The sequence below is a fragment of the Pseudomonas sp. HK3 genome, assembly GCF_052920985.1.
The window spans coordinates 1,448,430-1,506,100 of record NZ_JBREXD010000001.1; the positions used below are offsets into that span (position 1 = coordinate 1,448,430).

Here is a 57,671-nt window from a genome sequence, read left to right on the forward strand (position 1 = left end):
CTTAAAAAAATGATTAGGCATGTGTGAAAATGGTTCTTGATTACTAGGAGCAACACACAATATCTTTTCATTACTATGTTGTTTTACCTAGTAAAAAGTATTAGTTAATTTAAGTAAAAATTTGATTCGCTATGGCTTAGATAAAAAATGGATTTGCATCATATCCCTGATTAAAATCGATGGTAACTTCACCGAGTTTGACGAACGTCAATTGCAAGATAATGCATTGAAAAACATTGAACAAAGATGTGTTAAAAAGTAGTTAATGATACTTATTTTTTTTGTTCATCGGTGGCGCATCAAGTGCATACCGCTAAACGATTGCATCGGAATAATAAAACAGTCTGCGCTGACTATTTTAAATAATATGCTTAAGCAATATGTAATTTGCCAGCATTAATAACGTTAGTGTATTGGAACTGTGAATACTCAGTCGTAACTTGTTGCGCTTTCCTCAAATAATTAAGTTACTTATTTTTTATATTGCTTAGATATCCCGAGTAAAAACATAGGGCATTGTATTCGAACGGTATCTGTTAAGTGAGTCTGAAGATAAATGAAAAGACTAGATTGTTTTTTAATCGATGTTGTTAACATTTTATAAGAAAAGTGCGTTTAAAACCGGATTTTGGCGCACTTTGTCTTGGTAAGTGCAAAACGATAGGCCGGTGGATTAGTATCATCGTTCCTCTATAAATGCTTGTTATTTGGCTTAATTTAACGTGATTGGTCAAGTAGTCGTGCCAGCTTGGTAAAAAATCGACATCTTTTTGCACCGATTATTGAACTAATTTCTACTTCATGTATGTTTGCATGGAGTTTTCATGAAAGTCCCAAGCTTCTGCAAGACATTGCAGGCTTTTAAACTTTAATAATAAGGAAAAAATATGTTTAAAAAAACATCGTTGGCTTTAGCCGTAGCAGGTCTTGCTTTTGCAGGCAATTCAATGGCAGCCCCAAGTGTCAATATCTCTGGCTTTGTTGATTTAGGTTTAGAGTATTTCTCTGGTGATAATACTGGTCTTATTGCTCAAGGCTTTAACTCGCCTCAAGGGAATAATGATGAGCGTAACTTAGCTATGAATAACCCTGTAGTATCACGTTTTATTGTTTCAGGTACTGAAGAACATGCTAATGGTTGGACAACTGGTTACCGCATTGAGCAAGAAGTAAATGCATTAAACGACGGTGCGGGATCTTTCAATACTCGTCAAGGTTATATCTCTTTATCTAAAGATAAGCACAACATCACCATCGGTAGCCAGTGGTCGCCGTTGTTTGAGTACAGTGCTTGGAACGCTATGAAAACTGAGGGTCACGGTTACGGTGCTTATTATTACACTGCTTGTGAACTACCAGGTTCACTAAGCTGCGGCTTCAGAAACGATAGCACCATCAACTATACCTATGGTGGCGGTGGTTATAGTACTGACCCATTTACGTTTACTGTTGCGGCTCATATTGGTGAAGACGATCGTGTGAACAATGAATCAGGCATTACTGGTGTGACTGTTGGTGGCGCTGCGTCGTTTGGTCAAGTAACTGTTAATGCTGCATATGTTAAATCTATTGTAAGCGAAGCAACTGGAACCACTGTAGCAGCTCCTTCGTTGGCAAGCGTTGGCGCAAAATACCGTGCTAATGATCAACTTGAATTAGGTTTTAATTACCAGACTGTTGATAAAGATGATGCGGCTGGTGATAAGCGTAACTCCATGTCAGTAGGTGGTATGTACAATGTATCGCCTGACTTGAGTATTCATGCTGGTTTTGGTGCCGGTGATGATGACAATGATTCTGAACTAGAAAGCAATGTTTATGCTCAGGTCATCCAGTCTTTTTCAGACACTTTCCACATTCGTTTAGAGCTTGAGCAAGTGAGCGCTAAAACGTATAAAGACGTTAACAATGATGGGACTAAAACCCTAGAATCTGGTGATGACACTGTAGCTGTTGTTTACCTACGCCAAGCATTCTAATAAATCTTTATTAGATAGCGAATAAAAAAACCGCACTCGTTTAGAGTGCGGTTTTTTTGTGCCTGATGAAAATCAACGATGAACAATACTGACTTTTATTCTAGCGATATTATCGTCCACGCTCTAAAACATGACTTGTTTACAGAGTGGTTGTTTAAACGATGTTGATATGAGCGAAGATCAAAGATCAGCTGTCTTAGGGAATGATTTTTAGTCACAGGGGCTTTTCGAATCGAGCCTACCAAGCTCCTCGCTGTTTTGTTAGATGAGAAATGTGAATTCAGGAGGAATGTTAATATTAGCGAAGATTAAAATTTGGTCTGCGCTAACTGATTTGTGCGAGGATGTAAGCCATTCTGTGTAACCGCCAGTTTTAAATGTAATCTTTCAAACGGTCTTCGAACATGATCATAAATCGGTTCAAGGCCGTTTTCCAGTTTCTTATCGGCATAGTCCACTTTTCCGAAGCTTGTCGTACCGCAAGGTAAACCACTTTTTTAGCCGACTCTTCTGTTGGAAATACTTTTCGTTTTTTCGTCGCTTTTCGAATAACGCTGTTCAGAGATTCAATGGCATTGGTTGTGTAAATGGCTTTTCTGATATCAGCAGGATAGTTAAAAAGCGTATTTAAATTCTCCCAGTGATTACGCCAAGATCGGCTGATTTGTGGATATTGACCATCCCACTTCTCACTAAAATCAGACAGTGATTGCAAGGCACTTTCCTCAGTCGCGGCCTGGTAAATTTTCTTTAAATCAGCGGTGACGGCTTTGTAATCTTTCCAAGGAACGTACTTCACTGAGTTACGCACCATGTGCACGATGCACAGCTGAATTTGCGTTTCTGGATAGACGGCATTGATAGCATCTGGAAAGCCCTTCAGGCCATCCACGCAAGCAATGAGAATGTCTTTCACACCACGATTCTGCAGCTCAGTCAGAACATTTAGCCAGAACTTAGCCCCTTCGTTTTCAGATAGCCACATGCCCAATAACTCCTTGTGGCCTTCCATGTTGACGCCTAAGGCAAGGTAAACTGATTTATTGATCACCTGTTTGTCCTGACGAATTTTAAGCACGATGCAATCAAGATAAACAATGGGATACACCGCATCTAATTCACGAGATTGCCATTCAATCACTTCTTCAATGACCGCATCAGTGACTTTTGAAATTAGGCTTGGAGAGGCATCTGCGTTATACAGTTCTTTAAACGTTTTAACGATTTCTCGTGTGGTCATGCCTTGGGCGTATAAAAATAAAATTTTATCGTCCATCGAGGTAAACCGAGTCTGATTTTTCTTTACTAATTTAGGATTAAAAGAGCCTTCGCGATCCCTAGGGGTATCTAGTTGAAACTGGCCATCTTCGGTGCGTAAAGTTTTACTGGTGGTGCCATTGCGGCTATTGGAGTTAGAGGATTCTTCATTCCGTTCATAACCAAGGTGCTCATCAAGCTCAGTATTTAAAGCCCGCTCAACTGTCACTTTAGTGAGCATCTGACGAAATTCATTAAGGTCTTGTTCTGTTTTAATACCCTTTGCCGCTTCGCGGGCAAAGGCTTCTAGTGCTTCTTTGTTCATTGCTGCCTATCCTTAGCCATTTCTGGCTTTGATGATAAGCAGTTACACAGATTTATCTACAGCCTCATTTGTGCGCATAAAAAACGGGGCATTAACAAAGACATCATATTCGCTAGTATCCATTATGAATACGTCAGCACTCAGTAAGAGTTGCGATGGCTTCTAACTCCCCTTTTATCGTTTTAGCAGGTCATATCAATAGTATTTGTCACAATCATAAGGCGATGTGGACTGATATCGATTGCGCGGTTCGCTCACGTTACTGTAGCGGTTTCCTTGAGTATTTGGGCCATTATCAATCGATTGATTCGCCACAGCACACGCATCACCATGATCGCCATCTTCGCAGAAGTTTTCGTAATACAGGCCGGTCATTGCACCCACAATCACACCATTACCTTCTTGGCCACACTGCCATCCCGCACCGGCAAGATACTCCCATGAATTACGATGGCCAAATAACAAACGCACCATGTCGTCTTCGTACAGTGATTTCCAGTTAAATGTCCACATAAAGGTCGAGTTGATATTCGCCATGTGCTCAATATCACCACTGATGCTATTAAAGGCCTTCATGTCAGAAAATAGACCAAAGGTTCCGACCAGCGGGCCGCCCATAGACAAGCCACACTGAATGCCCCACGCTGCGCACTGCGCATTCGCCGCATCGGAATCGGAGTTGTTATCGATGTCGATAATGATCAAATTTTCATCATGACCGCCTAATTGCATTAGGTTCTGCTGAATCTCTGTCACGTAAGGTGTATTTAATTCCGTTGCTGGGTAAACACCCCAGAATTTACGCATTTTACCATCCCCTTCGCCAACGGTTGTTTTTACCGTTTGACGAATAGCGGCATAATCGGCTTCCGTTTTAGTGGTTGATTTAACATCAAACCACACAGCAGCAATTTGTGGATTTGCCTCAGCGGCGTTTAAAATAGTCGACAAATTAACCGCGACTTTGTCGCCGTCATGATACGCGCACCAAGTTTCAGCACAGGTTTTTTTAGCGGGCACATCGTCGCGATGGCTCACATCGATTTCAATGGCGTTAATACCCGCATCATTACTTGCCGCATTAACAGCGCCAAGGCTGTTTACGCGATGGGCAAAGACCCAGGCGGCCTCTGAAGAAAAAGCACTATGGCTTGCCAATAAGCTCATTAACAAGCTGCCACACAGCAGCAAGTTCGCTGATAATTGTTGATTCATTAATCACCTCAAAGAGAAAAACAATAAGAAATCGGGCGCGCAGCTTATTGATTTATAAGTGCTTTTTCAAGAGAACAATAAATCGGAATGAATACAAACCGAAAACGTATTAACTCGATGTCTCTTTAATCGTCATGTAATAACGGACTTGGCTTGCTATGTTGGTGAATAGCCGACTTAGAGGATTAAGTCGCAAAAGGTGCTCCTTGCTTTGCACTCGCTAAGGCTCGCTTCAAGTCGAACGGGAGGTTCTCACCCGCTAGGGCTGAGGGTATCATTAGATGAACGTTGTTGAATTTAGAAAGAATTTCGATACTAGCGAAGATATTAAATTGGCCCGCCCTAGAGGATTCGAACCTCCGGCCTGCGCCTCCGGAGGGCGCCGCTCTATCCAGCTGAGCTAAGGGCGGTTTGTGATGACTCTTCTCTAATATTTATGCAAAAATTGCATTTAAAGCTAGAGTTAGAGGGTAACAAGGGGCGCTATCATACGAATTCACATGATCTGAGTCTATGCAAGTCGTTGATTTTTTACAAAATCATGCACATTGGTTTTTTATCCAGCCTCATTTGTGAGTATAATCCAGCAAATTCTAATAATTGGCGCCCAGAGAGAGGATGACCGTGACTAAGTTAATGACTTCCATGATGGTTTTAGCATTGAGTGCAGTGGTTTCTGTAGCGAATGCAAAAGCGACAGATTCTATCGAACAGCGTATTGCGCCTGTGGGCGCGGTATGTGTTGAAGGCACCGAGTGTGCGGCGGCCGGTAAAGCGGTTGCAGCGGCTACTGGCCCTCGTTCTGGTGCTGACGTTTATAATACTTATTGTACTGCTTGCCATGGCTCTGGTGCCATGGGTGCACCAAAGACTGGCGATAAAAGTGTTTGGAAAGACCGCCTAGCAAAAGGCTTTAACAAAACACTGGCTAACGCGATCAACGGCTTAAACTTGATGCCACCTAAAGGCACCTGTAGCGACTGTTCTGATAAAGAGATCAGCAGCGCTATCAAGTATATGAGCAACTAATTCGTTTAGTTGTATAAAAAACCCGCTACGGCGGGTTTTTTTATGCCTGTTGTCTTAATTTCTCGCCTGTCTTGTCGATTGAGCCCTTGTCATATTGGTGCGGCTGTTTGTATGGTACGTGTTATATAAAACGAGGTTGTACATATGAAAATAATAACAAGGCTTTCCCTATTGGTCTTAACGGTGTCATCAGCCAACCTTTGGGCTTGGAGTAACCATACGTTGGTTAGCCATGAGCTCGCCCAGTCTATGCCGTCAAGTGGCATCTGCTGGGCCTGTTAAAGTGGAGACATTGGCGGAATTCTTGATGGCTAATGAAATAGCGGTGGCTGAATTACTTGCGGATGATGAAAAATGGATGGCACAAAATCTATGGCACTATAATCCGCGTCCTAAAGCGTTAAAATTTAATGCGACGGGTAACAAACAAGATGTGGTTGAGCGTTTTGTTAAAGCCATTCGTATCAACCCCAATGCCAAGTTTGCGTTGTACTTACAAGGTATGCCGGGTAGCGAATTAAGCGGTGCGGCGATGCCCCCTAGTGATATCAGCGTGTTCCAAGATTATGGTCATTTGAATCACTTACCATTGCAAGTGCTCACTTCGGGTGACTTAGTTGCTGCAGTGGATGTAATAGTAAGTGCTAACGATGAGCCTGATCATGGCCATGATATTGGATTATTCACAGACAGTGGCACAACACACGGTCAACTATATGGTTTTGGTAAACAGCCTTTTGGTAACCCTAATTTAGAGTACGGTTCACAAGCGCCGTTTCATATGGCCTTTTACCACGAGTCTCCGATACTCTATGCGCTTGGGGGCTTTTTAAAAGAAACTTATCCACAGATGCGAATTCATCAATATAAGCGCTTAGCCGAGCTGGCATTTGCGCAGGGGCACGATTATTGGGGTTATCGTTTTATGGGCTGGGGGCTGCATTATATTGGTGATTTTTCGAACCCTTATCACGTGACACCTGTACCGGGGAATAGCACCATCAGCACACTTTGGGTGGGTTTATTAAGTAAGCTGGGTTTTCCGGATGCGCAAAATGAAGCCATTCAGCTGGTCAGCAACCGACACACAGTGTTAGAAGATTTTCAAAGTGCCATTATGACCCGAGCATACGAAGATCATAACCAACAGCACCCTACGATTATGGCGTTGACTGTTCAGCAGCCAGTTACAGGTTATAAAGAGAGCGATGTGATCGAGGTGTTCGCGAAGGTTTCATTGGATAAAGCCGATGATGTGGGAGACATATTGATAGAGAGTTTCCCTTATGAATATGTTCAAGATAGTCAGGTTGAATATTCTGACTTAGGTGTCATTGATACATTAGAGCAAACCGTGCATCAACATGCAGGAGAGGATGGTTTTAATCAATTAGTGGCAACTATTAGCGGATTACTAGGCGATTTTTCGGTACATGGTTCTGCTTACATTGCCGAGATTTTAAAAGCAAAGCCTTAGTGTATGAATAATTAAAAAGAGTAAGTCTTACTTACTCTTTTTTTATACTCTTGGGGAAATAAATCGCTTTTTGGGCCGCGTATAATTTAGGGTCCGTGTTTCGTAATCCTTCTAGCTCAGCCATTCTTGTTTGTGTTAATGCTTTCTTTTTTAGTTTTGATTCTCGTATACGGTTTATTCGTTGCTCACGTTTTCTAATGGTGAGTTCAGCCTGATGTTCTAAGTTTTCTCTTACTTTTGTTTCTAAATGATCCATTCGTGTTAAATAAACAGATTTAGCGATTGAAGAGATTGTCTTATTTTGAAAATTAATGGCCTCTTCAATAGGATCAACGGCACTAATCATACGTGATGATGTAAATTTTCCTTTAGGCAAAATAGAAATGAGCGTTAATATTTCTTGGTTTTCTGTATTTTTTTTAAAGGTAAGCAAAGTAGAAAATTCTTTTTCTAAATAGCGAATAACGTGAGATTGCTGGCTGTTCTTAGTGTAATAATTGATAGGTACTGAGAGGTGTTGATCAAATCGAATTTCAATACCACTATGGGTACTAAGCTGTTTGAAAAAAGCAGCAGGGTGAATGTTTTCGGCATCAATAGAATAGGTTTGTGTTGTTTGGTTGTATTGAAACCAGTTGTTGTTTTCGGCTTGACATAAAAATGATAATTGAAAACACATCAGTAATAAAAAATAGCGCATTGTACTCCCTATATTAATTAACGTTGGTGATAAAAAGGGAAGGCGAACCTTCCCTTTTGAGCTTTAGCTAATCAAAAGATTAACGAGGACCCATATCCAGTTGACAGTTATTGCTTAAACAGTCTGCATCAACGTATATCACTTTTTCTTCGCCAGCTTTATCCCCAGAACCTGAATTTGCAGTGATCGTCGCATTGACTTGTGAATCCATGCTTTCAGCTACAGCATAAACATAGCCAGCGTCACCGCCTTCTGTTTCAAAGCCATCAGCATCATTTGCTACTGTATTGCCACCGTTAAGGCTAACAGAACCATTTAATGTCACAGCTGATTTAGATGTCATATTTAAGAAACCGCCGTTACCACCTACAAGTTCACCTGTGCCACCATTAGCGGTAACCGTTGTGTCAATCGATACGTTTTCATATTGGCTGAAAACAGATAGACTACCAGCGTTTGAACCTGCGTGATCATCACTTTCACCCGTTGTTGCAGTATGTAAATCACTGCCGCCATTTAATGCAAGTGGTTGTGACACTTGAACTTTATGAGCAGCAGAGATACGGATTTCACCGCCATTCGCATTTGATCTTGAGCTAGATTTGTATGAGTTGCCTCCGTTAACGGTGATGCTACCTTCATTGATAATATTGATCGCACCAGGTTGAAGGTATGCCGAGTAATTAGCGACATTTAAAACCACATTACCGCCGTCAGCACCGCTACCATAAATAGGGTCTAGTCCAGCGGCTTGTGCTACTGCGGTTGTATTACCACCATTGGCGATTAGATCAACATTGTTATAAATTGAGCCACTTACTGTTGGTACGTATCGAGCATCACTGCGTAATTTTTTACGGAAGTCATCGAAGTCAACTCTAATGCTGCCTGCGTCACCTGCATCCACACCATTACCACCACTAACATTGATTTCGTTGTAACCAATGATAAAGGTTTCAGCAGAAGAGGATGGGTTATCATAATTGGCAATAGAAATTTGACCACCCAAACCAGCGTTTGAATCTTCTTCAATAGTTGAGCCGCCGTTAGCGCTCAAGTTACCACTGATTTCGAAAACGACAGGAGCGTTTGATCGCTCATCAGGTGATTCGGTATAAATTGAAATATTGCCAGCGTTACCAGCGTTACCATCTGACTCACCAGTGATTGAGCCACCATCAACCGTTAAGCTGCCAGTATTGATGATACTTTGGTTGAATGCGACTTCGTCATTTTCACTTAAGTAAATTTCAATGCTACCACCTTTACCAGCATTACCAGAATCGCCAGCATCGGCACCTTTACTGCTGATGATACCTGTATTAACAATAGACTTTGCGGCATTTAATTGTATTTCAGAGCCATTAGAGTTATAGCTTTGGTTGTTACCACTGCCTGAGTTTGAATTGATCATACCGGTATTCACAATAGCGGCGGCATTTAAAGAAATGTCAGCGCCATTAGTACCGCTATCAGAATCAGAGTGGCCGCCATTGGCACGTAATTCACCCGTTGTTTCAATAAATATTGAAGCATTTAATTGAATGGTGCCCGCATTACCACCACCGTTACCGGTTGTATTATCGCTGCTTTTGTTTGCGCCAGAAGTATTGATTAAGCCAGAATTAATAATGGTATATGCACTAAGAGATAGATCACCACCGCTTTGACGATAGTAATTACTTGTATCGCCTTTTAGATTAATAGCACCTGCACCATAGTAGGCCGCAGCAGTTAGTCTTAAATCAATACGAGACTCGATGCTGTCATTGACGGTAGTGATAACACCATTATTTTGAATGTCATTGTTAAAGTAAAGTCTTGACGCAGTAGAGCTTGAATTAACAGGTAAAAAAAGTGTTGCGCCTGCATTAACGGTTAAACCTGTCACTTCATGGGTTTCATCGCCAACCAATTTTTCACCGCTTGATTTAAATAAACGAGATGTACCAGGAAGTATGTAAAGAGTACCGGCTTCAGGTAATACGCCATCTTCTACCAAAGTAATCGTTTGAGTTGCAGCAATAACAACAGGATTTACACCAAATTCAGGTGTTTGAGCAGGAACGATATAACTCGTATCAATATTGCCTTGCTTCACAATATTTAGTTTAGTGGCACTATTGGTTTTATAGATATCAATATCGCCACCATTACCACCGTCACCTAAAACGGATGCACCGCCTTTGGCAGACATAGTAAGCTCACTAAATGCTGTCCCTGCACGTCCTTCGCCAGGACCTTTGTCATCATCTGAATCCGATGATGAGCTGCCACAACCAGTTAATGCGATGGCGCTTGCTAGTAAACTTATTTGAAGAGAGTGTTTATTAAATAACACAAATACGTCCTTTTATTTTTTGAGTGGGAAATAAAATGCGCGCAAAGTGTAGGGGATATATAAATAGAAAGAAGGGCGTTAGCGTAAGAGATTGACGATAGACACTGTGGGAAAATAAGCATCTACAAATCTATCTAACAAATAAGTACTACTAAGTAATTGCTAAAATAATACTTAATGACTGGTTTTGGTTTAAAAATCCTCATGTAATGATTTTACTTGAGGATTTTTAATGACAAATTAATGAAGGAAAAGTTAAGTATTCATTAAGTTTTTAAGCCCTGCCAATGCCGATACGCCTCTCGCTTGTGTTTGTTCAGGGTTAGCTTCCCCGAAACCTTCACGTTGTATGTCATCTTTGGGTAGCTCTTCTAAAAAGCGACTGGGTGTTGGTTCAAAACTTTCACCATAGCTTTTGCGTTTGCCAGTTAAGGTCAGTGTTAAGTTTTTCTTGGCTCGTGTGATGCCTACATACATTAAGCGACGTTCTTCTTCTACCGTATCGGCTTCGATGCTGTTGCGGTGTGGCAGTATTTCTTCTTCTAAGCCCATTATCCAAACGTACGGAAACTCCAAGCCTTTGGATGCATGCAGTGTCATAAGTTGCACTTGGTCTAGCTCATCTTCTTGCTCTTGTTGTTCAAGCATGTCACGCAATATTAATTTAGAGACGGCATCTTCTATATCCATCTCATCGCCATTTTCTTCGGCCTTTGTAAGCATGCGCTCAATGTTATCAATTAAGAACCATACATTTTTCATGCGCGCTTCGGCCATGTTTGGCGTATTACTGGTTTGGTGTAACCAGGCTTCATAATCAAGGTCGTGGACCATTTCTTTGATGGATTGAACAGGGTCGTCTGTATAACAACGCTTGGTTGTATTTTGGATCCAATTACCAAAGCGCTGTAATTTATCTAATGCCAGTGGCGGTAATATTTGTTCAAGGCCTAGCTCGGTCGAGGCGCTCATTAAACTGAGTTGGCGTTTGCCGGCATACTCTGTGAGTTTTTCAAGCGTCGATGGGCCAATTTGGCGACGCGGGATATTAATTACGCGTAAAAAAGCGGCATCATCCGTTGGATTCACAATGAGTTTTAAATAACTCATGATGTCTTTTACTTCACTTTTAGCAAAGAACGATTGGCTACCACTTAACTTATACGGCACTTGGTATTGCTGGAGTTTCATTTCCATTAAGCGCGACTGATGGTTACCACGAAACAAAACCGCGTAATCACGGTACTTACTTTGATGACGTAAGCGATGTTCGATAATTTCAGTGGCGATGCGTTCGGCTTCGTTATCTTCGCTTTTGCATTTCACGATGCGAATAGGGTCGCCATAACCCTTGTCTGACCATAGTTTCTTAACAAACTCATGGGGGTTATTTTCAATTACTTGGTTGGCAGCGTTTAGAATTAAACCGGTTGAGCGATAATTTTGCTCAAGCATGACGATTTTTAAATTTGGGAAATCGGTTTTTAATAAACTGAGGTTTTCAGGTTTTGCACCACGCCAAGCGTAAATAGATTGATCATCATCCCCTACCACAGTGAATTTACCATGATGGCCCACCAGCATTTTAACCAATTCATATTGGCTAGTGTTGGTGTCTTGATATTCATCCACCAACAGGTAGCGTGTGTTTTTTTGCCACTTTTCACGAACCGCTTGGTTGTTCATTAATAATAAAGTGGGCACACGAATCAGGTCGTCAAAGTCCACCGCGTTGTAGGCTTTAAGGCTGCGGTCGTAACCTGCATAGGTTTGAGCCACCAACATTTCTTGCGGGGTTTGTGCCATTTGAATGGCTTGCTCTGGGGTGAGTAAGTCATTTTTGAGGGTACCGATGGCTTGTTTGATCATATCCACCATATCGCCATCGGCATCGTGTTCGCGGTGCATGATGTCTTTGAGCAATGATTTGGTGTCGCCGTCATCAAAAATCGAAAAGCCCGGGCGAATACCCAAATGCTTATGCTCTTTGCGGATGATATTCAGGCCTAGATTGTGGAATGTCGATACGGTTAAACCGCTGGCGGCTTTACCTTGGACCAGCTTAGCGACCCGCTCTTTCATCTCTTTTGCCGCTTTATTGGTAAAGGTGAGAGCCGTTATATTGCGCGCCGGTACACCACACTGTTCGATGAGGTAAGCAATTTTTGTGGTGATTACACTGGTTTTACCTGACCCCGCCCCTGCTAAAACCAATAGCGGGCCATCAATGTGTAAAACAGATTCTTTTTGACGGGGATTTAAATGATTCACAATAGATTAGTACTGATATAAAACGGTCGAGTAGGTTACCAAAAAATGGGGGAAATGATTAGCATTGACAAAGGGTTATTGTGTAATTGGTTAGAACTTTTGGTTTGCTATGGCTGGTGCGTTACAAGCAGCACCGGTTTTGGGCTTAGCCCGATTGAGCACGTCGCCGTTTCACTGGACACCGTCGTAAATGATACGACTATATTATGGGCTGTTATTTCCGCTAGATGCTGTGCACTAGCAAGACAGGCGACGGTGGTTATCAACTAAATAACCGTGCTCTGCGACGAAAGTCTGTTGCACTATGAGCTTATCGGTTTTTTAGTCTTAATATGAGTATTTCAGTACAGAATAATGCGTGTCGTTGTTGATGCGTGTTGTTCAATTAACCTGATTCTATAAACTTGATTTTGAGACTTTTAGGTTGTTTGCAATATCAATTTTAGGTGATATTGTTGCAGCCCATTATTTATCGTAATAACCCCTTTTATGACCATTCTTTGCTCTTGCACTGTGCGATTATACGCAATTTCTTTGTTAATTTTATGCTCTATTTTTTCTATCTCTGCTTATTGTGACGTGGGCGAAAATAGAAAACTTTATGCCGACATGAATATACGCTTGAGCTATATGAAAGCCGTGGCTTTACATAAATGGCACAACAAGCTCGCTATTGAAGATGTAAGTCGTGAGGCGGTAGTGATCAGTAAGAGTCTCGCTATGGCTAAAAAAGCAGGTCTTGTTTCACAGAATATAGAGCACTTTTTTCGCGTCCAAATTGAATTAGCTAAAAACATTCAGCGACAATATCATCAGCAATGGCGTGAGCACGGGTTGCCTCATGAATTACAAGCAGATCATAATACGGAGCCAAGCTTATCTGAGATTCGTCCTGAATTAATTCGATTAGGCCAAAAAATTATTCAAGGTGTGGCAAATTATAGTGGCGAGTACGATTTTTCATTATTTACTCAGGAGATTAATGTTGCTTTTGTTAGCCTTGAAGATAAAGCCGCCTTATTTCAAGCGCTCACCGCTATTAATCCTAAAGTTTACTCGTCAAAATTGGACCGAATTTTAGCTCAAAAAATTCTTTATGTTGGTACTACCGGTGATTATGAACCGTTTTCATATTTTGACGGATCTCTGCGTCGTGGGGTTGATATTGATTTAGCATCACTCTTAGCAGCATCGCTTGGAGTGAAAGCTGTCTTTATCCCTTCAACTTGGGCCAGTTTAAGCCAAGACCTACTTAGTCAGCGCTATGACATTATGATGAGCGGCATATCTAAAAAATTATTTCGACAGCAAATAGGACTAATGTCTAATGTATATCTTGAAGGGGGGAAAACACCAATAACACTTTGTGCTAATACAGAGCGCTTCAATTCGTTAGCTAAAATTGATACGCGTGATACACGTGTTATTGTAAACAAAGGCGGTACTAACCAGCGATTTGTTGATAATAATATCAAGCAAGCTAAGGTAACTGTCCATGATAGTAATGTAACAATATTTCAAGAACTCCTTGCGGGTCGCGCTGATGTAATGATAACGGACCGTATTGAGGTGCAGCTTCAATCTAAAAAACACCAAAAATTGTGCGCCTCAATGCCAGAATATAATTTAACTTACTCAGCCAAGGCTTTCTTCATGACTCGGGATCTTATTTGGAAAGAATATGTTGATGCATGGCTTGAAATCATGATTAAAGATGGCAGTCTAGCGAATACATTTGCTCGTTATCTTTAGCTATGACTAGAGCATCTTAAATAGCACAAGTAATGTTGTTCTTAGTGTGATTAAGCAAATCGTCATACCAAAGTCCACTGTCATAGATCATGGTAAGAATGTTATGGGGCGTGGTTCTCGCTAAATACTGCGCGGCTGCAAGGCAGGCAGCTGAGGTGTTGCCAACCAAGTATCCGTGCTCGACGGAAAACGCCTGCTGCGTTGCTAGCATGTCAGCTTGGTTTACTCGATATCGAGAGTCGACGATATTCCAATCTAAAAAGGGTGGTGTCACGCCGACATTCATACCTTCAAATCGATGTTCACTAAAAATGTTGTGTTCTGCATTATTATTTTCAGGTTCAACTAGGCATGTGTGGACATCAAACCCTTGATGAATCAATGCCTGCCTAATACCCATTAGACTGGCCCCTGTGCCTGCACAGCTAACAAATGTGATTTGCTTATTAGTTGTGAACTGTTTTAGCTGTTGTGCGATCTCTGGGCCGGTTGAATGAAGATGCCCGTAAAGGCTACCGCTATGATTAAATTGGTCGGTAAAGTAATAATGCTTGCCAAGCGCTTCGGCGTGATCAAGATGATATTGCACGACTTCTTTTGGGCTTTTCCCAGCTTGCAGTTGATCTTTACCGATCAGTGTTGCCCCCATTGATTCTAAGTATTGGCGTTTTTTTAGACTAAAGCCCAGGCCCACCGCTAGCTCAACATTAATACCGAATTCTTTACAAGCCGTGAGTAAACCAAAACCAAAATTACCCCCGGTTTTTTCGATGACAGTGGTTTTGCCTGGAATGATTTTTTTGTCATCAATAGCCGCTTGAATAATATAACGTGCCGCTCTTACTTTGTGTGACCCCCCTGGATTGTTTAGTTCCATTTTGGCAAAAATATTATTTGGTAATTTTAGTAGTGGCGTAATTAAATTTTGCATTCTTCGGACTCCGTGCGTCGAGAGGAAACGAAATACCCAAATAAAATAACAAGCATTAATACACATAAAGAAAGAGACAGATAGTTTGTATTATCCCAGCCGATAAAACCCATTAATAAAGACGGCGAAAAAGCGCCAAGCGTTGCCATCATTGCGATCCCTGTATCACTGACACCCTGCCATTTTTTACTATTAGGGTTGTGCTCAAGTGCCACTGCTAATAACGCACTGCCACCTACATAGGTAAAGTTCCAACCCAAACCCAGTAAAATAAGCGACACATACATATTTTGATAACTGGCATCGGTAATATTAATCGCGAACGAGGCTATGTATAAAAGAAAACCAACAATAATGATGGGTATATGGCCAAAACGAGTTAATAAATAGCCTGAAAATAAAGAAGGTAAAAACATTGCGACAACATGTATTTGAATGGCATCGGCGGTATCTTTAAAACTGACCCCCATGTGGTTCATATGCATAGATGATTGAATCATGAGTAGATTCATTAAACCGTAACCAATGGCAGCGGCTAAAATACCAATGATCGTTTTGTTACGAGTATCGTTTGAGATGTTAAGAGAGTGATGCAGATTTAGATCTGCAGCAGACATTTTATTGTCTATTTTTTGTTTAGGTAAGACTGAAATTAATATTAAGTTTAGTAATGCTAATAAAACGAACACACCATAACAAAGTGAATAGAGTGCATGGCCATCGATATCATTCAGATGGATAGCAATAATAGGCCCAATGATGCCTGCTAATACACCCCCAGCCACCACTAAAGATAGGGCTCTTGATTTAAGTGTTACAGATAAGTTATCAGTAACAGCAAAACGATAATAGTTAGCGCAAGCAGTAAAGGCGCCTAGGCAAGCATGTGAAATAATTAATAAAATAAAATCATTGTTATTAATACCGATATAGCCAATCACACCTGCTAACGCTAAAAATACGGCTCCAATAATGAAACCAAATTTCCGGCCCTTATTATTCATGATAATGGCAGCAGGATAAGTGCATAGAAGTAAAACTAAAAACTGAGTGCCATAAGGTATCGTGGCATACGTCATGTCAGGTGCAATAATACCCCCGACAGTGGCCGCGACGGCTACAGAGATAACCGCGGCAGTTAAATTAATGGACTGACATAAGAAATATAAATAAACAAATTTTGGTAAAGGTTGAATTGAGGTCATTACATATCTTCTTTATATAAGTGCGTATCGTAAGTAGGGTTTTCGAGTTGGCAAATAATACGCTCTTTTCCTTTGCCAATATTTTTTCGTTTAATCAACATATTGCCGATGCTGCCAGTTTGTTCTAAATGGGTGCCACCACAAGGGATGATATGACCAGCGCATTGCCAAAATCGGGCATCTTTGTGTTCATCGCTTGCAAACAATGAAATAGCTAAATCACGTTCAATGAATTCATTGCTGATACTTTCGATAGTAGTTAATTCACTGGATGAAAACTTTTCATCTGTTCTAAAGTCGAAACGTGCCTGCCCTTCTTTGATGTGACAACCAATTGTATTACTAATGAGTTCAGGGCGAACGGAGCCCACACCAATGTAAAGTAAATGAGAAGCGCTGTGTGATGTAGAAAGTTTATGGCGATGCTGATAATCAATTTCTATTATCACGTCATCATGTTTTTCAATCGCTGATAGTTTTTCGAGATCATCATCTTCAATATAATGAAAAACAATGCCATCTACATTCACCCAGTTTTCATTAGCGGTCTTGACTGAATGACCAAACATGCGTTTGACCAATTTGAACGTCAGTTTATTACCACTTTTTATATGTGTAATCGTACCTTGATCTGAATCTTGCCCACCCCCCTCTGGATAGGCAATGGTTTGTGATAATTCAATCGATTTATTTTGAAAAACCTGAACAACATTCGCTTTTGTTTTGAAAATATAGGGATCGGTATAATATTTTTTAATTGTTGAATTCATAATGTTTGAACCACTGCATAATTATGTATTTCTAATATTTGTGATTTGTATTCTTGATTTGTGACACGGCTAAAGGCTGGTACGGAATTGACAATCGTACAACTAGGACCAATAAATGTGTGATCACCAATATTCACATTACCTAGTATTGAAGAAAACGCCCCGATTTGAACATGGTTACCAATAATAGGGTGGCGTGCTTCAGATGGATTGCCGCTAATGCCGCGTGCACCTAATACCACAGACCCAAGTATGTAGCTGTCACTGCCAATAACGGTGGTTTCACCAATGACAGTGTTATAACCATGATCCAATACAAATCTTGGGCCTATGTTTGCACGGTAATGAATATCTGCGCCTGATTTTAATTTTCCTCGTTGTGAAATTAATGCGGCATAGCGATCAGATAATTTTTTATTAAAAGAAAAATTATCCTGTGAAATAGCATGTGCTAGTCGATAATGTAAAACAGCTGAGAATGATGAGCTTGTATCCGCAATATCATGAATATCATGCAAAGAAGACGGGTCTTTTTTGCTATATGAAATGAGATCTTCTTGCACTAATGTCGCCGCTAAATTAAATGCAGCGGACAACTCAATGGTTTGAATAATATTCGGCGGCATGCATTCATACAATGCGGCTTTCATTAGGTAGATAATTTTGTTCATTTTAATATTCCGATATTGTTTTATAGCGCAATAACTGAAAGCGACATAGGTGTTGCTTCGTATGTAGAACAATAACGGATAATAATTGTGTTTGTTCGAGCTAAAAATATAGCGCATATCATATGACACTCTGACGTCACTTTACTGACAATAGTCACTGTATTTATACTAGTGAGTCATTAGTTTTTTTATTATGTGAACGTTGAAAATACCAGACCATAGCTATGCACTTTGTAAGCGACGCTCCATTTGGCGATAACTGAGCGCTTCAAGAATGTGCGATTTTTCGATGTGCGGTGCACTGTTTAAATCGGCAATGGTACGCGCGACTTTAATGATGCGGTGATACGCTCGAGCACTTAGTCCCAGTTTATCAAGGGCATCTTCAAGTAAGTGACTGAGCGTGATATCAAGTGGGCAAACATCATTCAGCTGGTGTTGGTTGAGTTGTGCATTTGTGCAACCTTGGCGTTGCATTTGTAATGAGCGAGCCAGCTCAACACGTGTTTTGACTTGCGAGCTGCTTTCCCCTGTTTCGGTGCTAGACAATAAGCCTTTCGTTAATGCAGGTACTTCGATTTGAATATCAATGCGATCTAATAGTGGCCCTGATACCGCACTTTGATACTTGAGTGCTTTTGCTTCTGAGCAATCGGCGCATCGTTTGTTTGGTTGCTTAAGGTAGCCACAAGGGCATGGGTTCATTGCGCTGATCAGTTGAAAGTCAGCAGGGTAATCCACTTGCTGTGCGGCGCGGCTAATACAAATATGCCCCGTTTCTAGCGGCTCGCGTAATACATCTAATACATGGCGGCTAAACTCAGGAATCTCGTCTAAAAATAAAACCCCATGATGGGCCAATGAAATCTCTCCGGGTTTGGGATGAGTCCCACCACCGACAAGCGCGACACCAGAAGACGTATGATGGGGCTGGCGAAAAGGCCGAGTGGTAAAATACGGACGCACGGGTTGGTTTGAGACGCTATAAAGCGACGCTACTTCTAATGCTTCTTGCTCATTCAATGCGGGTAAAATACCGGGTAAGCAATGGGCTAACATGCTTTTACCGGTTCCAGGGGGGCCACTCATCAATAAGTTATGGCCACCTGCCGCACATATTTCAAGCGCTCGCTTTGCGTGATGCTGTCCCTTTACTTGAGATAGATCCGGCCCGTGGTAGTGCTCTTGGCTGATGGGAATGATATTCAAGCCTTTAAGGCTTTGTTGTTTGGTTAGGTGCGCACAAATTTCGAGTAAGTGATCGCACGTTAGATGTTCGCCACGACTTAAACTGGCTTCCTCAGTGTTTACTGTGGGTAATATCAACGTACGCTTGGCGGCAGTGGCATTGAGTGCGGCGGGTATTACCCCTGCTACGCCTCTTATTGCGCCAGTTAACCCAAGCTCACCTAGAAACTCATATTCGGTAAAGCGATCACTTGGGATTTGTTCGCTGGCCGCAAGAATGCCCAGTGCAATAGAAAGGTCGAAGCGCCCGCCTTCTTTGGGTAAATCGGCGGGCGCGAGATTGACGGTAATACGGCTGGCAGGAAACTCAAAACCACTATTTAAAATGGCACTGCGCACACGGTCTTTGCTTTCTTTAACTGCGGCTTCCGGCAAACCCACAATCGAGAATGCAGGTAAGCCATTAGATAGGTGTGCTTCGACATGGACAAGCGGTGCTTCAATACCCACTTTTGCTCGGGAATATACAACAGCTAACGACATAGGCATCCTTGCAGTCGTATAAAATAATAGCTTGCTAGTGTAGCCCTCTCAGTATTTAGGACTATTAGACGTTAGTATGAAACTTGGTTTCAGTACTCAGTTCGATACGCCCTTTTCTAGTGCGGCTACTTGCTTTTCTAGTGCCTCTAGCTTTTCGCGAGTACGCAATAGAACGGCTTGCTGCGCTTCAAATTCATCACGACTCACTAGATCAAGTTTATTGAGTTGGCGAGCCAATATCTGTTGCACGTTTTGCTTAATATCTTTACTGGCTTGTTCTGGCAACAATGCACTGATTTGTGATGTGATTTTATCTAATAATTCGGCTTTCATATGGCTCTCCTAGTTGCGCTAAGTGTATCACAACCCTAGGTTTAATCAGGCCTATGCACTAGTGGTTAGACCTTCTTTGCCATTTTTGTTGTTTTGCCACAAAACTGAATTTATTCACTTTTTTTGCTTGAAATGAAGTAGTCACACAGCATAAGTTATTCCGGATGGCGCAATTTAGTGCATCTGGATATTTTCCTTGAAGTATCTCGCACTAAAATTGAGCCTGTATTTTTTGTGTGCGATAAAATAGGGCGTAAGAGCTGTATATTTAATAGCCTAAAGGGATTAGGGCCCTTTATTTATAAGGCTTGCGTGAACTTGGTATTAAGATTGCTAAAAGGGTGCACAGGTAAAACTTTATGTTTGTTATGTGCGCTAAATTTGAGCAATCGATACTACTCTTGTTATATCGGGCACAAAAAACAAACAATAAAAACAATTTACCCTAAGGAAAACTATGAAAACTTTATCTAAAGCGGTTGCGGTAGCGTCTCTACTTTCAGCTGGCGTAATGGGCGCACAAGTCGCGAACGCCGAAGTATCTTTTAATGCTGCGGCAGTGTCTGACTATGTATGGCGCGGCCAAACTCAAAATGACAATGGCTTTGCTCTACAAGGCGGAGCCGATTATGATCATGAGTCTGGCTTGTCTGCCGGTATCTGGGCTTCAACCGTTTATATTGATGCGGATGAAGACGAAGAGGAAGATTTCATCGAGGTGGATTTATATGCATCTTATGGTTTTGACTTAGGTGGTGTAGACGCAAGTTTCGGTTTTATTAATTATCAGTATGATGAAAGTGATTCCAGTTCAGAAGTAAATGCATCGGTTGCTAAAGATGCCTTTTCAGCAATGGCGTCTGTTGCCGTTGATGCGGATGATGACGAAGGGTATACCTATCTAGAAGGTAGCTATGGTGCGCAATTGCCAGAAGATCTAAGCTTGGATTTGACCCTTGGTTATAATATTCCTGAAGCATCAGGAGCAGATAATTCACTCGATTTCACTGCGGTTTTAAGTAAAAGCCTCGCTCAAGTTGATGTGGCTATTGGTGTCGCTTGGGCAAGTGAAGAGCGCACCGATGATGATGATTCTGAGACCGTTGCATTTTTAACGGTGTCTAAAGAATTTTAATTTTTCAAAACAATAAAAAGCAATCAGAGAGTCTGATTGCTTTTTTTAACCCTCAAGGAGTTTGATATGAAATTGGTTACGGCCGTTATCAAGCCATTTAAATTAGACGACGTGCGCGAAGCACTCTCTGAAATTGGCGTTCAAGGCATTACCGTTACTGAAGTAAAAGGCTTCGGTCGTCAAAAAGGTCACACCGAACTGTACCGTGGTGCAGAATACGTCGTCGACTTCTTACCAAAAGTAAAACTCGAAATCGCCATTGATGACGCACTCACAGACAAAGTCATCGAAGCCGTATCGAAAGCCGCCAACACAGGCAAAATCGGTGACGGCAAAATCTTCGTGACAGCCCTAGAGCAAATCGTACGCATTCGTACCGGTGAGACAGGCGCTGACGCTGTTTAATGTTTTTAAACAAAAACATTAAACACTTTTAGTTTGTAAATTATTTCTGACGTTTTAAAAACGGATTGAAGCTTAATGCGGGGGCATTATGGAAAACAATGTGTTTCAACTTCAGTACGCCATGGATACCTTTTACTTCTTGGTATGTGGCGCACTTGTAATGTGGATGGCGGCTGGTTTCGCCATGCTCGAAGCCGGTCTTGTTCGATCAAAGAACACCACCGAAATATTAACCAAGAACGTGGCCTTATTCGCCATCTCTTGCACCATGTACATGGTCTGCGGCTACGCCATCATGTATGGCGGTGACCTATTCTTATCCGGCATCACCGAAGTCGACACCGCAGCCGTACTGGCTGACTACGCCGCTCGTGAAGACGGCTTCGAAGGCGGATCAATCTACTCAGGCGCATCAGACTTCTTCTTCCAAGTCGTCTTCGTCGCCACCGCCATGTCCATCGTATCCGGTGCCGTAGCAGAGCGCATGAAACTATGGTCATTCCTAGTATTCGCTGTGGTCATGACCGGTGTTATCTACCCAATGGAAGGTGCTTGGACATGGGGCGGTCAATCTGTCTTTGGCCTGTACTCCCTAGGCGATGACTTTGGGTTCTCAGACTTTGCCGGTTCGGGTATCGTCCACATGGCCGGTGCAGCAGCCGCCCTTGCGGGTGTACTACTACTCGGTCCACGTAAAGGTAAATACGGCCGTAATGGTGAAATCAACGCCATCCCAGGTGCCAACCTACCGCTCGCAACATTAGGCACCTTCATCCTATGGATGGGCTGGTTCGGCTTCAACGGTGGATCCGTTCTAAAACTGGGCGACATCGCCAACGCAAACGCCGTCGCCGTTGTCTTCACCAACACCAATGCAGCCGCCGCCGGTGGTCTCATTGGCGCACTCATCCTAGCGCGCATCTTATTCAAGAAAGCGGATTTAACCATGGCCCTTAACGGAGCATTAGCCGGACTGGTCGCCATCACAGCAGAACCATCCACCCCGACCCCACTAATGGCCACCATCATCGGTGCAATCGGTGGTGTTATCGTTGTGTTATCGATCCTAACGCTGGATAAAATGAAAATTGATGACCCAGTAGGTGCCATCTCTGTTCACGGTGTTGTGGGCTTATTCGGCTTACTGGTTGTGCCATTAACCAACGACGGCACCACCATCGGTGGTCAGCTAATGGGTGCACTCACCATCTTCGTTTGGGTATTTGCAGCAAGCTTCGTGACTTGGGGCATTATCAAAGCGGTTATGGGTATTCGTGTTAGCGAAGAAGAAGAGTATGAAGGTTCTGACCTTGCCGAATGTGGCATGGAAGCGTATCCAGAATTTACCAATAACGGGTAATTCTCGGACGTTTTAAATAACACACTCTAAACAAAAAGCCCGCTTAGTGATCTAAGCGGGCTTTTTGTTTTTTAAGGTTTGAATCTCGAAATAAGGTGCTGGTGGGCAGTGCCCGCCCTACGAATACGCTAACCAATAAGGTTTGTTTTTTTAGGTTTCGAATGTAGGTAGGGCATTACTCGATACAATCAGGTGTCGGTGGGCAGTGCCCACCCTACAAATACGCTAGCCTTTAGCTAACAAAGCTTGTTTTTCTGCGTCACTTAAAAAGCTGCTGTTAATACTATTGCGTGCAAGTTGCGTCGCTTGTGCTTCGCTCATGTGTAAGTGATCCGCAAGGGCGGTAAAGTTTTCTAACAGATATCCCCCAAAGAAAGAGGGGTCGTCAGAGTTCACTGTCACGTTTAAACCAAATTCTAAAAGCTTCAGAATATTGTGTTCGCTCATGTGTTCGTACACTTTTAAGCGCACGTTAGATAGCGGGCAAACCGTCAGTGGCATTTGGCTTGCGGCTAAGCGTTGCATTAAGGTTTCATCTTCGCTGCAGCGTACACCATGGTCGATACGATCCACATGGATCACATCAAGTGCCTGATAAATATATTCTGGTGGACCCTCTTCACCGGCATGCGCCACGGCTTTAAGGCCTAAGTCTTTTGCCATTTTAAATACGCGTTCAAATTTTTCTGGCGGGTGACCTAGTTCAGATGAGTCTAAACCGACGGCGGTAATGTGTTGCAAAAATGGCTTAGCTTGCTCTAGGCATTCAATGGCGTCTTCTTCACTTAAATGACGCAAGAAGCATAAAATTAATTTGCTGCTGATGCCTAATTTTTTATGCCCATCATTTAACGCATTTGTGATGCCATTAATGGCAACACTCATGTCGATACCCCTTTGGGTATGGGTTTGTGGGTCAAAAAATGGTTCGGTGTGAACCACACCATCTGCTTGGCAATGTAAAAGATAAGCCCACGTTAAATCATAAAAATCCTGCTCGGTGCGTAATACGTCAGCGCACTGATAATAAATATCTAAAAAGGACTGCAGGTTATGAAAGTCATAGGCTTTTTTCACCTCGTCAACGCTGGCATACGGTAATTTTATATTATTGCGCTCAGCCAGTTTGAACATTAACTCAGGCTCAAGCGAGCCTTCAATATGAAGGTGTAACTCTGCTTTAGGCAGTGCGCGCAAAAACGCTTCACTGGCCACGGTGTTGGGTGAATGTGACATGACAACTCCTAAGGTAACAATGGTGACAAGTATAGACTTAGCTGGCAGTGCCAGCTAATGGAGGTTAATAAGGCGAAGATATTAGCAGATTACGGGGTTTCAGTCCGGTAAGCATAAGTGGCATTAAAGCGAGACATGATCCAGTCGCCACTGGTGACCATGTCATATTTAGGCTTTTCACCTTCGGCAATGCAGCTGTCAATGCAGCGCACTTGGGTGTCGAACCTAGGCTCTACAAAAAAAGGCATGGAATATCGATGAGTGTCACTGGGCGGGCTAGCCACGCGGTGAGCGGTTGAGCGATATTGATCATTGGTCCAGCGTTGCATCAGGTCGCCAATGTTCACCATTATGCTGTCTTTAATTGGTGGCGCTGCAATCCATTGGTTTTGTGTGTTGCAGACTTCTAGGCCACCAATATCATCTTGCACTAATAATGTGATGCAGCCGTAATCGGTATGAGCACCAGCCGCTTTGGCTTGAGCGTCTACAGCGTTGTTGGGACGTGGTGGGTAATGTAACAAGCGCAGCACACTGATGTGATCATCAAAGTATTGTGTGAAAAAATCTTCTGGCTGTTTAAGCGCAATGGCCATAGCTTTTAATAAGTGTTTGGCTACTGTCATTAATAAACCGTAGTGTTGGTTCATTTGTTGGGCAAACCCCTCTAGCTCACCGTATTGGTTGGGGCCATATAATTGAGGGCAAGCGTTTGCCATGGGATGTTCTGGGTGAATATCCAATGCCATATCAAACGTTTCTTTCCAGTCTTGTGGTTGTGCTGGGTCCAGTTGTTCGGAGCCCGTTGTGCCCCAGCCTCTGTGGTTTGAGCTGTTGGCAATTAGAATTTTGTTTTTAATATGTTCAGGTTGAGCAAAAAAGCGTTGAGCTAAATCAAACATGCGCTTCATTTGCGTTGAAGAAATTCCGTGGCCTGTCATATAAAAAAAGCCCATTGCTCGACAGGCATGATCAATCTCTTTTGCCACGGCGAGGTAAGCTTGCTTATCATTTGAGCGCAGTGGCGAAATATCAATTAATGGAACGGTCTGCATGATGTTCTCGGTATTTTAGAGATTCGGTTGCGGCTTTCGAATGAAAGCCGCAGGGTCGCATGACATTATTTTGGAATGCTGGCGTCGATGCCTTTTACATACCAATTAATACTGTCTAGCTCTTCATCGGTTACCGTGTGGCCTGCTTCAATCACAAGTTTACCTTGGTTATCGTAGATAGGACCGGTAAATGGGTGGAATTGACCCGATTTAATTTCTTCGTATTTTGCTAATACGGCCGCTTTGGTTTTAGCCGGTAGGTTGTCGTTAATAGACGCGACAATGAGCATGTCATCCGAAAATCCCCCCCAGAAGTTTTGTGGCTCCCAGTTTTTGTCTAATACATTTTGGATAGACTTAATGTAATGACTAGACCACTGATCCTGAATTGAAAACATGTGCGCGTTTTTCGCAAACTGGCTCATGTCGGATGCTTGACCGATCCCTTTTACACCACGTTTTTCGGCTGCTTGCAGTGGTGCAGGGCTGTCTGTGTGTTGAATGATGACATCAACACCTTGGTCGATTAATGCGTTTGCGGCTTCGCTTTCTTTAACTGGGTCATACCAGGTGCTCACCCACATGATTTTGATTTTAACATCCGGGTTGACGGATTTTGCCGCCATGTAAACAGCGTTGATGTCACGAATCACTTCAGGGATAGGGAACGATGCAATATAGCCAATGGTGTTGGTTTTAGTTTCCATGCCGGCTGCAATACCGGACACATAGCGACCTTCATAAGTGCGCAATGCATAAGTGGACATATTCTTTGAACGTTTGTAACCCGTAGCGTGTTCAAACGCGACTTTAGGAAAACGCTTCGCCACTTTAAGGGTTGGGTTCATAAAACCAAATGACGTGGTGAATATTAGGTCAGAGCCACTTTGTGCCATCTGGCGAATAACCCGTTCGGCATCCGCGCCTTCAGGTACTTTTTCGACGTATGTGGTTTTGATTGTATCACCAAAATGCTTTTGAGCCTCAAGACGACCACGATCATGTTCATAAGACCAACCGTAATCCCCAACTGGGCCAACATAAACAAACCCCACTTTTAATGGGTCATCTTCAGCGACAGCGGTTTGGCCCATGCCAAGGCCCAAAGCAAGAGAGGCTGCAGTCAACAAAGACTGCCAATATTTGCGTTTCAACATATAAGTTCTCCGAATACGTCTAAGACGGTTGTTATGAATTCAGAGGGATATAGCAATAACTTGGCCAGATGGTCAGAAATATAAAAAGATGTGCGCAATACTCGAAAACAGCACTGTTTTAGAGAGTTTTAGTCATTTTTTGTATGAGATAAAAGACGACAGCGCACTAAAAACAGACTAAAAACCTTGAATTTGCACTGTAATTGATCAATAAAAGTATTTGAGTTTATTCACACAACGGTACTTATCATCAGAAAATGATGGGTAAATTGATTATGATAGAGGGCAAACAAGGAGACACACAATGACCCCAATCAAAATGACGGTTGCCGCTTCCCTTTTAGCGTGCACAGTATTTGCTCAGGCAAAAACCACTCACAATGTCAGCTTAGTGAGTGACTATGTTTGGCGTGGCATGAGTCAAACCGATAATAGCCCAGCGATTCAAGGCGGTTCGGACTATAAAAATGGCAACGCTTACGCCAGCGTCTGGTTTAGCAATGTAGAAGATGTCGACGGTTCGGAAGGCTTACCTGTCGAGATGGACGTCACTTTTGGCTATAACAATAAGTTTAATAGCTTCAACTTAGACACCAGTGTGATTACCTATAATTATCTGAATGACAGCATTCAGGATAAAACAGAGTTTCGTGTTGCGACATCGATTAATAAAGATATTGAAATCGCACTGCACCGCGAAGTGAAAACCAAATACTGGTACCCAGAGATCATTTTCGAAAAATACCTAGCAAACCGTTTGTATTTTGATGCGGCGATTGGTTACTGGAATGCAGATGATGCCGATGACGATGCATTGACTTTCCGTGCTGAAATCGCTCGTGACTTCCCTGAATTCCACCACATCGATATTTTTGCAGGTGTTAGTCATATTACCGATGAAACGCCTTTTGGTGCGGATAATGACAGTGACGATGGCGATACGCTGTTTATTTTAGGTGTGCGTAAAAAATTCTAACAAAACCTAAAACGCTAAAAAAGGATGGCTTGCCATCCTTTTTTTATGCCCGTCGTTTATTCAATACAAAAAAGGATACTGAGCTATTTTTCAGCCCCTTTTAAAGAAACAAACTAATATTGCCACCCACTTTAATGACAAGTAATAACTGAGCGTATTTGATTTAAATCTACATAGACCATACAAGACAGTAATGCGCCTTCATCAAGCCGCGCCTGAGATTTGAATCTTCCTTCCCAAAAGTGTCCTGTGCATTTATCTTCTCGTCAGTAAGGTAGTTGATGCCAACGCTCAAGCATCCCTGCCGTTGCCCTGCTTCGTAGTATCCATGTCAACATACAATACTAAATGTAAGTGGTTATGAATGATCGCGTGTGCACAAATACCAATAGTAAATACTTGAGATAATTGGAATATTCACTTTTCAATCCATACACGCCTGTGCTCATCACTCACACCCGTCTCCTTAAGGCTAGTTTATGAAAAGATATTTATACAAGTTATTATGGATGGCAGAATAATTTGTGAAAACAAGTGAAATAATGACCATTATTATCTGCTTCTATACCTCCTATTAGCGTGATTTTAAAAATGATTACTTCGGCTATATCTCACGTTTTTATCAAAAGGAGTACGCTAGCTTACTAAGCTATACCAGGTTCCTAAAATTAATACCTAAAGCTTTAGTCACATTAAGTTATTTATCTACACTCAAAGTGTGAGCCTACAGGCATTGAATTTATTGATTCTACCTGTATTAAAGTCTGCCACAACCTATGTACTACCCAACATAAAACATTCAGGGTATAGCTCAAAAAGGAACAGGAACAATGGGTTGGTTTTATGGATTTAAATTACCTATCACTACAAATGTTAAAGGTGAAATTGTTGCAGCTCAACTGACCACAGGAAATGTTCATAATACTAAGCCTGTTTCAGAATTAACCGCAGGACTAAATGGGAAACTTTACGCTGACAAAGGTTATATCAGTAAGAAACTTAAAGCTGACTTAAAGGATAAAGGCATAGAGTCGTGACGAATGTACAAAAGAATATGAAAGCAAAGGCTTTATCGTTGTGGGACAGGGCTATGCTCTTACAACGGTTTATAATTGAGACCATAAATGATCAACTTAAGAATATTTCACAAATTGAGCACTCAAGACATAGGCGTTCGCATGGGTTTATGTTGAATTTAATCGGTGGTCTTGTGGCTGATTGTCTAAAGTAAAATAAGCCAACCCTTAATCTTGATACTCTAGAGATGAATGCTATCGTAAAAGCTTAAACCGATCTGAGGTTAGTTAGTTCAAGCTTGTATGGGATTATTTCATGCCTGATATCAATAACGACCCATTAGAGGATACAACTAACGAAAATGCTTTTAAAAAATGGTCAATGCGTTCTTATTTCATTATTAATAACATAACGGTAAACAATAATATATCGGAGGGAATCAACATGCGCTTACTAAAAATGGTAACCAATACAGTTCTTGCTCTAATCGCTTTTAACGCACTATCAGCGCCTACACAAATAGATAACCGACAACTAAATATTATAATTTATAATCAAGAGCATAAACCGAAAATAAAAAATGCTATTGCAAATAAACGCATACAAAAAGTCACGCTAAATAAAAAAAGTAGTCAACGTGCAACCCAAAGCAAAGAAGTATTAACCTCCAAAGATTTAGTTGTTATAGGCCAAGATCAACACGGTAAAGAGTTAAGTCGCCAAATAGTAAAGAACCCATTGTATTTTAGAGCGGAAATCTTTGATGAACATTCTGGTGATATCTCCTTTTCTAAAGATATTAAGCGAGATTCTGCATTATTAAATATAGTAGTACCCGATAATGGAAAGTTACACTCAATAGCGGTATTTGAAGCACTGGAACAAAAAAATAAAACTATTAACTTATTACTTGGTGATTGTTACTTAACTAAAGACATGCAAAAGTCATTTGAATCGTTATCTTCAGCAGGTGTATTTAAGGTGATGGATAATGGGGAATCAAATAACAGAGCGGACGTTGTATTCTTGAGTGAAGGTTATACTGAAAGTGAGTTGAGTCAATTTAGTACAGATGTGGATAATATTATTAAAGGCTATTTTGATGTGTCACCATATTTAGAATATAAAAAATTATATAATGTTTGGCGTGTTGAGACGGCATCTATTGTTAGTGGTGCTGGGAATGGTAGCCCAATAAACACTAAGTTTGGAGCGCACTTTGGTTGCTATGGCATTGAACGCTTATTATGTGTTGATGAAACCAAAGTAATCAACTATATCAATAGTGTAATGGATTCGACACAAGCAGATCAGGTTGTAGTAGTGGTTAATACGCAGACTTACGGAGGGGCTGGCGGTACCGTAGCAACCATATCGTTGGCACCAGCAGCAATTAATCTTGCACTACACGAAGTCGGTCACTCGTTTGGTCATTTAGCTGATGAATATACCAATGGCACATGTATTACATCTGAGCCTACAGAAGCAAATGCAACAACTAATTCTTATGGCAGTAAATGGTCTCATTGGCAACATGCTAGTAATGTAAGTGCATACCAAGGAGGGCGGTACTGTACAAGTGGTATGTATAGACCAACATATGACTCTATGATGAATCATCTTGGTGTCCCATTTTATCAAGTAAATGAGGAAGAACTCATAAAACGTACCTACCATTTTGTGGATCCCATAGATTCGGTTTATCCAATTACTTCAAGTATCAATATAGGTGCTGAGCAAAGCCAAACGTTTACTGTTCAAACCGTTTCACCTGTACCAAACAGCATAAATATCAATTGGTATATTGATAATGAACGAAAAGGAAGCGGTAATGAATTTACTCTGGCTGCGAATGATTTTTCAAATGGTACCCACACTTTGCTTGTTCAAGTAAAAGACAATACCGATAAAGTCATAAAAGATGAGTATAACGTCACTCAAGATAGTCATAGCTGGCAGTTAATAATAGGAGGGGCTTGTACTCAAATACAAGCGCCGAATGGACTGGTGAGTAGTGATATCACCAGTAACAGTCTCACTATTACTTGGGGTGAAGTATCAAATGTAAGCGCATATCAAGTTCAAATTTTAGAAGGTGGTACTTGGTACACAAAGCAAACGGTTACTCAAAATATAGCTCATCTAACCAATTTTTCTCCTAGCCAAAATATTGATATCAGGATTATTGCTATCGGTAATTGCGGGCAAAGTTTACCTTCAGAAACTTTAAATATAACGTTGAAACCTGATATGGGGACGTGCTCATCCGTACCGAGTGTTCCAACTGGATTAACGGCTGACATTTATAGTGAGTATTACTTCAGAGTGTCATGGAATGAGACTGTAGGCGCTTCGTCATATAGTCTGCAAAAATGGATTGGAACTTGGGAATATTTAGCAACAACTACAACAAATTCGAGTGATTGGCTTTATTTAACGGGTATACAATATATCCGCGTAAATTCAACTAATGATTGTGGTAGCAGTGATTATAGTTCTCATATTAAAGTACGTTAAGGTGAATTTCAGAAATAGTCAGCAGCCGGTTTCTGAAGGGGACTGGAAAATTGCAAGTGATGAGTACGACTAAACTCAAGTGTGGGTACAAGAGTTTAGTGTGTATTGACATCAAAACGCTTACTTACTTGTATAAGTCGCTGACCAGTCATCTTCAGTAACAATATCATCACTGGTAAAGTAAATTAATAAGCTACCGGTAGATGAAGTTAATGTCTCAGGGAGGATTACCTTGCCACTACTTGTTTAAAGCCAAGGTCTGCCGCAAGTACGCTGGAAAAAACACTCAAAATTTGTTCTTGAGATGAGAGGTTTTGATTCATTAACAGGCGTATATAAATAATTGCGCTATCAGCGTGCAATTTTGGATTGCACAAAGGCCGTCGTATTTAAAATATGCGCCAATAAGTGCACTTAAATACAGCGTGCAAGGCATAAAAGAATATTTATGGTGCAAAAAAATAAATATAAGGACATAAAAATACGAATATAGGGCGTTTTATTTCATTGGCATACCCATTGCAAATACAGGAGAACAACACACTCAATAGGATAAGCAAAATGATGCGTAAGTTTTCTAAAATAGCAGGGGTTGCAGCACTGACACTGGGTGCTGCTATCGCACAAGCAAGTGACACTATAAAGGTGGGTGTGTTGCATTCGCTTTCCGGCACAATGGCGATTTCTGAAACCACATTAAAAGATACTGTTTCTAATGATGATCGAAGATCAAAATAAAAAAGGCGGCTTACTGGGTAAAAAACTAGAAGCTGTTGTGGTTGATCCTGCCTCTAACTGGCCTTTGTTCGCTGAAAAAACGCGCGAACTATTATCGAAAGAAGAAGTAGATGTAATTTTTGGTTGCTGGACTTCAGTATCACGTAAGTCAGTATTGCCTGTGATTGAAGAACTAAACGGTTTATTGTTTTACCCTGTGCAATACGAAGGTGAAGAGTCATCTAAAAATGTTTTCTACACAGGCGCCGCGCCAAATCAGCAGGCCATTCCTGCGGTTGATTACTTAATGAATCAAGGTGTTAAGCGTTGGGTATTAGCCGGTACTGATTATGTTTACCCACGTACAACAAATAAAATTCTTGAAAGCTACCTAAAAAGCAAAGGCGTGAGTGATAAAGATATCATGATTAACTACACGCCATTTGGTCACAGCGATTGGCAAACCATCGTATCAGACGTGAAAAAATTTGGTTCTACCGGTAAAAAAGCCGCGGTTGTTTCAACCATCAACGGTGATGCAAACGTACCTTTCTATAAAGAACTGGCTAACCAAGGTGTAAGCGCTGAAGATATTCCAGTGGTTGCATTTTCTGTAGGTGAAGAAGAACTATCTGGTTTTGATACCAAGCCTCTTGTTGGTCACCTAGCCGCTTGGAACTACTTCATGAGCGCAGAAAGCGATGCCAATGATGAGTTCATTGATAAGTGGCATGCATTCACTAAAAACGATGAGCGCGTAACGAATGACCCAATGGAAGCCACCTATATTGGTTTCAAAATGTGGGCCGCTGCGGTTGAAAAAGCCGGTAGCGCTGAGGTAGATAAAGTACGTAGCAATATGTACGGCCTAAAAGTACCTAACCTAACAGGTGGTACAGCGGTCATGAATACTAACCATCACTTATCTAAGCCAGTATTAATTGGTGAAATCCAAGAAGATGGTCAATTTGATATTGTTTGGAAAACCGATGGTGAGGTGGTAGGTGATGCTTGGACTGACTTTCTACCTGAAAGTAAAAACCTTGTTTCAGACTGGAAAAGTCTAAATTGCGGTAATTACAACACGACGACAAAAGTATGTGCAGGCTCTGAAGTCGCAGCTGAATAACAATAATAAACGCGCCCCTAATAACCATTAGCGGGCGCATTCCTTTTGATTAAACCTTGTCTTTATACTTCTAGCGAATTGAATTAGAAGATGACAATGGGTGCTCAAAATTCAGTTAAGGTGGCCCCATGAAATTATTTAAAGCATTACTATTGTGCACGTTTGCACTGGGTAATGTATTACCAGCAGTCGCAAACAGTAGTGAATGTAGCGTTCATTTAACGTCCAACGCAGAAGCTAGTCAGATAAACCCCTCACATAAAGCCAACTTCGAACAACTAAGTTGCCAGCTAGTCGATGCAAATTATGACAAAAAAGAAAAACTGATTTTATCGATTGCACAAAGCAATAATGACAACGCACTGCCGCTTATTAAGTTGTTATTAAATGCCGATTTATTTTACAACAAAAAAAATGGCGATCTAGTTACCCGTGAAAAACTAGAGAGCGGGAAATATAACGCAACATCCGTATTTACCGGTAATGTGCTAGGCGAATTTAAAAAACGTGATTTACGTAAAGTAGGTATTAATAACAATTTACGACGCACGATAAACGGTGTGATTGCTGAGTTACAGATCAGCTCCAATGATCCTGAGCAAAGAGAATCGGCAGCGTTAGAGTTATTAAAAGCAGCCGATAACTCAGCACTGACGATATTAGAAAAAGCATTAACAAAAGAAACCGATCAACATATTATCGATATCCTTAAAACTGCTCGCGCATTGGTTTTTTTGAAAAGTGATGATCCATTGGTTCGCATCGCAGCCATTCAGTTTTTAGATGGCTCGTTATACACCGAAACACGTAACGGCCTACTCGCTTTTTTAAATCGTGCGCAGCAAGCAGGCTATAGCAAAGCGGAAATTAAATTAGCGCAAACAACATTCGATGACATTAATGAGTTAATGAAGCTTAACGGTGTGCTAGAGAATGTATATTTTGGTGTGGCATTAGGTGCTGTGCTATTACTCGCCGCGATTGGTCTTGCGATTACATTTGGTGTAATGGGTGTGATTAACATGGCCCATGGCGAAATGATCATGTTAGGGGCTTACACCACGTTTGTTATCCAGCAACTGATGCCGAACAATATAGGTTTATCATTAGTGGTAGCGGTACCGGCTGCATTTTTAGTATCGGGTTTAGTCGGCGTATTAATTGAACGCAGTGTGATTCGCCATTTGTACGGCCGCCCATTAGAAACGTTACTTGCCACATTTGGTATCAGCCTTGTTTTACAACAAGCGGTACGTTCTATTTTTGGCCCGCTTAACCAAGATGTGCAAACACCCGGTTGGATGGCGGGTACGTTTACCGTGAACGCCGGCTTAGAGCTTACCTTTAATCGCTTATACATCATCATTTTTAGTTTATTAGTGTTGGCTGCGTTGGCAGTTGTCCTTAAGAAAACGTTATTTGGTTTGCAAATGCGAGCAGTGACAATGAACCGCCCAATGGCCAGTTCCATGGGAATCAAAACCGGTTGGGTTGATGCATTGACGTTCGGTTTGGGTTCAGGCATTGCGGGTATTGCAGGTGTTGCTCTTAGTCAGTTAACCAATGTAGGCCCTAACCTTGGCCAGCAATACATCATTGATAGTTTCATGGTGGTGGTATTTGGTGGTGTGGGTAATTTATGGGGAACCTTAGTGGGTGCAATGTCCCTTGGTATTGCGAATAAAATATTCGAGCCAATGGCCGGTGCCGTACTGGCAAAAATTATTGTCTTGGTTGCGATCATTTTGTTTATACAAAAACGTCCTCGCGGTTTATTCGCATTAAAAGGCCGCTCGGTGGAGGATTAATTGATGACTATTTCACAAACACAGGCACCTAAGTTAGGGCCGTTAGCAACTTTGTTAGTAGGCGATAAAGGCGGTCAACGATTGTTAATAGCAATCATCGCAGTCGCTATTATCTTTCCGTTTTGTAATTTGGTGTTCTCACCGGATTCTATTTTTCATGTTTCTACTTATGCTTTGACGTTAACCGGTAAATATTTATGTTATGCCTTACTGGCATTATCGGTTGATTTGATTTGGGGCTATTGCGGTATTTTAAGCTTGGGTCACGGTGCTTTTTTTGCATTAGGGGGTTATGCCATGGGCATGTACCTTATGCATCAAATAGGTGATCGTGGTGTATATGGTAATCCTGACTTACCCGACTTCATGGTGTTTTTAAGTTGGGGAGAGCTGCCTTGGTATTGGCTTGGCTTTGATCAATTTTGGTTTGCCATGTTAATGGTACTGTTGGTGCCAGGAACGCTGGCGTTTGTGTTTGGTTGGTTGGCATTTCGCTCCCGTGTAACGGGTGTGTATCTTTCGATTATTACCCAAGCGTTAACCTACGCCTTAATGCTGGCGTTTTTTAGAAATGACATGGGCTTTGGTGGCAACAATGGTTTAACCGATTTTAAAGACATTCTCGGTTTTGATTTACAAAGCAGTGGCACACGTAATGTATTGTTTATTGCATCTGCATTGGCACTGGCCTTGGGTTACTTAATTAGCCGTTTTATTACCACCTCAAAATTGGGTCGTGTACTGGTCAGTATCCGCGATGCAGAAAGTCGCACACGCTTTTTAGGTTACCGTGTTGAGCATTACAAACTGTTTGTATTTGTGGCCTCTGCCATGATGGCCGGTGTAGCGGGTGCTTTGTATGTGCCGCAAGTGGGAATTATCAATCCTGGTGAATTTACGCCTATTAACTCTATCGAAATTATTATCTGGGTAGCCGTTGGTGGTCGTGGCAGTTTGTTTGGTGCAGTGATTGGTGCCGTGGCCGTTAACTACGCTAAAACCTATTTTACCGGTGCATTTGCTGAGCTGTGGTTGTTTATGTTGGGCGGCTTGTTCGTATTAACCACCTTGTATTTGCCTAAAGGCATTGTAGGTTGGGTCAAACAAATGCAAGAAGGTGATGGCAAAGCAGCACAATGGTTAACGTTACTTACCAATAAATTCTCGAATAAGGGGGCGTAATTATGAGCGCATTACGACCTAAACACTTAGAACAAGAATACAGTTTATATATGGACGGCGTTAGCGTGAGCTTTGATGGCTTTAAAGCGCTTAATAATTTATCCCTTTATATTAAGCCCGGTGAAATGCGCGCGATTATAGGCCCAAATGGCGCGGGTAAAACCACCATGATGGATGTGATTACCGGTAAAACCAAACCAGATAACGGTACGGTTTTATTTAATAACACCACAGACTTGACTCAATTTGATGAAGCCGCGGTTGCTAATATTGGAGTGGGCCGTAAATTTCAAAAACCAAGCGTCATTGAAAGCTTAACGGTATTTGAAAATTTAGAGCTATCGCAAAAAGGCGGCCGTGGTATTTGGCAGGCTTTGTTTCACTCGTTAAGTGATCAGCAAGAGCAAAAAATTGCAGAAACCCTAGAGCTGATTGCTTTAACTGACAAGCGTGATGAGCTCGCGGCTAATTTGTCCCATGGCCAAAAACAATGGTTAGAAATAGGCATGCTTATCTCACAAGAACCAGAGCTTTTATTAATTGATGAACCTGCCGCTGGCATGACCGACGAAGAAACCATGAAGACCGCAGAGCTATTTAAAAAACTCGCTAAAAAGCATTCGTTAGTGGTGGTTGAACATGACATGGACTTTATTGCAGCACTTGATTGCAAAGTGACGGTATTGCACGAAGGCAGTGTGTTGGCCGAAGGCTCGTTAGAGTCTGTGCAAAACAATCAACAAGTCATCGAAGTGTATTTGGGGCGTTAATTATGTTGGAAGTTAAAAATTTAGATGTCGCTTATGGCGCAAGCCAAGCACTTTACGATGTTTCCATGAGCGCTGAAATAGGTAAAGTCACTTGTGTACTTGGGCGCAACGGTGTGGGCAAAACCACATTAATGAAAGCGTTGTCAGGCCACTTATCCCCAAAAGCGGGTGATGTCGTGTGGCAAGGGAGCTCGATTTCGGGGCAAGCACCGTATGACCGTGCTAAAAATGGCATTGCTTATGTGCCGCAAGGTCGTGATATTTTTTCGCAATTAACCGTTGAAGAAAACTTAAAAACCGCATTTTCAAGTTTACCGAAAAAACTGCGTTTTATTGATGAAGAAGTGTTTGAATTGTTTCCTGTGCTTAAAAAGATGCTGCATCGTCGAGGTGGTGATTTAAGTGGCGGCCAACAGCAGCAGCTTGCCATTGCGCGTGCGTTATTGCTGCGCCCTAAAATGTTGATTTTGGATGAGCCAACAGAAGGCATTCAGCCTTCGATTATTAAGGATATTCAGAAAGTCATCGAGCTTTTGCGCGAAAGGGGCATCATGGCCATTATCTTGGTAGAGCAATACTTAGACTTTGCCACGGCACTTGCTGATGAATACATTATTTTAGAACGTGGCCGCGTTGTTTCCGCTGGGGACCAGCAACAACTTCAAACATCGGATGATGTGCAGCGGTTGTTAGCGATTTAATAAACAGTAGGCGTATCCACCTCGGTGCGCCTTTTTACGGTTTCGGTAATGATGGTGAAATTTAGTTAATCAATCATGGTGCAGGCGCACTAATCTGGTGCCAAAAATTCAATTGACCAATCGGTCAACTATCTTCAGCCCTGATGAATAAAGGGTTTTGATAGTTGGCTCCCTCTTTGCATTATTAGCAGTCAACTTTATAAAAAGATGTTTTATGCATCATTACTGTGCAAAGAAGACGGTTTATTCATGAATATGTTGAGTGCTCCACAAGCCAATGCCCAAGTTGATGGAATAGATCCTCGTTGGCGTGCGCTGTTTCGTGGCGAGTTTTACGCAGCATCAACGTCTTCTAATGGTCTTCATACGCGCATGGGTAAGACCATGCATTTTGGGCCTCTACGTGTACAGCGACCGTTTTATCCTGAAGGTCCTGAATTACTGCATATGTATTTGCTTCACCCACCAGGTGGCTTAGTAGGGGGCGATCAATTAGTCATACAAGTGCATGCCCATGATCAAGCTAAGGTATTGGTGACAACGCCGTCAGCAGGCAAACTGTATCGAAATGAAACTGAATTAAATCAAGTACAGCAAGTGTCGATTCAAGTAGGTGCTGACAGTGCCGTGGAATATTTGCCCCAAGAAAATATTATTTTTAACGGGGCAAAAGGCGAATTAAATACCAAGGTACAGGTCAGCGGTGACGGTTTATTTATTGGTTGGGAAATCACCTGCCTAGGTCGCCCAGAAAGTGATGCATTGTTTACCGAGGGTAAACTCAAACAAACCTTGGCTATTTATCAAGATGAAACCTTATTGTTTATCGACCGTTTTAATTTAGATGCATTAAGCGGTGTATTAAGTAGTCGTGTCGGTTTACAAAATTATTCTGTATTTGCCACGTTTGTCATTAATCGAAATATTGATTCCGCCGTTATGCAATCTTTACTTGAGCTGCAAGAAGCCTGTAATGCGTTATCACACGATGTCCTTATTGGTATTACGCAAAAAAAAGGCCTCATAATTATTCGTGCTCTTGGCCAGCGAGCCGAACCGATTCGCAATCAATTTGAACGTATTTGGCAGCTATTACGCCCGTCTGTTTATGGTCGTGAAGCGTGTACCCCAAGAATTTGGAATACTTAATTTAAGGCAAGGCTGTGGTCTTGCCTAGGAGAACACTATGGAATTGTCACCTCGTGAAAAAGATAAGCTCTTGCTGTATGTCGCAGGCGAAGTTGCACAAAAGCGCAAAAATCGCGGTGTGAAGTTAAATTACCCAGAAACCATTGCGTTGATCAGTTGCTTCATTATGGAAGGCGCTCGTGATGGCTTAACCGTGGCGCAATTAATGAATGATGGTCGCCAAGTGATCGGCCGTGATGATGTGATGGATGGCATTGCGGAAATGATTCATGAAGTGCAAGTAGAGGCCACCTTCCCGGACGGGACGAAATTGGTAACGGTACACAACCCAATCGCTTAATTGAGGGAAGCTAGCTGCGTTGTTATTACGGCGTTAAATTTTTAATTTTGATCGTAACATAGGCAAGCTATGCGCCTCACAAAATTAAAAATTTGCCTTGTACTAACGGCTTCGCAAACGCTCCTGAAAAATTGTGAAGGGTGTTATTTGTAGGAGGCCGCTCGCGAGCGAATCTCTGATTAAAAAATTAAGTGTTTAAGGAATAATTATGATCCCAGGTGAAGTGATTTGTGCACAAGGCGATATTGAACTGAACGTGGGTTTGGACACGTTAACTGTCACCGTTGCCAATACAGGTGATCGACCAATTCAAGTGGGCAGTCATTATCATTTTTATGAAACTAACCCAGCATTAACGTTTGAGCGAGACAACACAAAAGGCTTTCGCTTAAACGTAGCCGCGGGCACTGCGGTGCGGTTTGAGCCAGGGCAAACACGAACGGTTGAATTGGTGGCCATTGCAGGTAAGAGAAAAATTTACGGATTCCGCGGTGAGGTAATGGGGCAATTATGAAAATCTCAAGACAAGCATATGCCGACATGTACGGCGCCACGGTGGGTGATAAAGTTCGCCTAGGCGATACCGAATTATTTATTACCCCAGAAAAAGATTACACGGTTTACGGCGACGAAGTGAAATTTGGCGGTGGTAAAGTGATCCGTGATGGTATGGGCCAAAGCCAAGCCATGAGTGAACAAATAGCCGATACTGTTATCACCAATGCGTTGATTCTAGATTATTGGGGCATCGTAAAAGCGGATGTGGGCATTAAAGCGGGCCGTATCATGGCCATCGGTAAAGCGGGTAATCCAGACACTCAACAAAACGTCACCATCGAAGTTGGGCCGGGCACGGAAGTCATAGCAGGTGAAGGGCAAATTCTCACCCCAGGTGGTATTGATGCCCACATACATTTCATTTGTCCGCAACAAATTGAAGAAGCACTCATGAGCGGTGTGACGACTATGTTGGGTGGTGGCACAGGCCCAGCAACGGGCACCAATGCAACCACCTGTACTCCTGGGCCATGGCACATCGGTAAGATGTTACAAGCGGTGGATGACTTACCTATGAACATTGGTTTTTTAGGGAAGGGCAACGCCAGTTTACCTGGGCCGTTAATCGAGCAAGTGGAAGCTGGCGTCATGGGTTTAAAATTGCACGAAGATTGGGGTACGACACCTGCTTCTATTGATAACTGCTTAACCGTCGCCGAAGAGCATGATGTGCAAGTGGCTATACATACCGATACGCTAAACGAATCTGGTTTTGTTGAAGACACGATCGCGGCATTTAAAGGCCGTGTGATTCATACCTATCACACAGAAGGGGCGGGCGGTGGTCATGCGCCTGACATTATTAAAGCCTGTGGCGAAAGTAATGTGTTGCCGTCATCCACTAACCCGACCCGTCCTTACACGGTGAACACGGTTGATGAACATTTAGACATGCTCATGGTGTGTCACCATTTAGACCCTAACATTCCAGAAGACGTGGCGTTTGCCGATTCACGTATTCGCCGTGAAACCATTGCTGCTGAAGATATTTTGCATGACCTTGGGGCGTTCTCAATGATCTCATCAGACTCGCAAGCCATGGGCCGTGTGGGTGAAGTGATTACACGTACTTGGCAAACCGCGCACAAAATGAAAGTTCAACGCGGCGCATTAGCTGAAGACGCTAATGCAGAAGTCGAAGGCACAGATAACTTTCGTTGCAAACGTTACATTGCAAAATACGCCATTAACCCAGCCATCACTATGGGCGTGGCCCATGAAGTGGGTTCCATTGAAGTGGGTAAACTTGCGGATTTAGTCCTGTGGAAACCCATGTTTTTTGGAACCAAGCCATCGCTGATTTTAAAAGGCGGCATGATTGCGGGTGCCCCAATGGGTGACCCTAATGCATCGATTCCAACACCTCAACCTGTGCATTATCGACCTATGTTTGGTGCCATGGGTAAAGCGGTGAATCAAACCAGTATTACTTTTGTATCCAAAGCGTCTATTGAAAAAGATACGTTGTCTTATTTAGGGTTACAAAAACAATTAAGCGCGGTGAAAAATACACGCACAATTTCGAAAGCAGACATGAAGCTTAACGATTACCAGCCCGTGTTAGAAGTAGACCCAGAAACCTATGTGGTAAAAGCGGACGGCCAAGTATTAACGTGTGAACCAGCAGAAAGTTTACCGTTAGCGCAGCGTTATTATTTATTTTAAGCATAAATGAACCGTCATATGTGGCGGGAAAAACAACATGTAGGAGTCGAGCCCTGCTCGCGATACCAAAAGCCAAATTAACAGATAAATGAAAAGATGGTGAACGATCTAATTGGCACAAACACTCTCGTCGTTTGAAGTTGAAAATTAGATGCGGGTATCGCGAGCAGGGCTCGACTCCTACCGTATGTTATTTACAAGGAGCTGAGATAAAAGTGGAAAATAAAACAAACATTTTATTCCTCATTTTTCATCTCTAACAATCATGAAAATATTTACAAAAATTCTAGAAGCCGAGTTACCAAGTGGTTCAGCCAGCGAATCCATTAGCTTAAATTTTGATGAACGCAAACGTGGTCGCTTAAAGTTAACCACAGACAATGGCAACGAAGCGGGCATTCAAATTGAACGCGGACATGTGTTACGTCATGGTACGGTATTGACCAATGAGCAAGGTGATTACTTAACGATTTTTGCGTCCAACGAAAGTGTGACCACCGCAAAAGTTGATGACTCGATGTTATTTGCCCGTGGTTGTTATCACTTGGGTAACCGCCATGTACCACTGCAAATCGGTGAAGGTTTTTTACGCTTTCAAGAAGATTATGTTTTAGAAGACATGTTACACGGTTTAGGGATTCATGCGGTGCACGAGCAAGCGCCGTTTGAGCCAGAAAACGGTGCCTATGCACCGGGCACAGGCCATCATCATGGTCACTCCCATTCACATGATGACGATCATGGGCATTCTCATGACGATGGCCATCACCATGGTCACAGTCACTAACATGTCGCAAGCTAATTCTCACAGTCTGTTAGCGCTTTTGCATGTATCTAGCCCGGCTTTGCCCGTTGGTGCATTTGCCTATAGCCAAGGATTAGAATACGCGTTGGATTGTGGTTGGTGCAAAAATGATAAAGATGTAAAAAGTTGGATTGAAGATAATTTACGTCTTGGGTTTGGCCAATTAGATTTGCCGATTTATATTCGGATGTTTAACGCATGGCAAAATAATGATAGCGAAACGGTGAACGACTGGAATCACACCCTATTAAGCTTTCGTGAAAGCAAAGAATTATGGCTTGAAGATACGCAAGTGGGCAGCGCGTATGTGCAATGGCATTTAGGCCAAGACCCAGCTCGCGAGCCATTGGTTAAAAGTATCAAACAACCCAGCGTAGTGTCGATGAACTCACTGGCGGCATCACTGAATAAAATAGATTTGCCCACTGCATTAATTGGGTTTGCATGGAGCTGGTGTGAAAATCAAGTAACCAGTGCCAGTAAAGCGCTACCGCTCGGGCAAACCCAAGCACAGCAAATTTTACAAACATTGATTCCGGTAATAGCGGATGTATGTGAACAAGCAACAAAAATTGAAGACGATGACATTGGCACCGGCTTAATGGGCTTAGCCATTGCATCATCATTACATGAACAACAGTATTCAAGATTATTTAGATCATAGCGGTGTGTGGGAGTGGCACGCTGAGCGCCCTTCCACAAAAAATTAAACATTAAAAAGCGTGAGTTGGAGCGGTATTAAGCCGTAGTACCAACATAATTAGCTTTAAAGGAATCATTTATGAAACAAGTATTACGTGTAGGCGTCGGCGGCCCAGTGGGTTCAGGTAAAACCGCTTTATTAAAAATGCTATGTCAAACCATGCGCGACCATTACAACATTGCAGTTGTCACCAATGACATTTATACCAAAGAAGATGCGCAGTTTTTGATGCGCAATAAGGTATTAGATGAAGATCGTATCATGGGAGTAGAAACCGGTGGCTGCCCGCATACGGCGATTCGCGAAGACGCATCAATGAATCTAGCCGCTGTGAAAGAATTACAAGACAAACACGAAGGCTTAGAAGTGGTGTTTGTTGAAAGCGGTGGCGATAATTTATCGGCGACGTTTAGCCCAGAGCTATCTGATTTAACCTTGTATGTGATTGACGTGTGCGCTGGGGATAAGATTCCGCGTAAAGGCGGCCCAGGTATTACAAAATCAGACATGTTAATTATTAACAAAGTTGATATAGCCGAACATGTAGGAGCATCGTTAGAAGTGATGCATCGTGATGCCAATAAAATGCGCCATGGCCGACCGTTTGTATTAGCAAATGTTGAAACCAGCAAAGGCGTAGCAGAAATTATTCGCTTTATCATTGATCAAGGCATGCTAGAAAAGCGCGTAAGTATTGAGCCGCTGCTTAATGAAATGTTGCCTGGCCATGAAGTGGATGAGCAAGCTGAAATCCATTCAACCCGATCTTTATAAGCTTAATAAGGAAGTCATAATGAAAAAGATATTCGCTGCACTGTTGTTGAATTTACCGATGCTTGTCATGGCTCACCCGGGCCATGAATCCATTTCTGCTACTCAAGGGCTAATAGCAGGTGCATTGCATCCATTAATGGGCATTGATCATTTATTGGCTTTTGCCGCGCTGGGTATATTGTTGTTTCGTCTTAAAGCAAAACAAGCAATGTTAATTGGTTCGGCCTTTGTGGTGCTGTTAGCGGTTGGATTTTATGGCGCACAAATGGGCGCATTACAATTGGCGAGTGCTACGGTTGAATCTTTGATTTTATTGTCAGTTGTCTTGTCGATTGCGTGCCTTGGGTTGGGGCGTTTTGTTGGTCATTATAAAAGTGCGTTATTAGTAACAGCATTTGCAATTTTTCATGGTGTTGCACATGGTGTTGAAGTGCCTGCGGGTGCAAGTAGCCATGGCTTTGCAGCAGGGTTTTTATTCTCAACCTGTGCCGTATTGTTATTGGTGCGAAAAGGAACATCTTTTGTTAGCGCCTTATCGTGTAAACAGCCACACACACTTTAAGTTAACTTAATTGGTGGCCCTGACTCATGTGTTTCATGCAGGGCTCACTAATTTAAACGTATGTGTCGGCGCATATACACTCTGTGTGCGCCTATAGCGTGCAGTCGTTTATAAACTGCCCGTATTTGAACATTTAAACTTCTTCTATATTTCTTCTTTCTCTCAGTCAAATTAAGCAAAAGTACTTCAAGTTTTCCTTCTTTACGTTGATATAAAATTAATGTGTCTCATAACAGTGCCGCAAACCAAACATTATACTTCAGATGCCCTTTTTGTGCCCCCTTTGTTCGTTTTTCGCATCATATTGGTGCTGTTAAAAAGATTTTCAGCTGAAAATCGAAGCCGAACAATGATAAATAGAGGAATTTAATAAGTTGGCATTGGGTTTGCAAACTACAGAGATATACATTCATACATAACAATAACTAATAAAAACTGCGCAGCACTCAATGAATCATTTTTTGTTGAGTTTTATAAGGGCCAAAAGTTCTTCGCGTACATTACAAAACCAAATTGTTTTGACTTTTTTTGACGATAATAAAACCAAAAATTAAACGATATAGAACGAAGGAAATAAATTATGAAAACTCTATCTAAAGCGGTTGCGATAGCTTCTCTTATTTCAGCAGGCGTAATGGCGTCTCAAGCAGCGAACGCAGAAGTATCTTACTCTGCTGGTGTTGCGACTACTTACTTATGGCGTGGTCAAGATTTAGGTGGTGCAGCAGTTTCTGCGGCAGCTGATTACTCTCATGATTCTGGTGCGTATGCTGGTGTTTGGGGTTCTTCTGGTGATCTAGCATTGGGCAATGAATACGATCTATATGTTGGTTTTGCAAAAGAGTTTGGCGATTTCTCTGCTGACCTACAAGCGGTAACCTACGTTTACAACAAAGCAACAGAAGACGGTAACGACGTTTATGGATCGCCTGGTGAATTATCTGACGGTATTTTATCGTTAGGGTTCATGGACGCTTCTGTTACTTACATCACTTCTTTAATTAGCGGCAGTCCTAGCTACGTTAATCTTGGCTATTCAGTTGCCGGTGCCGACATTGCTGTTGGTATAAGTGATAATGATGGTGGTCAAGAATACACCCACCTAGATTTATCTTATGGTCTAACCGATCAACTTAGCATCACGGTTTCTAAAATCGTAGATCAATCAAATACAACAGCTTCATTGCTAGGCGATGATGGTATTGCAGGTACTGACGACGACGGCTCTGAACTTGATGATGACGTTATCGTTGTAATGTCTTACAGCCTACCTCTTTAATTTTAAGTAGAATAAAGCTGGGGTTTCCCCAGCTTTATTTTTTAAATCCTCAAGGAGTTTGATATGAAATTGGTTACGGCCGTTATCAAGCCATTTAAATTAGACGACGTGCGCGAAGCACTCTCTGAAATTGGCGTTCAAGGCATCACAGTGACAGAAGTTAAAGGCTTCGGTCGCCAAAAAGGTCACACCGAACTGTACCGTGGTGCAGAATACGTCGTCGACTTCTTACCAAAAGTAAAACTCGAAATCGCCATTGATGACGCACTCACAGACAAAGTCATCGAAGCCGTATCGAAAGCCGCCAACACAGGCAAAATCGGTGACGGCAAAATCTTCGTGACAGCCCTAGAGCAAATCGTACGCATTCGTACCGGTGAGACAGGCGCTGACGCTGTTTAATGTTTTTAAACAAAAACATTAAACACTTTTAGTTTGTAAATTATTTCTGACGTTTTAAAAACGGATTGAAGCTTAATGCGGGGGCATTATGGAAAACAATGTGTTTCAACTTCAGTACGCCATGGATACCTTTTACTTCTTGGTATGTGGCGCACTTGTAATGTGGATGGCGGCTGGTTTCGCCATGCTCGAAGCCGGTCTTGTTCGATCAAAGAACACCACCGAAATATTAACCAAGAACGTGGCCTTATTCGCCATCTCTTGCACCATGTACATGGTCTGCGGCTACGCCATCATGTATGGCGGTGACCTTATTCTTATCCGGCATCACCGAAGTCGACACCGCAGCCGTACTGGCTGACTACGCCGCTCGTGAAGACGGCTTCGAAGGCGGATCAATCTACTCAGGCGCATCAGACTTCTTCTTCCAAGTCGTCTTCGTCGCCACCGCCATGTCCATCGTATCCGGTGCCGTAGCAGAGCGCATGAAACTATGGTCATTCCTAGTATTCGCTGTGGTCATGACCGGTGTTATCTACCCAATGGAAGGTGCTTGGACATGGGGCGGTCAATCTGTCTTTGGCCTGTACTCCCTAGGCGATGACTTTGGGTTCTCAGACTTTGCCGGTTCGGGTATCGTCCACATGGCCGGTGCAGCAGCCGCCCTTGCGGGTGTACTACTACTCGGTCCACGTAAAGGTAAATACGGCCGTAATGGTGAAATCAACGCCATCCCAGGTGCCAACCTACCGCTCGCAACATTAGGCACCTTCATCCTATGGATGGGCTGGTTCGGCTTCAACGGTGGATCCGTTCTAAAACTGGGCGACATCGCCAACGCAAACGCCGTCGCCGTTGTCTTCACCAACACCAATGCAGCCGCCGCCGGTGGTCTCATTGGCGCACTCATCCTAGCGCGCATCTTATTCAAGAAAGCGGATTTAACCATGGCCCTTAACGGAGCATTAGCCGGACTGGTCGCCATCACAGCAGAACCATCCACCCCGACCCCACTAATGGCCACCATCATCGGTGCAATCGGTGGTGTTATCGTTGTGTTATCGATCCTAACGCTGGATAAAATGAAAATTGATGACCCAGTAGGTGCCATCTCTGTTCACGGTGTTGTGGGCTTATTCGGCTTACTGGTTGTGCCATTAACCAACGACGGCACCACCATCGGTGGTCAGCTAATGGGTGCACTCACCATCTTCGTTTGGGTATTTGCAGCAAGCTTCGTGACTTGGGGCATTATCAAAGCGGTTATGGGTATTCGTGTTAGCGAAGAAGAAGAGTATGAAGGTGTTGACCTTGCCGAGTGTGGCATGGAAGCTTACCCAGAGTTCACTTCTAAATAATATCGCTTTACGCTAAATGGGAGACGGAAGACGCTGTTTTCCGTTCTTCAAAAAAGCCTCGATTTCATCGGGGCTTTTTTGTGTTCAAAATCATGATATTTGAAAGGAGGGCCCCTAGAGGCCGTATTGCTTTCTATGACGCTATCGAAGGACAAGCCCATTGAACCTTTTTAATTTTCGCTTATCCAATCCCCAACATTCCATGCCTAGCAAAGACTTGCTATAGTGCGCGGCAATCATCACCTCTAAGAATAAAGTTAAATGTCTAAGTATTTACTTGTGTTAGCGGCCTTCATTATGGCCAGTCCTGTTTACGCTGATCTCACTACTAATATGGGTGCAGCTACCAAATATATGTCTCGAGGCGTAAAACAAAGCGATGCCGATATCGTTATTAATGGCGGCATTGATTATACCGGTCCGTTTGGTTTTTATGCAGGGGCTTGGGGTTATACAGGAAGCATTGAAGATTTTGATACCTCTGAAGTGAATGCTTACGGTGGCTTTGCTTACAATTTAGGTAACGTTGCGCTGGGTGGCGGCGTGATCGGTTATGAGCGTGGTGGCGATAAACCTGATAATACAGAATATAATGTGAACTTGGCGTGGAGTGATTACCGCTTAAGTGTCTACCAAGATGATGACAGTACTTACGAATACAAAGAGTTAGCCGCTAATTATGAATTTTGGGATGATGCAGGAATCGCCTTTAAGGCGGGTTTATTAACCCCTGATGAAACAAAAGAATTATGGGACTATTCTGTGACGCTGGTTTTGGCCATGCCATCGAAAGTGGACTTCGAAGTATTACTGACTAATCAGCAGAAAAAAGGCTACTCCCTTGTGTTGGGAATCAGTCAGCAATTTGATTGGTAAATGTGATGTAACAGTATATATGGGAGCTTAGGCTCCCTTTTTTTGGTCAACGAAATTACAGTAAAATTTTTTTTACTGGGCTTTACGTGTTTTTTAATGGTATTAGTCGTTTTGTGTATAGAGATTGCTATTAAAGCCGCCAATGTGGTTTTAAATATATAAATGTCTTGATGTAGCGGCTTTGATGAATAGAATGCGCGAGCGTTATTGCTAGACTATGATCAGGAGGCAAAGCTAGATCGGTTACCCAATCTAGCTCTGTCACCTAATGCGGGGGATGGTTACCTTACTTAATTTTTTGAGTTTGGAAAAGACCATTCGCTGCAATAAAGGGCATTTTTTTAACCAGTGCAAACTTTTAGTGCAGTTATATATAGCTAAGGTGGATTGAACGATATGCAAATGGATGCTCAACAAGCACGTGATGTTTATAACATCGAACATTGGAGCGAAGGCTTTTTTGATATAAACACACAGGGTGATGTGGTGGTGAGCCCGTTTGATGACGTTAGGGTGAGCTTTAAAGACTTAGTAGAACAGGCACATAAAGATGGCTTAGCTTTACCTTTGCTGATGCGCTTTCCTGCTATCTTGCATGATCGTGTTAAGGCAATTAATGAAGCCTTCAGGAATGCGAGCCAGTTGCATGCTTATAAAGGTACTTACACCAGTGTGTACCCTATTAAGGTTAACCAGCAACGCCGTGTGGTTGAAGAGCTGATCAATGGTCAGAAACAGCAAGGCCAATCCATTGGCTTAGAGGCTGGCAGTAAGCCTGAGTTGATGGCTGTACTGGCGATGGCGGGTCAAAGTAAAGCCACCGTTGTATGCAATGGCTATAAAGACCGTCATTACATTCGCCTTGCGTTATTGGGTGAAAAGCTGGGCCACAAAGTGTATCTCGTAGTTGAAAAACTGTCTGAATTGGATCTCATTCTTGCAGAGGCCAAATCATTAAACGTGACGCCAAGAATTGGCGTGCGTGCGCGTTTAGCCTCAGTGGGCAAAGGCAATTGGCAAAACACTGGTGGGGAGAAATCAAAGTTCGGTTTGTCTGCTAATCAAATTATACAAGTGTTCGAGCAACTGAAAGCGCATGGTAGCTTAGCCAGCTTACAACTTTTGCACTTCCACTTAGGCAGTCAAATTGCCAATATTCGTGATATTCAAAGCGGCTTACGTGAATGTGGCCGTATCTTTACCGAGCTATGTCTTTTAGGTGCCAACATTAATGTTGTTGATGTGGGTGGCGGTCTTGGCGTTGATTACGAAGGCACGCGCTCACGCAGCTTCTGCTCAATGAACTACAGCATGGGCGAATACGCCAATAATGTGGTTTATGCCTTTAATGAAGCCGCGAACCAAGCTGATTTGCCGCATCCAGATATCATCACTGAATCCGGTCGAGCGTTAACCGCGCACCATGCTGTCTTGTTGACCAATGTGATTGATTGGGAACAACCAATGACAGACGAGGTACAGCCGCCTTTAGAAGAAGACTCGCCATTAGTGCATCACATGTGGGATGTTTATCAGCGCATTATTAATCCAAGTAAGCGCTCGTTATTAGAAGCCTACCACGATGTCCAACATGACTTAGCCGATAGCCAAAGCGCGTTTTTACAAGGCAACATCAGCTTAAAAGAGCGAGCCAAGATTGAAGCCTATGCGAATACGATTAATCAGTGTTTATCGGAAAAACTCTCCCCAAATGCAAAAGGGCAGGCGCAAGTATTAGATCGCTTACAAGAAACCCAAGCCGATAAATTGTTTGTTAACTTTTCACTGTTTCAATCGATACCCGATGCATGGGGCATTGATCAAATATTCCCAATTCTGCCGTTAACGGGTTTGAATCGGCCGGTGACGCGTCGAGCGGTGATTCAGGATATGACTTGTGACAGCGATGGTCGTGTTGAGCAGTATATTGAGGGCGATAGCATTGAGACCACACTGCCGATGCCAAGCTATGCGGACCACGAAGATATCCTCATGGGCTTTTTTATGGTGGGCGCTTATCAAGAAATTTTAGGGGATTTACACAATCTATTTGGCGATACCGATTCGGTTGATGTGTACATTAATGATAAAGGCGATATAGCCTTTAAATCGGCCCAACAGGGCGATACCGTTGGCAAGGTTCTCCAGTATGTGAATTTCGATATACCTACGCTTCAAGAGGCCTACAGTCGCATTCTGAAGGGTTCACAGTTGGCGCCTGAAGAGAAAACATTGTTTTTGTCAGAATTAGAAAAAACCTTGGCATCTTCTACCTACTTGCAGATGTGATATTCCAAAATGAGCTTTAAAATTAGGTATTAAGTGTAATTAGATATAGCGATTTATCTGACAGATAGCTTTTCCTGAACTATAAATTTCTACGCAGCGTTTATTGCTCACGGAACTTAAGGATGGGAGAGCTATTATGCCTAAACCTAAAAAAGCCACAAAGGCTAAGACGGACAGCAAGGGTGGCAGTGCCACAAATGTGACCGAACCCGATATGGAATTCATTGGCAGTGCAGAAGAAGGCGTATTGCGATCCATCGCTTCACGGCAAAAGCTGCGCAGTAAAATGGACAATGAAATAGAAGCCTTTTTACAAAAAGGTGGTGCCATTAATGAAATTGAACCCAATGTGATGGCAGACCCACCACGTAAGCCAACATCAAACTACGGCTCGCGACCGATCTAAACCATTAGACGATCAAACAAACCCAGCACCTTGCTGGGTTTTTTATTGCGGCTTAAAGAAGTGACCTGCTTTGAAAAAACAAACAATAAGTTAGTCATAAGCTGACAACCACATCAGGTTGTCTTAGATGGCTATTGCGCGTAAAACCTGTGCCGTCTAAGGTGCCAGCTTCAAATACAATAATAAAAATAATATTGAGGTTGCGGATGAAAATTCTCATAGCCATTGCGTGGGCTTTACTCACCGTTCAGGCGTGCTTTGCTAAACCATTACTTATTGAAGGCAACCTTGATAATTGGGGGCCGATCGCATTTGTTGGGGAAACCCAATACCAACCCATTATGGACATGGAACAAGGCGTGGTGCTGCGTGCAGAGAGTGTTAAGTCAGCCTCTGGGTTTGAATATAAGCGTACGATCAACCTAAACAAAACGCCTGTGTTACAGTGGCAGTGGACAGCTGAATTGACGCCTTACGCCATGATTATGGATAGCCAAGGCATCGAAACCAAAATGAACCAATTTGATGAACGTGAGGCTCAAGGTAATGATTTTGTCTTGCGTGTGGTCGTGAGTCGCAAACCCTTATTCGGTGCAGGCAAAGCCATTCATTATGTGTGGTCTCACTCTCAGCCGATTGAAAGCAGCTGGGCATTGGATGCAAAGAATAAAGTCATTGTTGTCAGTGGCGAAGGGCAAACTACGATGAAATGGCAAACATTGCATCGACATATCCAAAAAGACTGGCAAGCGGTGTTTGGTGAGCAGATCAACGATATTAACAGTATCATGTTCATGACCGACAGCGATGCCATAGGTGGTCGCGCGGTGGGTTATTACGGTGACATGCGAACACTTGCCACCAAATCCATGGCTGAAAACGATCAATAATGAATGACGGAATCTAGATTCGATACCCACAAAAAAGCCCACATGACAGTGGGCTTTTTTGTGCATGCTAAGGCATATGGCCACTAGTCAATTTCATACTCAATGAGTGTCGCGCCATGCTGACCCCAAACTTGATCTTTTAATATCTTGGCTTCGACGACAAATTGGCGAAGTTCTGGTGTGCAAATTTGATAATCTAAGCGCCAGCCATTTTGGTTGCGTCGTGCAGACTCGTCATCAGGCCACCAAGTAAACTGGTTTTCGCCAAAGTTGGCTTCGCGGAAAGCATCAACAAACTCTAACGGGCCGGTTACTTGGTCCATGAACGCTTGTTCTTCAGGCAAAAAGCCGGATTTATTTTGTGCCGCTTTCCAGTCGGCAATATCGACGGATTTATGCGCCACCCCAAAGAAGCCAGCAAAAATAAACTCACGACGTTTACGTTTGGTTTTCTTTAAGTGTTCAATAAATTGCTGCTGAAACGCCAGTTTATCTTCTAGGCTATTGTGTTCATCTTCAGTTGGAAACAACACAGAGCCAATGGAAACTTGTTCAAAGTCCGCTTGAATGTAGCGTCCATAACGATCACACGATTCAAATGCTAAGCCTGTCATAATGGCTTTAGGCATGTCACGGGTTAAAATTGCAACACCGCTGTAATTGTCTGGTTCGCCGTCGAAAAAATAAGCGTTGAAGTTTTCAGGATAAACAACGGCATCGCTCAATTGATATTCTTTTGCTTTCAGGTTTTGTACACAGACAACGTCCGCATCATGCTCAGCTAGCCAATCATAGAAACCATTTTCGACAGCGGCTTCTAGTCCGTCAACTTGTACGTTTATAACCTTCATAAAGGCTCCCTGTTTTGCGAGGCGGCTATGATACTCAGTTTTGATTAGGCTAACATCTCTAAAACGGACTTTTTCACGAATTAACTATCTTGTGGCAGGGATGGTTAACAGATCGTACAAAAAGTGATTTATATCAAACGGTATCGAGAGCCTTAGGCGATTTTTGTGCTTATTTTTGCAGTCTATGATGGGAATTATAGTATTAGCCGTTAAAATACCCGAATTTGTGCCAAGCAATTAGCACAGATAGACCAAAATTGGCGGGCTTCAGCTAAGCTGAGGCCTCATTACATTAGTTTAGACAGTGGTTGGGATTATGCAGGATTATCAAAAGGCGTTTATTGAATTTGCCATCGAGCAAGGTGTATTAAAATTTGGTGAATTCGAATTAAAATCTGGCCGCATAAGCCCTTATTTCTTTAACGCTGGGCTGTTCAATAGCGGCAAAGCTATGTCCATCTTGGCGAAAAGTTATGCAGCGGCCATTGTTAATTCAGGCGTGAAAATGGATGTGCTATTCGGGCCGGCCTACAAAGGCATACCGTTAGCGGCCACCACCGCCATGAGCCTATCTGAAAACTTTGATCGTCAGACGCCTTATGGCTATAACCGCAAAGAGAAAAAAGCGCACGGTGAGGGCGGAACGCTAGTGGGCGCCACGCTAGAGGGCAATATTCTCATTATCGATGATGTGATCACAGCGGGCACAGCCATTCGTGAAGTCATGGCACTACTGCAAGAGCAACCGAATGCCAAACCAGCTGGTGTTGTGATCGCATTGGACCGACAAGAAAAAGGTAAAGGCGAATTATCAGCCATTCAAGAAGTAGAGCGTGATTACGGAATTCCCGTTATCAGCATTGTTCAACTTGAGCAGGTCATGCAATTCGTATCTGAAAAAGAAGCGTTCAAGCAGCACTTCCCTGCGATTAAAGCCTACCGCGAAAAATATGGTATCTGATCGTTAGCCATGATGAGCCTAGTCTAGACGAATGCCCTAAGCATAAAAAAACCGAGCCTACATACTCGGTTTTTTTATGCACAAAAGAACATTTTTTAAACAGGTGTGACTTGGCGTTGATCAACTAACAAGCTGGCTGCCAAGAAATCCCATTGGCTGTTCCAATGAGTTAAAGGCAGTGTTTTGAATTCTGTGCGTACGTACTGACGGATGCGGCCTTCAATAATGGCCAATAACATATTGGCGCATGCGCCATCTTCAATACGGGGCATTTTATTATCGCGCAGTTCGCTTTCACGCAAAATTTGTTTGACTTGTGTTTCTAGTCGGTCAAAAAATTGAGCAATGCGGGCACGCAGGCGCTCAGTTTCACCGGACAATGCATCGCCTGTTAGAATTCGACACATGCCAGGGTTCTTTTCGGCAAAGGTCAAAATTAGTGTCATGGCATGCTCAAGTCGAGATAGTGTGCTGTCATGCTCGGTGCGAATGCGATTGATGCGCGTAAAAATAGTGGCTTCAATAAATTCGATTAAGCCTTCAAACATTTTTGCTTTGCTGGGGAAATGACGATACAAAGCCGCCTCACTGACACCCACTTCTTTTGCAAGATTAGCGGTAGTGATGCGAGCACCAGGATTCATTTCAAGCATGTGCGCAAGTGCTTGCAAAATTTGCTGTTTACGAGATGGTTTTTGTGGAGATTCCGTCATACGTATATTTTGCTTGAATCACAAAGAAGCCCAATCCTAATGCGCTGATAACTAACTCGCAATGGCTAATGACTGTTTTCGTGATGTAGTTGTGGTTAAGTGGAGAACTAAACCGATAAAATGTTAGTTCCCCTACCCTGTTTGACGATAATGCGTCACTATTCAGACTTCATCGTTAGTGATTAATGTGCCCACGCCTTCATCTGTAAATATTTCAAGCATGGTGCTGTGGCTCACACGGCCATCGATGATATGTGCGCTGGTCACACCACCTTTTACGGCATCCAAAGCACATTGGATCTTAGGTAGCATGCCACCATAAATGGGTGCCATCTTCGATTAATGCATCAACTTGTTCGGTGTTTAGGCCTGTTAAAATCTGGCCGTCTTTATCCATTAAGCCTGCAATATTTGTGAGCAGTAAAAGTTTTTCAGCTTTTACCGCTTCTGCCACTTTGCCCGCAACTAAGTCAGCATTGATATTATAAGACTCGCCATTTTCGCCAACACCTATGGGTGCAATTACTGGAATAATGTCAGAGCTGGCCAACATCTCTAGTACTTTTGTATTGATTTTGGCGACTTCGCCCACATGACCAATATCGATGATTTCAGGCGTTTGCATTTCTGGGGTTTGATGTGTGACTTTTAATTTTTTGGCTTTGATTAACTGGCCATCTTTGCCGGTTAAGCCAATGGCTTGGCCGCCATTTTGGTTAATTAAATTGACGATGTCTTTGTTAACTAAGCCACCTAATACCATTTCAACCACATCCATTGCTTGGCTTGTGGTAACCCGCATACCATTTACAAAGTGGCTTTCAATTTTGAGTTTATCCAGTAAGTCGCCAATTTGTGGTCCACCACCGTGAACAACAATTGGGTTAATACCGATAAGCTTCAACATAACCATGTCGCGTGCAAAGCTATTTTTTAGCACTTCTTCTGTCATGGCGTTGCCGCCGTATTTTACAACAATGGTTTTACCCACAAAACGCTGAATATAAGGAAGGGCTTCGCTTAATACTTTAGCGATATTAAAGGCGTCATCACGAGTCAAAGGCATGGCAAATCGCATTAGCTTAAAGTTAAATGGTGGAAGATAATTGATTATACCTAGGGTATATGTAAATCACACCTGCTTAATTGGCCACTGTTGTAGATGCAAGATTTTGTAGTTCAGATAAATCCAATTGCGGTACATGAGCATGCAATTCGTTGATGGTTAATTTAATTAACGGTGATAAGGCTGCCGGTTTTGCTACTTCAAACCGAATGGTTAAACAGGCTGTTGTATTGCTTGCGCGTACTAATACCCAACCCTGTTTAAAGCGCACACGTAAGCCATCAATATCGGTTATTTCTTGATCCTTGAAACAGCTGCCTTGCAGTATGTGCATAATTGAAAATTTTTCGTCTTCTTTAACCGGAATTTGAATTTCTTCAGTGGCCACGGGATTAGGTAATACATTTAATCGTTCATGCAAACTGATATTTTTTTCACTGATCAGATGACATAAACGTAAACCCGCATATATGCCATCATCGACACCAATGCCGTGTTCGTCATTAAATAAAATATGGCCACTTAGCTCTGTCGCAAAGGCAGCGTTGGTTTCTTTTATCGCGCGCTTCATGCTGGTGTGACCAGTGGCGATCATTTTAGGTATGCCACCCCATTGCTGGGTATAGGTGGTGAGCAGCTCGGTGCACTTTACGTCAAATAAAATGGTTTGCTTGCCTTGGCGTTTTAAAATGTCTTCGACAAATAATAAGCTTAAGCGATCAGGTAAAATGGGTTGCCCCATGTGATCTACGACGCCCAAACGGTCGGCGTCACCATCCAATGCAATACCTAGGTCCGCATTATTTTCTTTCACTGCGGTTTGTAGCCAAGTCAGATTTTTTAACTTGGCAGGGTCTGGATGATGCAGTGGGAAATTGCCGTCTACGTCACACGCGATTTCAATGACATCGGCACCTATTTCTTTTAAAGCTTGGCTGGCGATTGGGCCACCAATGCCATTGCCTGCATCAAGGACGATTTTTAGTGGACGCTTGAGTGGTAAGTTTTGAATGAGGCGTTGTTGATAGTCATCGATCAAGTGACTGGCGTCATTGATGTGACCTTGGCCTGTTTTAAATAAATTGAGTTTGATACGAGATAGCAGCACTTGTATATCGTCGCCGCTTCTTGGGCTGCCCGCGACCGCGATTTTAACACCGTTATCTTGTTTGGGATTGTGGCTACCCGTGATCATGGCACAACTTTGACCATTGTGCTTAATGGTCCAAAATGCCACGGCGGTTGGGCAAGCACCAATAATATTCACATCGCAACCTGTGCTGCAAATACCGCTGACGAGCGCATCACGTAGAGTAGGGCTAGATAATCGACCATCCCATGCCACGTAACATTGTTGTTGCCCAGCTTGAATAATTTCACTGCCCAGCGCTTGGCCAATCAATAAAGCAGTACGCTCATTCAACTGGCTGGGGTATTCGCCGCGAATGTCGTATTCGCGGAAGATGCTTTGGGCAATGGAATGCATATCCGTCCTGCAATGGTGTTTATTTTGTGCCAGTAGAACCAAAACCGCCTTCGCCGCGATCGGTGGCCTCAAACTCGCTAACCAGATCAAATTCGGCTTGAACAACCGGAACAATGACTAGCTGTGCAATACGCTCGCCAACTTCCATGGTGAAAGCCGTGTCGCCACGATTCCAGCAACTTACCATTAATTCACCTTGGTAATCACTATCAATTAAGCCAACTAGGTTTCCCAGTACGATCCCATGTTTATGGCCTAAACCACTGCGCGGTAAAATCATGGCGGCTAAGCCATTGTCTTCGATATAAATTGACATGCCAGTTGGAATTAATTTTGTTTCGCCAGGCTGTAATATGAGAGTGTCTTCTAGACACGCGCGTAAATCTAAACCTGCACTACCATCTGTGCCGTAGTGAGGCATTGGAATACCATTGCCAAGACGTTTGTCTAAAAGTTTTACTTGAAAGCGTTTTTTCATGATCGTTCCTAAAGTTTATGGCAGCTTGGCGGCTATGTGTTCGAGAATACTTTGCGACAGCACGTATTTACTGGCTTGGCTATATTCTGTAGATGAGTCTTGATCAATGATAATAATGGCATTGTCATCACTATTAAAACCAATGTGTTGTGAACTGACATCATTGGCAATAACCATGTTGAGCTTTTTCCGTTCTAACTTGCCTCGCGCATAAGCGACCACGTCTTGTGTTTCAGCGGCAAAGCCCACGCAAAACGGTTTGTTTTCTTGTGCGGCGACGGTGGCAATGATGTCAGGATTTTTGACTAAGTGGATGTGCATGTCATCTTGGTTCTTTTTGATTTTTTGATCACTTACATCCACAGGGCGGTAGTCGGCGACGGCGGCTGCGCCGATAAAAATATCGGTTTCAGGCAGTAATGCCATAACAGCATCGAGCATTTCTTGTGCGCTGTTAATGTTTGTGCGATGCACGCGTTCAGGCGTTGGCAAATGAACGGGGCCGCAGATCAAATTTACTTTTGCACCGGCTTCCTGTGCGGCACGAGCAAGGGCAAATCCCATTTTTCCACTGCTGTGGTTACTTATGTAACGCACAGGGTCAATGGCCTCACGGGTGGGGCCAGCGGTGATTGTGATGGTCTTACCAGACAGAATTTTGCGTTCAAATTGTTCTGATAAACGGCGGGCCAGATCTGAGGGTTCGAGCATTCGCCCAGGACCAACATCGCCACAGGCCTGCTCGCCTTGATCGGGGCCCCAAACGTGTACGGGCTTTAAGCTTTGCAACTGCTTAAGGTTATTCTGTGTGATTTCATCGGCCCACATAGCTTGGTTCATAGCGGGGGCGATGGCGAGAGGGGCAATGCTGGCTAAACAAAGCGTGGTGAGTAAATCGTTGCCCATGC

Annotated in this window: 45 protein-coding genes, 1 tRNA gene and 6 pseudogenes (1 of these 52 only partly in view); 31 read left to right on the forward strand and 21 right to left on the reverse strand. The window is 42.7% G+C overall.

Going from position 1 to position 57,671, the window contains the following annotated elements:
* The first annotated feature begins 887 nt into the window (after window positions 1-887).
* Window positions 888-1,979 (forward strand): porin, encoded by a 1,092-nt coding sequence (locus ACU6U9_RS06705; RefSeq protein ID WP_446734276.1) that lies wholly within the window; start codon window positions 888-890, stop codon window positions 1,977-1,979.
* Window positions 1,980-2,352: 373 nt separating this feature from the next.
* On the opposite strand, the gene ACU6U9_RS06710 is transcribed toward ACU6U9_RS06705, so the two are convergent.
* The 3 genes from ACU6U9_RS06710 to ACU6U9_RS06720 all read right to left on the reverse strand — a co-directional run bounded on the left by ACU6U9_RS06710 (window position 2,353) and on the right by ACU6U9_RS06720 (window position 5,186).
* Complete coding sequence (locus tag ACU6U9_RS06710) at window positions 2,353-3,561, reverse strand: IS256 family transposase (RefSeq protein ID WP_446733082.1); 1,209 nt, start codon at window positions 3,559-3,561, stop codon at window positions 2,353-2,355.
* A 195-nt stretch (window positions 3,562-3,756) separates the two neighbouring features.
* Window positions 3,757-4,776 (reverse strand): hypothetical protein, encoded by a 1,020-nt coding sequence (locus ACU6U9_RS06715; RefSeq protein WP_446734277.1) that lies wholly within the window; start codon window positions 4,774-4,776, stop codon window positions 3,757-3,759.
* 333 nt (window positions 4,777-5,109) lie between these two features.
* Window positions 5,110-5,186 (reverse strand) — tRNA-Arg (locus tag ACU6U9_RS06720).
* 208 nt (window positions 5,187-5,394) lie between these two features.
* Here ACU6U9_RS06720 and ACU6U9_RS06725 point away from each other — a divergent pair.
* Both ACU6U9_RS06725 and ACU6U9_RS06730 read left to right on the forward strand, forming a co-directional pair.
* On the forward strand, window positions 5,395-5,805 hold the full coding sequence (locus ACU6U9_RS06725) for a c-type cytochrome (protein ID WP_446734278.1): 411 nt from the start codon (window positions 5,395-5,397) through the stop codon (window positions 5,803-5,805).
* 232 nt (window positions 5,806-6,037) lie between these two features.
* On the forward strand, window positions 6,038-7,282 hold the full coding sequence (locus ACU6U9_RS06730; RefSeq protein WP_446734279.1) for a hypothetical protein: 1,245 nt from the start codon (window positions 6,038-6,040) through the stop codon (window positions 7,280-7,282).
* 31 nt (window positions 7,283-7,313) lie between these two features.
* Here ACU6U9_RS06730 and ACU6U9_RS06735 read toward each other — a convergent pair whose 3' ends face one another.
* The 3 genes from ACU6U9_RS06735 to rep form a co-directional block, all read right to left on the reverse strand.
* On the reverse strand, window positions 7,314-7,982 hold the full coding sequence (locus tag ACU6U9_RS06735; RefSeq protein WP_446734280.1) for a hypothetical protein: 669 nt from the start codon (window positions 7,980-7,982) through the stop codon (window positions 7,314-7,316).
* A 79-nt stretch (window positions 7,983-8,061) separates the two neighbouring features.
* On the reverse strand, window positions 8,062-10,323 hold the full coding sequence (locus ACU6U9_RS06740; RefSeq protein ID WP_446734281.1) for a hypothetical protein: 2,262 nt from the start codon (window positions 10,321-10,323) through the stop codon (window positions 8,062-8,064).
* Between the two features lie 255 nt (window positions 10,324-10,578).
* Window positions 10,579-12,594 carry a DNA helicase Rep gene (rep, locus tag ACU6U9_RS06745; protein WP_446734282.1) on the reverse strand — a complete coding sequence of 672 codons (2,016 nt, stop codon included), beginning with the start codon at window positions 12,592-12,594 and terminating at the stop codon, window positions 10,579-10,581.
* 609 nt (window positions 12,595-13,203) lie between these two features.
* On the opposite strand from rep, the gene ACU6U9_RS06750 reads away from it, so the two are divergent.
* Window positions 13,204-14,346, forward strand: coding sequence for a transporter substrate-binding domain-containing protein (locus tag ACU6U9_RS06750; protein ID WP_446735066.1), 1,143 nt, complete (start codon window positions 13,204-13,206; stop codon window positions 14,344-14,346).
* A gap of 16 nt (window positions 14,347-14,362) precedes the next feature.
* Here ACU6U9_RS06750 and ACU6U9_RS06755 read toward each other — a convergent pair whose 3' ends face one another.
* From ACU6U9_RS06755 to ACU6U9_RS06780, 6 genes are all read right to left on the reverse strand, one after another.
* Window positions 14,363-15,277, reverse strand: a complete 915-nt coding sequence (locus ACU6U9_RS06755) for a PLP-dependent cysteine synthase family protein (RefSeq protein ID WP_446734283.1) — start codon at window positions 15,275-15,277, stop codon at window positions 14,363-14,365.
* Window positions 15,265-16,482 carry an MFS transporter gene (locus ACU6U9_RS06760; protein ID WP_446734284.1) on the reverse strand — a complete coding sequence of 406 codons (1,218 nt, stop codon included), beginning with the start codon at window positions 16,480-16,482 and terminating at the stop codon, window positions 15,265-15,267. The genes ACU6U9_RS06755 and ACU6U9_RS06760 overlap by 13 nt, the downstream gene beginning before the upstream one ends.
* On the reverse strand, window positions 16,482-17,252 hold the full coding sequence (locus ACU6U9_RS06765) for an alanyl-tRNA editing protein (RefSeq protein ID WP_446734285.1): 771 nt from the start codon (window positions 17,250-17,252) through the stop codon (window positions 16,482-16,484). The genes ACU6U9_RS06760 and ACU6U9_RS06765 overlap by 1 nt, the downstream gene beginning before the upstream one ends.
* Complete coding sequence (locus ACU6U9_RS06770; RefSeq protein ID WP_446734286.1) at window positions 17,249-17,923, reverse strand: serine O-acetyltransferase; 675 nt, start codon at window positions 17,921-17,923, stop codon at window positions 17,249-17,251. Before ACU6U9_RS06770 ends, ACU6U9_RS06765 begins: the two co-directional genes overlap by 4 nt.
* A gap of 222 nt (window positions 17,924-18,145) precedes the next feature.
* Window positions 18,146-19,654 carry a YifB family Mg chelatase-like AAA ATPase gene (locus ACU6U9_RS06775; protein WP_446734287.1) on the reverse strand — a complete coding sequence of 503 codons (1,509 nt, stop codon included), beginning with the start codon at window positions 19,652-19,654 and terminating at the stop codon, window positions 18,146-18,148.
* Between the two features lie 96 nt (window positions 19,655-19,750).
* Window positions 19,751-19,987: an accessory factor UbiK family protein gene (locus ACU6U9_RS06780; protein ID WP_446734288.1), complete on the reverse strand. Its 237-nt coding sequence runs from the start codon at window positions 19,985-19,987 to the stop codon at window positions 19,751-19,753.
* A gap of 457 nt (window positions 19,988-20,444) precedes the next feature.
* On the opposite strand from ACU6U9_RS06780, the gene ACU6U9_RS06785 reads away from it, so the two are divergent.
* The 3 genes from ACU6U9_RS06785 to ACU6U9_RS06795 all read left to right on the forward strand — a co-directional run bounded on the left by ACU6U9_RS06785 (window position 20,445) and on the right by ACU6U9_RS06795 (window position 22,887).
* A complete protein-coding gene (locus ACU6U9_RS06785; protein WP_446734289.1) occupies window positions 20,445-21,122 on the forward strand; it encodes a TorF family putative porin in 678 nt (225 codons plus the stop codon).
* A gap of 66 nt (window positions 21,123-21,188) precedes the next feature.
* On the forward strand, window positions 21,189-21,527 hold the full coding sequence (gene glnK / locus ACU6U9_RS06790) for a P-II family nitrogen regulator (protein WP_446734290.1): 339 nt from the start codon (window positions 21,189-21,191) through the stop codon (window positions 21,525-21,527).
* 88 nt (window positions 21,528-21,615) lie between these two features.
* The gene (locus ACU6U9_RS06795; protein ID WP_446734291.1) at window positions 21,616-22,887 is read left to right on the forward strand and encodes an ammonium transporter; all 1,272 of its coding nucleotides are present in this window, start codon (window positions 21,616-21,618) and stop codon (window positions 22,885-22,887) included.
* 225 nt (window positions 22,888-23,112) lie between these two features.
* Here ACU6U9_RS06795 and ACU6U9_RS06800 read toward each other — a convergent pair whose 3' ends face one another.
* The 3 genes from ACU6U9_RS06800 to ACU6U9_RS06810 all read right to left on the reverse strand — a co-directional run bounded on the left by ACU6U9_RS06800 (window position 23,113) and on the right by ACU6U9_RS06810 (window position 26,332).
* Window positions 23,113-24,123 carry an adenosine deaminase gene (locus ACU6U9_RS06800; RefSeq protein WP_446734292.1) on the reverse strand — a complete coding sequence of 337 codons (1,011 nt, stop codon included), beginning with the start codon at window positions 24,121-24,123 and terminating at the stop codon, window positions 23,113-23,115.
* Window positions 24,124-24,212: 89 nt separating this feature from the next.
* Window positions 24,213-25,178 carry an isopenicillin N synthase family dioxygenase gene (locus ACU6U9_RS06805; protein WP_446734293.1) on the reverse strand — a complete coding sequence of 322 codons (966 nt, stop codon included), beginning with the start codon at window positions 25,176-25,178 and terminating at the stop codon, window positions 24,213-24,215.
* Window positions 25,179-25,243: 65 nt separating this feature from the next.
* Entirely contained in the window at window positions 25,244-26,332 is a 1,089-nt protein-coding gene (locus tag ACU6U9_RS06810; protein WP_446735067.1) for a BMP family ABC transporter substrate-binding protein, read from the reverse strand.
* 307 nt (window positions 26,333-26,639) lie between these two features.
* Between ACU6U9_RS06810 and ACU6U9_RS06815 the strand changes: the two genes are divergently transcribed.
* From ACU6U9_RS06815 to ACU6U9_RS06925, 23 genes and pseudogenes are all read left to right on the forward strand, one after another.
* Window positions 26,640-27,311, forward strand: a complete 672-nt coding sequence (locus ACU6U9_RS06815; RefSeq protein ID WP_446734294.1) for a TorF family putative porin — start codon at window positions 26,640-26,642, stop codon at window positions 27,309-27,311.
* Between the two features lie 533 nt (window positions 27,312-27,844).
* Window positions 27,845-28,542: pseudogene (locus tag ACU6U9_RS06820) on the forward strand (IS982 family transposase); the annotation flags it as partial.
* Window positions 28,543-28,643: 101 nt separating this feature from the next.
* Window positions 28,644-30,845, forward strand: coding sequence for a M64 family metallopeptidase (locus ACU6U9_RS06825; RefSeq protein WP_446734295.1), 2,202 nt, complete (start codon window positions 28,644-28,646; stop codon window positions 30,843-30,845).
* A gap of 561 nt (window positions 30,846-31,406) precedes the next feature.
* Window positions 31,407-32,691 (forward strand): annotated as a pseudogene (gene urtA, locus ACU6U9_RS06830) (urea ABC transporter substrate-binding protein).
* Between the two features lie 128 nt (window positions 32,692-32,819).
* Window positions 32,820-34,499: an urea ABC transporter permease subunit UrtB gene (urtB, locus tag ACU6U9_RS06835; protein ID WP_446734296.1), complete on the forward strand. Its 1,680-nt coding sequence runs from the start codon at window positions 32,820-32,822 to the stop codon at window positions 34,497-34,499.
* Between the two features lie 3 nt (window positions 34,500-34,502).
* Window positions 34,503-35,681: an urea ABC transporter permease subunit UrtC gene (urtC, locus tag ACU6U9_RS06840; RefSeq protein WP_446734297.1), complete on the forward strand. Its 1,179-nt coding sequence runs from the start codon at window positions 34,503-34,505 to the stop codon at window positions 35,679-35,681.
* Between the two features lie 44 nt (window positions 35,682-35,725).
* Window positions 35,726-36,451, forward strand: a pseudogene (gene urtD, locus ACU6U9_RS06845) (urea ABC transporter ATP-binding protein UrtD); the annotation flags it as partial.
* Between the two features lie 2 nt (window positions 36,452-36,453).
* On the forward strand, window positions 36,454-37,152 hold the full coding sequence (gene urtE, locus ACU6U9_RS06850) for an urea ABC transporter ATP-binding subunit UrtE (protein WP_446734298.1): 699 nt from the start codon (window positions 36,454-36,456) through the stop codon (window positions 37,150-37,152).
* 249 nt (window positions 37,153-37,401) lie between these two features.
* On the forward strand, window positions 37,402-38,301 hold the full coding sequence (locus ACU6U9_RS06855; protein ID WP_446734299.1) for an urease accessory protein UreD: 900 nt from the start codon (window positions 37,402-37,404) through the stop codon (window positions 38,299-38,301).
* 37 nt (window positions 38,302-38,338) lie between these two features.
* Entirely contained in the window at window positions 38,339-38,641 is a 303-nt protein-coding gene (gene ureA / locus ACU6U9_RS06860; RefSeq protein ID WP_446734300.1) for an urease subunit gamma, read from the forward strand.
* Window positions 38,642-38,849: 208 nt separating this feature from the next.
* Window positions 38,850-39,155: an urease subunit beta gene (locus ACU6U9_RS06865; protein WP_446734301.1), complete on the forward strand. Its 306-nt coding sequence runs from the start codon at window positions 38,850-38,852 to the stop codon at window positions 39,153-39,155.
* Window positions 39,152-40,864, forward strand: a complete 1,713-nt coding sequence (gene ureC / locus ACU6U9_RS06870) for an urease subunit alpha (protein ID WP_446734302.1) — start codon at window positions 39,152-39,154, stop codon at window positions 40,862-40,864. Before ACU6U9_RS06865 ends, ureC begins: the two co-directional genes overlap by 4 nt.
* Before the next feature lie 265 nt (window positions 40,865-41,129).
* The gene (gene ureE, locus ACU6U9_RS06875) at window positions 41,130-41,651 is read left to right on the forward strand and encodes an urease accessory protein UreE (RefSeq protein WP_446734303.1); all 522 of its coding nucleotides are present in this window, start codon (window positions 41,130-41,132) and stop codon (window positions 41,649-41,651) included.
* On the forward strand, window positions 41,575-42,333 hold the full coding sequence (locus tag ACU6U9_RS06880) for an urease accessory protein UreF (RefSeq protein WP_446734304.1): 759 nt from the start codon (window positions 41,575-41,577) through the stop codon (window positions 42,331-42,333). The genes ureE and ACU6U9_RS06880 overlap by 77 nt, the downstream gene beginning before the upstream one ends.
* Before the next feature lie 117 nt (window positions 42,334-42,450).
* Window positions 42,451-43,050 (forward strand): annotated as a pseudogene (gene ureG / locus ACU6U9_RS06885) (urease accessory protein UreG); the annotation flags it as partial.
* Between the two features lie 115 nt (window positions 43,051-43,165).
* Window positions 43,166-43,708: a HupE/UreJ family protein gene (locus ACU6U9_RS06890; RefSeq protein ID WP_446734305.1), complete on the forward strand. Its 543-nt coding sequence runs from the start codon at window positions 43,166-43,168 to the stop codon at window positions 43,706-43,708.
* Between the two features lie 580 nt (window positions 43,709-44,288).
* Window positions 44,289-44,987 (forward strand): TorF family putative porin, encoded by a 699-nt coding sequence (locus ACU6U9_RS06895; RefSeq protein WP_446734306.1) that lies wholly within the window; start codon window positions 44,289-44,291, stop codon window positions 44,985-44,987.
* 63 nt (window positions 44,988-45,050) lie between these two features.
* Window positions 45,051-45,389 carry a P-II family nitrogen regulator gene (glnK, locus tag ACU6U9_RS06900; RefSeq protein WP_446734290.1) on the forward strand — a complete coding sequence of 113 codons (339 nt, stop codon included), beginning with the start codon at window positions 45,051-45,053 and terminating at the stop codon, window positions 45,387-45,389.
* Between the two features lie 88 nt (window positions 45,390-45,477).
* Window positions 45,478-46,747, forward strand: a pseudogene (locus ACU6U9_RS06905) (ammonium transporter).
* A 261-nt stretch (window positions 46,748-47,008) separates the two neighbouring features.
* Window positions 47,009-47,623 carry a TorF family putative porin gene (locus ACU6U9_RS06910; protein ID WP_446734307.1) on the forward strand — a complete coding sequence of 205 codons (615 nt, stop codon included), beginning with the start codon at window positions 47,009-47,011 and terminating at the stop codon, window positions 47,621-47,623.
* Between the two features lie 396 nt (window positions 47,624-48,019).
* Entirely contained in the window at window positions 48,020-49,912 is a 1,893-nt protein-coding gene (gene speA / locus ACU6U9_RS06915; protein WP_446734308.1) for a biosynthetic arginine decarboxylase, read from the forward strand.
* 136 nt (window positions 49,913-50,048) lie between these two features.
* On the forward strand, window positions 50,049-50,318 hold the full coding sequence (locus tag ACU6U9_RS06920; RefSeq protein ID WP_446734309.1) for a transcriptional regulator SutA: 270 nt from the start codon (window positions 50,049-50,051) through the stop codon (window positions 50,316-50,318).
* A 206-nt stretch (window positions 50,319-50,524) separates the two neighbouring features.
* On the forward strand, window positions 50,525-51,208 hold the full coding sequence (locus tag ACU6U9_RS06925) for a DUF3047 domain-containing protein (RefSeq protein ID WP_446734310.1): 684 nt from the start codon (window positions 50,525-50,527) through the stop codon (window positions 51,206-51,208).
* A gap of 83 nt (window positions 51,209-51,291) precedes the next feature.
* Here ACU6U9_RS06925 and ACU6U9_RS06930 read toward each other — a convergent pair whose 3' ends face one another.
* Window positions 51,292-52,059, reverse strand: a complete 768-nt coding sequence (locus ACU6U9_RS06930; protein WP_446734311.1) for an exodeoxyribonuclease III — start codon at window positions 52,057-52,059, stop codon at window positions 51,292-51,294.
* 316 nt (window positions 52,060-52,375) lie between these two features.
* Here ACU6U9_RS06930 and pyrE point away from each other — a divergent pair, with 316 nt between their 5' ends.
* On the forward strand, window positions 52,376-53,020 hold the full coding sequence (gene pyrE / locus ACU6U9_RS06935; RefSeq protein ID WP_446734312.1) for an orotate phosphoribosyltransferase: 645 nt from the start codon (window positions 52,376-52,378) through the stop codon (window positions 53,018-53,020).
* A gap of 95 nt (window positions 53,021-53,115) precedes the next feature.
* Here pyrE and slmA read toward each other — a convergent pair whose 3' ends face one another.
* The 5 genes and pseudogenes from slmA to coaBC form a co-directional block, all read right to left on the reverse strand.
* Window positions 53,116-53,733, reverse strand: coding sequence for a nucleoid occlusion factor SlmA (gene slmA / locus ACU6U9_RS06940; protein WP_446734313.1), 618 nt, complete (start codon window positions 53,731-53,733; stop codon window positions 53,116-53,118).
* A 162-nt stretch (window positions 53,734-53,895) separates the two neighbouring features.
* Window positions 53,896-54,799, reverse strand: a pseudogene (argB, locus tag ACU6U9_RS06945) (acetylglutamate kinase).
* A 76-nt stretch (window positions 54,800-54,875) separates the two neighbouring features.
* Window positions 54,876-56,285: a phosphomannomutase/phosphoglucomutase gene (locus ACU6U9_RS06950; protein ID WP_446734314.1), complete on the reverse strand. Its 1,410-nt coding sequence runs from the start codon at window positions 56,283-56,285 to the stop codon at window positions 54,876-54,878.
* 19 nt (window positions 56,286-56,304) lie between these two features.
* On the reverse strand, window positions 56,305-56,763 hold the full coding sequence (gene dut, locus ACU6U9_RS06955; protein ID WP_446734315.1) for a dUTP diphosphatase: 459 nt from the start codon (window positions 56,761-56,763) through the stop codon (window positions 56,305-56,307).
* Between the two features lie 15 nt (window positions 56,764-56,778).
* A protein-coding gene (coaBC, locus tag ACU6U9_RS06960) for a bifunctional phosphopantothenoylcysteine decarboxylase/phosphopantothenate--cysteine ligase CoaBC (protein ID WP_446734316.1) crosses the window boundary here: on the reverse strand, window positions 56,779-57,671 show its 3' portion. The gene runs 304 nt beyond the window's last position; only the last 893 of its 1,197 coding nucleotides appear in the window; its start codon lies beyond the right edge, outside the window — the gene reads right to left on this strand; it ends in the stop codon at window positions 56,779-56,781.

Coding starts and splice junctions, on each gene's coding strand:
- ureE (WP_446734303.1), top strand. CDS start 41,130: ATGAAAATATTTACAAAAATTCTAGAAGCCGAGTTACCAAGTGGTTCA.
- ACU6U9_RS06760 (WP_446734284.1), bottom strand. CDS start 16,482: ATGACCTCAATTCAACCTTTACCAAAATTTGTTTATTTATATTTCTTA.
- ACU6U9_RS06910 (WP_446734307.1), top strand. CDS start 47,009: ATGTCTAAGTATTTACTTGTGTTAGCGGCCTTCATTATGGCCAGTCCT.
- ACU6U9_RS06865 (WP_446734301.1), top strand. CDS start 38,850: ATGATCCCAGGTGAAGTGATTTGTGCACAAGGCGATATTGAACTGAAC.
- glnK (WP_446734290.1), top strand. CDS start 21,189: ATGAAATTGGTTACGGCCGTTATCAAGCCATTTAAATTAGACGACGTG.
- urtB (WP_446734296.1), top strand. CDS start 32,820: ATGAAATTATTTAAAGCATTACTATTGTGCACGTTTGCACTGGGTAAT.
- urtC (WP_446734297.1), top strand. CDS start 34,503: ATGACTATTTCACAAACACAGGCACCTAAGTTAGGGCCGTTAGCAACT.
- ACU6U9_RS06930 (WP_446734311.1), bottom strand. CDS start 52,059: ATGAAGGTTATAAACGTACAAGTTGACGGACTAGAAGCCGCTGTCGAA.
- urtE (WP_446734298.1), top strand. CDS start 36,454: ATGTTGGAAGTTAAAAATTTAGATGTCGCTTATGGCGCAAGCCAAGCA.
- ACU6U9_RS06730 (WP_446734279.1), top strand. CDS start 6,038: ATGAGCTCGCCCAGTCTATGCCGTCAAGTGGCATCTGCTGGGCCTGTT.
- slmA (WP_446734313.1), bottom strand. CDS start 53,733: ATGACGGAATCTCCACAAAAACCATCTCGTAAACAGCAAATTTTGCAA.
- ACU6U9_RS06890 (WP_446734305.1), top strand. CDS start 43,166: ATGAAAAAGATATTCGCTGCACTGTTGTTGAATTTACCGATGCTTGTC.
- ACU6U9_RS06815 (WP_446734294.1), top strand. CDS start 26,640: ATGACCCCAATCAAAATGACGGTTGCCGCTTCCCTTTTAGCGTGCACA.
- ACU6U9_RS06735 (WP_446734280.1), bottom strand. CDS start 7,982: ATGCGCTATTTTTTATTACTGATGTGTTTTCAATTATCATTTTTATGT.
- dut (WP_446734315.1), bottom strand. CDS start 56,763: ATGAAAAAACGCTTTCAAGTAAAACTTTTAGACAAACGTCTTGGCAAT.
- ACU6U9_RS06950 (WP_446734314.1), bottom strand. CDS start 56,285: ATGCATTCCATTGCCCAAAGCATCTTCCGCGAATACGACATTCGCGGC.
- ACU6U9_RS06775 (WP_446734287.1), bottom strand. CDS start 19,654: ATGTCGTTAGCTGTTGTATATTCCCGAGCAAAAGTGGGTATTGAAGCA.
- glnK (WP_446734290.1), top strand. CDS start 45,051: ATGAAATTGGTTACGGCCGTTATCAAGCCATTTAAATTAGACGACGTG.
- ACU6U9_RS06920 (WP_446734309.1), top strand. CDS start 50,049: ATGCCTAAACCTAAAAAAGCCACAAAGGCTAAGACGGACAGCAAGGGT.
- ACU6U9_RS06725 (WP_446734278.1), top strand. CDS start 5,395: ATGACCGTGACTAAGTTAATGACTTCCATGATGGTTTTAGCATTGAGT.
- ACU6U9_RS06785 (WP_446734289.1), top strand. CDS start 20,445: ATGAAAACTTTATCTAAAGCGGTTGCGGTAGCGTCTCTACTTTCAGCT.
- ACU6U9_RS06770 (WP_446734286.1), bottom strand. CDS start 17,923: ATGAACAAAATTATCTACCTAATGAAAGCCGCATTGTATGAATGCATG.
- ACU6U9_RS06765 (WP_446734285.1), bottom strand. CDS start 17,252: ATGAATTCAACAATTAAAAAATATTATACCGATCCCTATATTTTCAAA.
- ACU6U9_RS06710 (WP_446733082.1), bottom strand. CDS start 3,561: ATGAACAAAGAAGCACTAGAAGCCTTTGCCCGCGAAGCGGCAAAGGGT.
- ACU6U9_RS06795 (WP_446734291.1), top strand. CDS start 21,616: ATGGAAAACAATGTGTTTCAACTTCAGTACGCCATGGATACCTTTTAC.
- ACU6U9_RS06755 (WP_446734283.1), bottom strand. CDS start 15,277: ATGCAAAATTTAATTACGCCACTACTAAAATTACCAAATAATATTTTT.
- ureC (WP_446734302.1), top strand. CDS start 39,152: ATGAAAATCTCAAGACAAGCATATGCCGACATGTACGGCGCCACGGTG.
- ureA (WP_446734300.1), top strand. CDS start 38,339: ATGGAATTGTCACCTCGTGAAAAAGATAAGCTCTTGCTGTATGTCGCA.
- ACU6U9_RS06925 (WP_446734310.1), top strand. CDS start 50,525: ATGAAAATTCTCATAGCCATTGCGTGGGCTTTACTCACCGTTCAGGCG.
- ACU6U9_RS06800 (WP_446734292.1), bottom strand. CDS start 24,123: ATGTCACATTCACCCAACACCGTGGCCAGTGAAGCGTTTTTGCGCGCA.
- pyrE (WP_446734312.1), top strand. CDS start 52,376: ATGCAGGATTATCAAAAGGCGTTTATTGAATTTGCCATCGAGCAAGGT.
- ACU6U9_RS06750 (WP_446735066.1), top strand. CDS start 13,204: ATGAATATACGCTTGAGCTATATGAAAGCCGTGGCTTTACATAAATGG.
- ACU6U9_RS06880 (WP_446734304.1), top strand. CDS start 41,575: ATGGTCACTCCCATTCACATGATGACGATCATGGGCATTCTCATGACG.
- ACU6U9_RS06715 (WP_446734277.1), bottom strand. CDS start 4,776: ATGAATCAACAATTATCAGCGAACTTGCTGCTGTGTGGCAGCTTGTTA.
- ACU6U9_RS06825 (WP_446734295.1), top strand. CDS start 28,644: ATGCCTGATATCAATAACGACCCATTAGAGGATACAACTAACGAAAAT.
- ACU6U9_RS06895 (WP_446734306.1), top strand. CDS start 44,289: ATGAAAACTCTATCTAAAGCGGTTGCGATAGCTTCTCTTATTTCAGCA.
- ACU6U9_RS06805 (WP_446734293.1), bottom strand. CDS start 25,178: ATGCAGACCGTTCCATTAATTGATATTTCGCCACTGCGCTCAAATGAT.
- ACU6U9_RS06780 (WP_446734288.1), bottom strand. CDS start 19,987: ATGAAAGCCGAATTATTAGATAAAATCACATCACAAATCAGTGCATTG.
- ACU6U9_RS06705 (WP_446734276.1), top strand. CDS start 888: ATGTTTAAAAAAACATCGTTGGCTTTAGCCGTAGCAGGTCTTGCTTTT.
- ACU6U9_RS06855 (WP_446734299.1), top strand. CDS start 37,402: ATGAATATGTTGAGTGCTCCACAAGCCAATGCCCAAGTTGATGGAATA.
- speA (WP_446734308.1), top strand. CDS start 48,020: ATGCAAATGGATGCTCAACAAGCACGTGATGTTTATAACATCGAACAT.